The sequence below is a fragment of the Microbacterium sp. KNMS genome, assembly GCF_053851835.1.
In genome coordinates, this window is sequence record NZ_JBSQBP010000010.1 from 1 (window position 1) to 57,671 (window position 57,671).

Below are 57,671 nucleotides of genomic sequence, written 5' to 3' on the forward strand. Positions count from 1 at the left end.
CCTTCTTGCCCCCCCCCCCCCCCTCCTTCCCCCCCCCCCCCCCCCCCCCCTTCTCCCCCCCCCCCCCCCCCCCCCCCCCCCCCCCCCCCCCCCCCCCCCCCCCCCCCGCCACGGGGTTACTGGTTGAGGGCGACGTCCATCTCGGAGAAGAACTGGTCCACGGCCTCGTCGACCGTGACGGTGCCGAAGTTCAGCTCCGTGCCGAGCTGGCGGAACTTCTCCTCGAGGCTGCCGTAGCCGACGATCGGCACGGGCGGGGCGTCGCCGAGGCGCTCGGCGATCGACGCCTCGTAGTCGGCGACCTTCTGGCTGAACTCGTCGAGCTCGGCGGCCTCGAGGGCCGTCTGCGATGCGGGCAGGCCGCGGTTCGTGCCGAAGATCTCACCCGACTCCGGGCTGTTCACGAGGAAGTCGACGAGCGTCGCGGCCGCCTCGGGGTGGTCCGTGTTCGCCGAGATCGCGTGCAGCATCGACGGCTTGAGGTAGAGGTCCTTCGCGCCCTCCTCGGTCACCGGCGGGGCGACGAGGTCGAGCGTCGAGTACCCCTCGCCGAGGTTGGCGAGGTAGCCCGCGCCGAAGTTGTCCCAGACGAGCTCGCTCGTCGTGAGCGCGGAGTCGAAGCCGCCGAGCGGGGTCAGCTCCTCGACGCGCTGCTGCTCGATGGTCGTGCCGTCCTCGCGGATCTCCGAGCCCTGCTCCCAGAACGCGCGCAGGTCGTCCTCGGTGAAGTTCGCCTCGCCGTCCTCCGTGAAGAGGTCCTCGCCCTGTGCGCGCATCTGCAGCTCGAAGTTCTGGATGCGGCCGGTCCAGTCGCCGCCGCCCCACGCCTCGATGCCCTTGGCCTCCGCGGCGTCGGTGACCTCGGCCATCCACGCGTTGTAGTCCTCCCAGGTGCCGCCGGCGAAGCCCTCGACGCCGATCTCCTCGAGGAGGGTCGGGTTGAGGAACATCGCCCACGCGTTCGTCGAGGTCGTGATGCCGTAGTTGCCGTCGCCGACCTGGCCGATCGCGAGGATCTCCTCCGAGAGCGCGGAGTCGTCGATGATGTCACCGACGTACGGCGTGAGGTCGAGCAGCAGGCCGTTCTCGGAGTACTGGCGCAGGTACGAGTAGTCGAACTGCATGACGTCGGGCAGGCCGCCGCCGGCCGCCTCGGTCTGCCGCTTCTCCCAGAAGGCGGGGAAGTCGAGGAACGAGCTCTGGATGGTGATGTTGGGGTATTCCTCGTTGAAGGCGGCGAACGCCTCCTCGTAGAGCGCCGCGCGGACGTCGTTGCCCCAGAACGCGAAGGTCAGGGTGACCTCCTCGTTGGGGTCGACGGTCTCGACGGCCTCGGGGGAGCCGCCGGAGCAGCCGGCGAGTGTCAGGCCGCCGATCGCGACGAGGGCCGCCGTCGCGGCCAGCCTCTTGGTGGGGAACATCTTTGTCCTCTCAGAACGACATCGTCCATGCCCGGAGCGGGCGGGCGCCATGGGGTGGAAAGCGCTTGCCCGAGACTCTAGCGCGCGTAAAAACGTTTCACAAGGGGGAGGCCCCTTCCCGCCCCGTGTCGTGGCCGTACCGTGACAAAGGGCGGGAAGGGGCGGGCGGATCAGCCGAGGATGACCTTCGCCTCGGAGAAGAACTGCGACACGGCGTCGTCCACCGAGACGGTGCCGAGGCCGAGCTCCTTGCCGAGATCCCAGAACTTCTGCTCGAGCGAGCCGTAGCCCACGACGGGCGCGGGCGGAGCGTCGCCGATGCGCTCCTCGACCGACGCGAGGAAGTCCGCCACCTGCTTGTCGGGGCCCTCGAGGGTCGCGCCCTCGAGCTTCGTCTCGGACGCGGGGAAGCCGAGCGACGTGCCGAAGATCTCGCCGGCCTCGGGGCTGTTCACGACGAAGTCGAGGAAGATCGCGGCGGCCTCGGGGTGCTCGCTCTTCGCCGACACGGCCATCTGCAGGCCGGCCTGTCGATAGAGGTCCTGTGCGCCCTCCTCGGCGGTGGGCGGCGCGACCATCGAGATGCTCGATGCGCCGGAGTCCGCGAGGTAGGCCGCGACGAAGTTGCTCCAGCTCGCCTCGCTCGCCGTGACGTTCGCCCCGAAGCCCGAGACCGGGCTCAGCTCCTCGAGCTTCTGCTGGGGCACGACGACGCCGTCGCGGTCGGCGGCGCCGCTCTCCCAGAAGGCGCGGAGGTCGTCCTCGTCGAACCCGAGCTCACCGTCCTCGGTGAAGAGGTTGCCGCCCTGTGCGCGCAGCACGTTCTCGAAGTTCTGGATGCGCTGCGTGTAGTCCGTGCCGCCGTACACCGCGCCGCCGGTCGCCTCGGTGACCTCGGCCATCCACGCCGAGTAGTCCTCGAAGCTCGTGTCGCCCGGGTAGGGCTCGATCCCGTGCTCGGCGAGGATGTCGTCGTTGAGGAAGACGGCCCACGTGCTGTAGCCGAGCGGGAGCGAGTACTGCGCGCCGTCGAGCTGGCCGGTCGCGAGCAGGCCCTCGTCGATCGCCGCGGTGTCCACGTACTCCGCGTACTCGCTGAGGTCGGCGAGCATGCCGTTCTGCGCGTACTGACGCAGGTACGTGTCGGAGAACTGCCACACGTCGGGGAGGCCGCCGCCGGCGGCCTCGGTCTGGCGCTTCTCCCAGTACGACGGGAAGTCGGTGAACGACCCGTTGACGGTGATGTTCGGGTGCTCCTCGTTGAATGCCTCGATGAGCTTCTCGTACCGCTGCGCGCGGTCGTCGTTGCCCCACCACGTGAAGGTCAGCTCGACCTTCTCGTCCGGGTCGTACTCGGTCGAGCCGGAGCCCGAGCTCGCGCATCCCGCCAGGGTGAGGGATCCGATCGCCGCCGTGACCGCGGCCACGCGGATGAGCCGTCGCTTCATCGCTGCTCTCCTGTCTGCTTCTTCGCTGTGTGAAGGGCGCGCTTCCCACGTTGGAAAGCGCTTCCCTTCGGGCACGCTAGTGCAGTCAGAAACGTTTTACAAGCCGGATGTCACGGCGCGAGCTCACGGGCGAGCGCCGCGACCTCGTCGGGCTCCCAGACGCGGTCGAGGAACGCGAGACGGTGCGCGAGCGCGAGCTCCTCACCCGGCGCGAGCACCACGGTCTCGGCGAAGGTCGGCGACGGCGCGAGCACGGGGAACGGCTCTGCGCGCACGAACCAGCGGATGGCCGGCGAGCCGCTCGAGCGCCCGGCGAACGCGAGCACGGTCCCGCCCCCGTCGATCTCGTCGTGCAGGCCCGAGAACGCCAGCCACGGCGCCTCCGACCCCATCAGCTCATCGGCCTCGGCGCCCGCACGGGCGGCGGCGACGCCGCTGACGTCGGGTGCGACGACCGTGCCGCCCGTGAAGGAGCGCGTCAGGCGCAGGAACAGGCCGGAGTAGCCCGCGTTCTCGCGGCCGTTCGTCGTCGGGCTCCCGAGCACGAGCTCGCGCTGGCTCGTGTTCCGCAGCGTCGACGCGATGTCGAGCGCCCAGAGCCCACGCGAGGGGTCGAGGGTGTGGAACCGGTGCTCGCGCGCCTCGCTCAGCCACGCGTCGCCCGAAGCCGTGATCCACGTGAGGTCCTCGCGGATGACCGCGGCCGGGCCATCCGAGAGCGCCCGGAAGCGGTCGTGGCGGATGCGCCCCACGTTGTCGAGCGGGATGTAGCCGCGCCCGTGCACGTAGGTGTTGCCGCCCCAGAAGTTCTGGCCCGAGACGTCGGTGAGGGTCATCTGCAGGCCCTTGTGCCATCGGTGGTCCCAGGGCCGGAAGCCCGTGAGCGGCGCCCCCGAGAGGGCTCGGATCGGGTGGAGGTAGGGCTTCGGGCCCTCGAATGCCGGGGCGTCCTCGGCGAAGACGTATCGTGCGACCTCCCTCCCGCCCGCGCGGACGACGACCGAGGCCTCCTCCTCGTGCAGGGCGAAGGCGGTCATGCGCGCGCCGTTCGGATGGTGCCGGCATGGATGCGCGCGGTCGCCCCGACGGGATCGCCGCCGGGCATCGACGCGTAGAACGGGTCGGCGGCGGAGAGCTCGTCGCGCGCGACCGCGCGGCCGGTCAGGGCGGACTTGTACATGCCGGCGGCGAGCTCCATCACGCGCCGACCGTCCGCGCCGCTCACGCGGGGCCGCTCGCCGCGCTCCATGCTGTCGACGAACTGCGTGAACTGCGGCACGTGGGTCGAGCTCGGCACATCGTCCGTCGGCGCCCAGGCCGCCGCCGTCTCGGGGGCGACGTGCGGCGCGGGCGTCCACGTCCAGTGCGCGTTGCCGTAGCCGTAGAGATGCTCGACCTCGACGGTCGCGTGCTCGAAGTCGATGCGCACCTGGCTCGTCTCGCGCGGCGACAGGAGGCTGTTCGTGATCGAGCAGAGGGCGCCCGAAGCGAAGCGCACGACGGCGAACGAGACGTCCTCGGTCTCGGTCTCGCGCGCGAGCGTCGACATGACGGCCGTGACGTCGGTCCATTCGCCCAGGAGCGACAGGAGCATGTCCATCTGGTGGATGCCGTGGCCCATGGTCGGGCCGCCGCCCTCGGTCGCCCACTTCGCGCGCCACGGCACGGCGAAGTACGACGGATCGCGGTACCAGAGCGTGTCGCACTTCGCGACCAGCGGCCGGCCGAGCGATCCCTCCGCGATGAGCGTGCGGAGTCGCTCGGCCGCCGATCCGAACCGGTGCTGGAAGATGTAGGCGGCGTAGGGGCCGTTCTCGCCCTCGTGCGCCATGATCTCGTCGTAGTCGGCGAGCGAGAGGGTCGGCGGCTTCTCCGACAGGACCCACGCGCCGGCGTCGAGAGCGGCGATCGCGGCCTCCTTGTGGGCGATCGGCGGCGTCGCGAGCGTGACGAGGTCGGGGCGCTCGCGCTCGAGCAGCTCGGCGACGTCGGTGTACCAACTCGCGACGCCGAACTCGGCCGCGGCCGACGCCGCGGACTCGGCGCTCAGATCGGCGACCGCGACGACCTCGACGCGATCGCCGAGCGCGCGCAGGCTCGGCAGGTGCTGCACGCGGGAGATCGCTCCCGTTCCGATGACGGCGACGCGGATGGCCATGGTGCTGCTCCTTCGCATAGGGCGCCCGGTGGGAAAGCGCTTGCCGACAGGGTATCGCGATTCGGCCGCGCGAGCGAGCCGAGGCTCCGCGCGCGGGTCAGAGCGCCTGGGTCAGGTGGAGCCGAGCGTAACGGCCGTCGCGCGCGAGGAGCTCATCGTGCGCGCCCTGCTCGACGATCCTGCCCTGCTCGAGGACGACGATGCGGTCGGCGCTGCGGACCGTCGACAGCCGGTGCGCGACGACGAGCGTCGTCCGCCCCGACATGAGGCGATCGAGCGCCTCCTTGACGAGTCGCTCCGACTCGGGGTCGAGGGCGCTCGTGGCCTCGTCGAGCAGGAGGATGCGCGGGTCGCGTACGAGCGCGCGGGCGATCGCGATCCGCTGGCGCTGCCCGCCCGACAGGCGGGCGCCGCGCTCGCCGACGATCGTGTGCCATCCGTCGGGCAGCGCGTCGACGAAGTCGAGCGCGTTCGCGTCGCGCAGGGCCGCGCGGATGCGCTCGTCGTCGGCGTGCTCCAGCCCGTACGCGACGTTGTCCCGGATGGTGCCCTCGAACAGCACGGACTCCTGCGGCACGACCGACACGTGACGGCGGACGGTCCGCAGGTCGAGCTCGCGCGTGTCGGCCCCGTCGAGCAGGATGCGACCGCCCGTGGGGCGCACGAAGCCGAGCACGAGGTTGAGCATGGTCGACTTGCCCGAGCCGGACGACCCCACGAAGGCGACGGTCTCGCCGGGGCGGATGTCGAGCGAGACGTCGCGGATCGCATCGACGTCGGCGTCCGGATAGCGGTGCGTCACGTTCTCGAGCGCGATCGCGCCGACGACGGCGTCGACACGTCGCCGGCCCTCGTTGACCTCGATGTCGGGCTCCTCGAGCACCTCGGCGATCGAGCGCACCGACTCCATCCCGCGCGCGGCGACGGGGAGGAGGAGCAGGAGCTGCGTCATCCCCTGCGTGAGGAGCGCGAAGTACGACGACAGCATGACGACCTCGCCCGGCGTGATCGGGACGATGCCCGTCAGCGCGAACATCGCGGCGAGGACGAGGCACGAGGCGCCGAGCAGCTGCATCGCCACCCACGACATCGACGCGATGCGCCCGTTGAGCAGGTCGAGCACGAAGCCCGCGCGCCGCACCTCGTCGGCGCCTGCGGCCACGCGCGTGACGGCCGTCTGCTCGAGCCCGTGCGCGCGGGTGATCGGGATGAGCGAGGCCATCTCGCCGACGCGCGCCGAGAAGCCCTCGACCTCGCGCCGGAAGCGCTCGTTGCTCGCGCGCGAGCGGCGGGAGGTGCCCCAGCGGATGAGCACGGCGAGCGGAACGGCGAGGAGGTAGATCGGCAGGAACTGCGGCACGACGAACGCGGTCATCGTCACGGCGCCGAGGAGGACCATCGCGGCCGACAGCAGCGGGTGCATGACCTGCTGCAGCATGACCTCGATGTTCTCGACGTCGCGGACGACCTTGGTCTGCACGACCGATGCGCTCTGGCGCGTGTGGAAGCCGATCGACAGGTTCTGCAGCCGCTGCGCGAGCGCGTTGCGCAGCTCGGCCCCGGTGTCGCGCACGACCGTCATGAACATCCGCGTGTACACGATGTGGTTCGGGTAGTTCTGCAGCAGCAGGAGCGCCGCGACCGCGAACCAGCCGAGCACGTGGATGACCTCGCCGTCCGACGCGACGATGTCGACGATGGCGGCCGTGACGACCGGGAGCGCCCACAGGGGGATCTCCTTGAGCGCGAACGCGCCGACGGCCACGGCCATCCGCCCCTTCCGCCGCAGCAGCAGGCGGACGACCGAGCGGGCGGGGTGTGATCCGTCGATGCGGACGGGCCGGGGAAGCGATTTCTCGGTCACGTCAGCCATGCTACGGCCGTCGTGGGCCATCCGGCCTCGCCGCGTTTCGCGGCGACCCGCCTCCGGATCGACGCGAAACGGGGCAGGGCTCGTCGAGCCCTGCCCCGGAACGCGTCGAAGCGACGCCCGGTCGCCGCACTTCGCGGCGACCGGGCGCCGGATCACTTCACGGTCACCCGGATCTCCTTCGTCTCGGTCTCGCCCGCGGCGTTCGCGAGCACGGCGCGGTACACGTGCTCGCCCGCGGCCCGGCCGGTCAGGTGCGTCGACGCGGTCTGGGCCTCCGGCGTCGCCGCCGTGAGCTCCTGCTCGTCGACGAGCTGCCCGTCCTCGTACAGGCGGTACGACGTCGCGTTCGTGCCCCACCAGAGGTTCGCCGTGACGGTGTAGTCGCCGTCGCGGTCGTGGTTGTCGTGCGAGAGCACGGCCGTGCCGGGGTTCGCGTCGACGACCTTCACGGTGACCGGCTTGCACGGGGTCGTGCCGTGCTGGTTCACGAGCTCGCACGTGTACTCGTACGTGCCGTTCACGCGGCCCGTCACGTCGAACGAGAACTCCTGCGCGCCGGGAGTGCGGTCGGCGAGGTGCGCCTCCGTGAGGAGCTCGCCGTTCTCGAACAGGCGGATGGTGTGCGCGTTCTGGCCGTGCCGCAGGTTCATCGTGACGGTGTAGTCGCCGTCCTTCAGACCGTAGGCCCATCCGCTCGTCGTCGAGAGCACGCCCTTCGCGGGCGCCGCCGTCGCCGGCCCGGGCACGACCTCGGCCGGTGCGGCGTCGGTCGTGTAGGCCAGGCGGGGAGCGGCCGGCGTCTCCATGCCCTCGCCGAGGTAGTAGCTCGTGTGCGGCGGCTGGTTGTATCCGGTGAGCTGCCACGCGACGGCGAGGCGGTACTGCGCGTCCGACATCAGGGTGCGGAGGCGGTGCTCCGTGACGTCCGTCGTCGTGAAGATGCGCAGCGCCGTCGAGTCGGTCGTGCGGTACACGAGCTCCTCGCGCCAGTCGCCGAACAGGTCGGCCTGGAGAGCGGGGTTGCCCTTCGTGTCGTTGTTCGTCAGGACGCCCTCCGGCTCGAAGATCGGCACCTCGACGCCGTTCTCGTAGTCCCACTTCGACACGACGGGCGAGCCCAGGCGCGTCGTCGTGTCGAACGCGTGGTCGACGATCTCGCTGAGGAGGTCGCCGTCCCACTGGGCGACGAAGTTGGCGGCGGGGATGGCCGTGGAGATCTCCTCGCCCGACACGTTGCGCAGGGTGCCCACCCGGGAGTCCCACGCCACCGTGCCGCCGATGTTCCAGCCCTCGGCGCCGTCGTAGCGCGGATCGATGTCGGCCATCGCGCCGCGGCCGGTGTCCTTCGTCGCGGGGACCGACCACAGCACCTCGCCGGTCGCCGCGTCGCGGTAGGTCGCGCCCACGCTGCCGGACCGGCCCATGTCCTCGTGCACGGCGTAGACCTCGAGGCCCGGGCGCGCCGGGTCGAAGTCGCTCACGTGCTCGGCATCGCCGTGGCCGAGACCCGTGGAGTACAGGCCCGTTCCGTCGTCGTCGATCGTCGCCGATCCGAAGACGATCTCGTCCTTCCCGTCGGCGTCGACGTCGGCGGAGATCATGGCGTGGTTGCCCTGACCCGCGTAGTCGCCGTTGCCCTTCGTCGAGGAGTCGAACACCCAGCGCTGGCTGAGGCTCTCGCCGTCGAAGTCGAACGCGGCGATCACCGCGCGCGTGTAGTAGCCGCGCGAGAACACGACGCTCGGGTGCTCGCCGTCCAGGTACGCCACGGTCGCGAGGAAGCGATCGACGCGGTTGCCGTAGCTGTCGCCCCACGACGCGACGTCGCCGCGGCCGGGCACGTAGTCGATCGTGTCGATCGCGCGGCCCGTCGTGCCCTCGAACACCGTGAGGTACTCGGGTCCGGTGAGGATGTAGCCCGACGAGTTGCGCCAGTCCTTGCTGCCGTCGCCGATCACGGTGCCCTGGCCGTCCTCGGTGCCGTCGGCGGTCTTCACGACCACCTCCGCGCGGCCGTCGGAGTTCAGGTCGTAGACCATCGGCTGCGAGTAGTGCGCTCCCGCTCGGATGTTGATGCCGAGGTCGATGCGCCACAGCTGCGTGCCGTCGAGCTCGTACGCGTCGAGGTAGACGTTGCCCGTGTAGCCGGCCTTCGAGTTGTCCTGCGAGTTCGTCGGATCCCACTTGACGACGTACTCGAGCTGGCCGTCGCCGTCCAGGTCCGCGACCGACGTGTCGTTGGCGCGGTAGGAGTACGGCTGCCCGTCCTTCGAGTACGCGTCGGCCGGCTTGTTCAGGGGGATGTCGAGCGACTGCCCGTCCTTCCACGGCCGGAACTCCTCGGTCGCCCAGAACGACACCCCGTCCTCGACGATCGCGATGCGGTACGTCGAGTCGGCCGAGCCCGCCGCATCGAGGTAGTTCGTCGTGTCGACGATCGGCTCCTCGGTGATCCTCTCGCCGTCGCGGTAGACGTGGAACGCGGCATCCTGCGCGTCGTCGCCCAGCAGGCGCCATCCGACGTAGACGCCCTGCTCCTGCGCGACGGCCACGGGGGCGCGATCGAGCCGCTCGGCGGCCCGATCGAGCGTCGTGACCGCGGGCGTGGTGACGGGCTCGGAGGGCTCGGACGCCCCGCCCGCGTTCACGGCCTGCACGCGGTAGGTGTACGCGATCGTCGTGAGGACGTCCTCGTCGACGTACGCGGGCTCATCCGCCCGCGCGATGACCTGCCACTCGCCCTTCTTGTCCTGACGGCTGACGAGATAGAACAGCGCGCCGTCGGACGCGTCCCACGAGAGCGCCACGGAGTTCTTGAGCACGTCGCCGTAGGCGAGGCCCGTGGGCGCCGCGGGGACCGCGACATCCGGGTCGATGACCTCGACCTCGACGCCGACCGAGGGCACCGACTCGTCGCCCCGCGCGGTCACGGTGGTGACGGCGTAGGTCGCGGTCTGGCCGGGCTGCGCCGTCTCGTCGACGAAGGAGGTGCCCTCCGTCTCGCCGACGAGGACGGTGCCGTCGTCGGTCGTCCGGTACAGCCGGTAGGCCGCAGCCTCGGGCGCGGCATCCCAGGACAGCGCGGCCGTCGCGGACGCCCCGTCGAATGCGAGGTCGTCGAGCCGGATCGCCGCGGGGGCGACGAGGATGGGCGTGAGCGTGAGGCCGTTGAGGTGGCCGGTCGCTCCCGAGATCACGGTGCTGAGCTGCCCGTCGCTCACCGTGATGCCGTCGATCGCCTTCGTCGTGCTGCCGCGGCTGACCGACAGGCCGCCCTCGTCGCTGCCCTCGATCTCGACGTTCGTGCGGACGGTGCCGAGCAGGTCGCCGACCGTGACGCTCGCCGAGTACTCGCCGTTGGGCACGTCGACGGCGAACTCGTAGCTGCCGTTGAAGTACGCGACGAAGTCGCGCGCGACGTCGTCGCCGGCCGATGCGCCGCGGTCGCGGTCGATCATCCCCGTCGGGTCGACGATGCCGTAGCCGCGCTCCGCCGAGTAGACCGTGGAGCGGTTGACCTCCGTGTAGCCCGCGCCGACGGGGGCGCCGGCCGGCTGGAAGTCGTAGCGGTACGCCGCGGCGCGGGTGGTCGCGGTCACGATGTCGCTCGACGGACCCTCGCCGAGTCCGTTGACCGCGCTCACGCGGAAGTCGTACGCGCCGCCCTCCGCGAGCGAGCCGATGCTCTTCTGCGGCACGGTGGATGTCGCCGCGAGGGTGAACGCGTCGGCTCCGGCCTCGCTGCGGTAGATCCGGTAGATGTCGGCGCCCGCGGTCTCGTCCCATTCGAGCGACACCGAGGTGCTCGAGGTTCCGGCCACGGCGAGACCCGTGACCGCAGCGGGGAGCTCGGAGGGCGAGGTGACCTCGACCGCCTCCGAGATGGGCAGGCCGAGCTCGGCCACGCCCTGCGCGACGAGGCGCGCCATCTGGATCGCACCGTACTCCTGGAAGTGCGTGTTGTCCTGCACGCCGTTCGGGCGGTTCGGGTACACCCCGGGGTCGGCGTAGAGGAAGACCGACTTCGCGGCCTCGGCGCCGATCGCGTCGAGGTAGGCGCGGCTCGACGCGGAGAGATCGACCAGCGGGACGTCGAGCTCTGCGGCGACGGCCTTCATCACCGCGACGTACTCGGGGAAGCTCTCGTTGAAGAGCCCCGTCTCGCTGTCGACGTCGAGCCGGTTCACCGGGGTCACGAGCACCGGGATGCCCCCGCGCTGGCGAGTGCCCTCGACGTAGATGCGGAGGTAGTCGTCGAACTGGTCCGGCGGCGTGTACCGCTCGGGCACGGACGCGGTCGCGTCGTTGTGGCCGAACTGCACGAAGACGTAGTCGTCGGGTCGCACGACGCGGAGGATCTCGTCCAGGCGGCCCTGCTGCACGAACGACCGCGACGAGCGGCCTCCGATCGAGCGGTTGTCCACGGCGACGGCGTCGGTGAGGAACTGGTCGATCATCTGACCCCAGCCGGCCTGCGGCTCCCAGTACGGGTCGTACGTCTGCACGGTGGAGTCGCCGGTGAGGTACGCGGTGGGCGTCGCCGCGGCCTCGCGCGGAGCCTGCGGCGTGATGACGATCGCGTTGATGTTGGCGGCCGCGCCCGTGAAGTCGAACGACAGCTGCCCGTCGACGAGGGCGATGTCGTAGTTCATCTGGAGGAAGGCGCCCGCGGCCTTCGAGGTCGTCTGGACCTTCTGGATCTGCTCGCTCGCGATCGCGATCTCGGTCGTGCCGCCGGTGTCGCCGGCGACGATCGAGACGGTGTAGTCGACGTTCGCGAGATCGACGACGAAGCTCGAGCCGCTCACCGTCGCGAAGTCGCCCTTCAGGGGGTCGCCGCCGCGGTCGGTCTCGGTCACCGTCGCGCCCGGGGCGAAGCCGAAGCCCGCCGCGGGGGAGTACGCCGAGCCCGCCGTGACCTGCGTGTAGCCGTCGGCCACGGCGCCGGGGCCGAAGTCGAATCGCACGGGCTGGCCGGCCGCCGCCGTGTCGGCCGGTGTCGTCGCGGCGTGCGCGGCGCTCGCGCCGCCGATGCATCCAAAGGCGACGGCAGCCGCCGTCGCGATCGCGAGGCCGCGCAGCGCGCGCGGCCCCCGGCCATCCGTCGGTTCGCCGGCGGGCTCGCCGGCGCGCAGGGTTCTGCCCTTCACATCAACTCCGATCGTGGGGGACGTCGTGCTTCATCGCACGGAAACGTTTCAGGAAAGCGCTTCCCGGGCACCATAGCGTCGGCGACGGCGACCGTCAAGACAGGACATGAAACGTTTTGACGCGCGGGGAGTCAGGCGCGCGTCGACGCCCGGACGACGAGCTCGGGCGCGAACACCTCGGCCGGCGCTGCGGCGGGCGCCGCGCCGCGCACGGCATCGACGAGCATCTCCGCGGCGCGGCGTCCCATCGCGCGCGCCGGCTGCCGCACCGACGTGATCGGCACGGCCGCGATCGAGGCGAATGGGATGTCGTCGTATCCGACGATGGCGATCTCGCCGGGAACGCGGATGCCCGCGGAGACGAGGGCGTGGACGATCCCGCACGCGAGCTGGTCGTTGGCGGCGAACACCGCGTCGGGGCGCTCGGCCGCGGGCAGCGCGGCGATGCGCTCGCCGATCTCGGCGCCTACTCGCGGAGTCGTGCGCCCGCTGAGCGTCACGTCGAGGGAGAGGCCCGCGTCCTGCGCCGCCGCGGCGGCTCCGCGCAGGCGGTCGCGCGTCTGGCGCACCTCCTCGCGCGCGCCCACGAACGCGATCCGCCGCCGGCCGAGCTCGATGAGGTGCTGCACGGCCATCCGCCCGCCCAGCACGTTGTCGAGCGAGACGGAGGGCGTGAGCCCCGTCTCGTCGACGCCGTCCACGAGCGCGACGGGGATCTGCTGCGCGCGCAGGCGCTCGAGCGCGGGCCCGACGTCTCCGAACGGCGAGATGAGCATGCCCTCCACGTGCGCCTGCTCGAACAGCTCGAGATAGCTGCTCTCGCGCTGGGCGCTGTCGTCGCTGTTGCCGAGCATGACCTGGTAGCCCGCGGCCGACGTCGCCTCCTCGGCGCCCTCGAGCATCTCGGCGAAGAAGGGGTTGCCGATGCTGATGACGGTCATGCCGATGAGTCCGCTGCGCCCCGCGCGGAGCTGCTGCGCCGCACGCAGCGGCACGTACCCGAGCTGGTCGACGGCGGCGTGCACGCGCGTGCGCACGTGATCGCTCACGGCCTCCGGCCGGTTGAGGGCGTTCGAGACCGAGCTGATCGAGACGCCGGCGAGGACGGCGACGTCGCGGATGCCCACCCGCTTCATCCGACCCCCGTCCCGCCGTCGTCTGCGACGGCTCGGTAAACGCTTTACGAGATCAGTGTGGCACAGCGCAGCGGCGGGCGACGCCAGGCGGCGCGGGCGAATGCCGTGTCGTCAGCCGAGGCGACGCCCGAGCCACGCCAGCTGCGCCGCGCGCTGCGCGCCGCCCCCGCCCTCGTGGTTGTTGAACGGATAGACCTCGATCTCCTTGTCCTCTGCACCCCACGCGTTGAAGGCGCCGAACACCGTCGAGGGCGGGCAGATCGTGTCCATGAGCGCGACCGAGAACAGCGCGGGAGCCGTCGCCCGCGACGCGAGCGTGACCCCGTCGAAGTACGACAGCGTGCGGTAGACGCCGTCGATCCGGTCGCGGTGCGCCGAGAGGTAGGTGCGGATCTCGCCGTACGGCATCGAGTCGACGAGCGTCGTCGCGCGCGGGAAGTCGCACAGGAACGGCACGTCGGGCATGGCGCCCGCCACGTCGCCGGCGAGCGCCGCCGCTGCGATCGAGAGGCCGCCGCCCTGGCTTCCGCCCGCGACGAAGACCGGGAGCCCGGGTGCGAGCGCGCGAGCGGCGTCGACGGCGAGTGCCGCGTCGGTGAACGCGCGGCGGTAGTAGTAGGTCTCGGGGCTCTCGATGCCGCGCGTCATGACGCCCGGCGCCTGCGAGCCGCTGCCGTGCGGGTCGGCCGTGGCGCCGCCCATGCTCCAGTGGCCCCAGCCCTGGCCGCGCGTGTCGACGATGAGCCGTGCGCATCCCGCGAGCGGGAACGAGCCCACCTCGTGAGCGGGGCCGCGGCCGCCCGAGTAGCCGACGAACTCGACGACGATCGCACGGGGCGCGCTCGCGGCGGGCACCTGCCACCAGCCGCGGATCGTGTCGCCGCCGAAGCCCGCGAACGCGACGTCGTGCACGTCGACGAGTGTGAGCCCGGTGTCGACCGGCTCGAGGCGCGGAGCCCAGGCGGCATCCCGCGACTCGGCGAGCGTGCGCTCCCAGAAGGCGTCGAAGTCGTCGGGCACGGGGAGCTCGGGCCGGTACGTGCGGAGCTGGTCGAGGGGGAGATCGAAGTGCGCCATCGTCGGCGTTCCTCCTGAGGTCGGGGCTGCGGTGGAAGGACCGAGGGCGAGCCTAGCGCGCCGCGTGCGCTCGACGGAAAGCGTCATCCGGCCCGGCATGCGACGACGCCCGCCCCCGGCGAGGGGCGGGCGTCGTCGAGCGGATGGTCAGAGCGCGTCGATCGCGGCGTTGAGCGTCGCGGAGGGGCGCATCACGGCGGCCGTCTTCTCGGCGTCCGGACGGTAGTAGCCGCCGATGTCGGCGGGCTTGCCCTGGACGGCGAGGAGCTCCTCGACGATCTTCTCCTCGTCGGCGGCCAGCTTCTCCGCGAGCGGCGCGAACGCCGCAGCGAGGTCGGCGTCCTGCGTCTGCCGCGCGAGCTCCTGCGCCCAGTACAGCGCGAGGTAGAAGTGCGAACCGCGGTTGTCGATCGTGCCGAGCTTGCGACCGGGGGAGCGGTCCTGCTCGAGGAACGTCCCCGTGGCGGCGTCGAGCGTGTCGGCGAGCACCTGCGCGCGCGCGTTGTCGGTGGTCTGGGCGAGGTGCTCGAACGACGCCGCGAGGGCGAAGAACTCGCCGAGCGAGTCCCAGCGCAGGTAGTTCTCCTCGACGAGCTGCTGCACGTGCTTGGGAGCGGAGCCGCCCGCGCCGGTCTCGAAGAGGCCGCCGCCCGCCATCAGCGGGACGATCGAGAGCATCTTCGCCGACGTGCCGACCTCGAGGATCGGGAACAGGTCGGTGTTGTAGTCGCGCAGCACGTTGCCCGTCACCGAGATGGTGTCGAGACCCTGGCGGATGCGCTCGAGCGAGAACGTCGTCGCCTCGGCGGGCGCGAGGACGCGGATGTCGAGGCCGTCCGTGTCGTGCTCGGGCAGGTAGCGCTCGATCTTCGCGATGAGGTTCGCGTCGTGCGCGCGGGTCTCGTCGAGCCAGAACACGGCGGGGGTGCTCGAGAGGCGCGCGCGCGTGACGGCGAGCTTCACCCAGTCGCGGATGGCGGCGTCCTTCGTCTGGCAGGCGCGCCAGATGTCGCCCTGCTCGACCTCGTGGGAGAGGACCGTCTCGCCTGCGCCGTTGACGACGCGCACGGTGCCGGCCTCGGCGATCTCGAAGGTCTTGTCGTGCGAGCCGTACTCCTCGGCCTTCTGCGCCATGAGGCCGACGTTGGGCACGGTGCCCATCGTCGTCGGGTCGAGGGCGCCGTTCGCCTTGCAGTCGTCGATCACGGCCTGGTACACGCCGGCGTAGGACGAGTCGGGGATGACGGCGAGCGTGTCCTTCTCGGCGCCGTCGGGGCCCCACATGTGCCCGCCGATGCGGATCATCGCGGGCATCGACGCGTCGACGATCACGTCGCTCGGCACGTGGAGGTTCGTGATGCCCTTGTCGCTGTTGACCATCGCGAGCTCGGGGCCGTCGGCGAGGGCGCGGTCGAACGCCGCACGGATCTCGGCGCCGTTCTCGAGCTTCTCGAGGCCGGCGAAGATGCCGCCGAGGCCGTCGTTGGCCGAGAGGCCGGCCGCCTCGAGGTCGGCGCCGTACTGCGCGAAGACGGGGGCGAAGTAGGCCTTGACGATGTGGCCGAAGATGATCGGGTCGGAGACCTTCATCATCGTCGCCTTGAGGTGCGCCGAGAACAGCACGCCCTCCTGCTTGGCCTGCGCGATCGCGTCCGCGAGGAACGCGTCGAGCGCCTTGGCGCTCATGAAGGTCGCGTCGATGACCTCGCCCTCGAGAACCGCCACCTTGTCCTTGAGGACCGTCACCGTGCCATCCGCCGCCACGTGCTCGATGCGCAGCGCGTCGTCGGCGGGCGAGACGAACGACTTCTCGTTCGAGCGGAAGTCGTCGTGGCCCATCGTGGCCACCGCGGTCTTCGAGTCGGCCGACCACGCGCCCATGCGGTGCGGGTGCGCCTTGGCGTACGCCTTGACGGCGCCGGGCGCGCGGCGGTCGGAGTTGCCCTGACGCAGGACGGGGTTCACCGCGGAGCCCTTGACGCGGTCGTAGCGCGCGGCGACCTCCTTCTCGTCCTCGGTCTGCGGGTCTTCGGGGAGGTCAGGGATGTCGTAGCCCAGCGCCTGCAGCTCGGCGATCGCGGCCTTCAGCTGCGGCACCGATGCCGAGATGTTGGGGAGCTTGATGATGTTGGCGCTCGGCTCGTTGGCGAGCTCGCCCAGCTCGGCGAGTGCGTCGCCGATGCGCTGCGCCTCGGTGAGACGCTCGGGGAACTGCGCGATGATGCGGCCCGCGAGCGAGATGTCGCGCGTCTCGAACTCCACACCGGCCTTGGACGCGAAGCCCGAGATGATCGGCAGCAGCGAGTACGTCGCCAGCAGCGGCGCCTCGTCGGTGTGGGTGTAGATGATCTTTGACATGGGTGAGGCGACTCCAGACGGTGGGGTGTTGCCGGGGAACGACGGATGGCACGCGGATGGCGCGATTCTGTCTCGACATCAAGATACCTGGTGGGCTCTGCGCGGACGAAAGCGGGACGCGACTTGACCCTCACGCAGCGTCAGGCTCGAGGGTGGAGCGCATGACCGACTACTACGACGCCTTCGAGATCAGCCCCGTGCCGCCGCGCGACCCCGACGCGGTCGCGCCCGAGCCGTTCCGCGGCATCTACGCGATGCCCTCCTTCGTCACCATCCCCGCGCCCGACCTGCCCGCGTCCGTGGAGTTCTGGACGAGAGGGCTCGGCTTCATCGAGCTGTTCAGCGTTCCGGGCGGGATCGTGCATCTGCGGCGCTGGGCCTTCCAGGACGTCCTCCTCGTGCCCGCGGGCGATGCCCCCGCGCCGCCTCCCGCGATGAGCGTCAGCTTCGCCTGCGTCCTCCGGCAGATCGAGCCGGTCGCCGCCGCGTGCCGTGCCCTCAGGACGGACGCGGTCGACGGCCCGCGCGACACGCCGTGGGGCACGCGCGACCTCGAGATCCGGACGCCCGAGAACGCCCGGGTCGTGTTCACCGCGCCCCTGCCCTGGGACCCGGAGAGCGACGCCGCGCGCCACCTCGCGGAGCTCGGCATCACGGCGCCCGATGCGGCCCGCGAGCAGAATGGGGAGCATGCGCGATGACGTCGACGGCCTGACGGTGGGGCAGGCGGCTGCGCAGCTCGGGGTCACGGTGCGGACGCTGCACCACTGGGACGCGATCGGGCTGGCGAGCCCGTCGGAACGGACGTCGGCGGGCTATCGGATGTACACGGCGCCGGACCTCGATCGGCTGCGCCGCGTCGAGATCTACCGCGAGATCGGCGTCGCGCTCGAGGACATCCGCGCGATCCTCGACGGCGCGTCGCCCGAGGCGGCGGGGACGCTCCGGGCGGCGCGCGCCCAGCTCGAGGAGCGGATCGCGCGGCTGAGCCGGCTCGGATCGGGCCTCGAGCGGATGATCGTCGCGCACGAGCGCGGCGTCCCGCTCGCGGACGAGGTGCAGCGGGAGGTGTTCGGATCCGGCTGGGACCCCGAGCAGGCGCGCGGCGCACGCGAGGCCTACGGCGGCACACGGCAGTGGCGGCAGTTCGCCGAGGCGGCCGCCGACCGCACCGCCGAGGAGTGGCGCGAGGTCGCCGACCGCGTCGCGGGCGTCGAGCGCTCGCTCGCGGACGCGATGGACCGCGGTGTCGCACCGGGCAGCGCCGAGGCCGATGACCTCGTCGAGCGCCACCGCGAGGCGTTCTCGGCCTACTTCCCGCTCAGCCGCCAGATGCAGGTGTGCCTTGCCCGCCGCTACGAGTCGGACCCGGGGTTCGCGGCGCACTACGACGGCATCCGCGTCGGCCTCGCGGCCTGGTTCCGGCGCGCGGTCGACGAGAGCGCACGCGCGCGCGGGATCGACCCCGAGACGGCGGTCTGGGAGTAGCGGGACGCGACTAGGGTCGTGGCGTGGCCGTCCTCGTCGCGTGCATCGCCGTCGTCCTGCTCAACATCTACGCGATCGTGCTCGTGAGGCTCCGATCGGCGGTGTACGGCGTGCCGCTCTACCGGCCGATGCTGCTGAACATCGGCCTCTCCTTCGTTCCGGTCCTCGTCTCGCTCGTCGCGGTCGCCGGGCTCCTCGGGCTCCCCGCGCTGCTGTCGCTCACGGCGCTGCGGCCACGGGCCGCGGCGGTCGCGGTGTGGGTGTACGTCGTCGTGGGCGCGATCGTGTGGGTGCTGCTCTTCCCGAACTCGATCTATCTCATCACCGAGCTGAACTTCAGCCACCGCCGCGACGGCGACCCGGTGCCCCTCTGGTACGACATCGTGCAGACCCTCACGCTCACGCTCTCCGGCATCGCGAACGCGGTGCTCAGCCTCGCGGTCGTGCAGACGGCCTTCCTCGTGCTCGTCGAGCCCAACGCGATCGGCGCGGTGCCCGCGTCGAGCTGGGCGCTCGCGGCGGTCATCATCGTGCTCGGGGCCGTGGGCGTCTACCTCGGGCGCTACCTCCGGTTCAACAGCTGGGATGTGCGCCATCCGGTCTCGCTGCTCCGCAAGCTGCGCGCGCACCTGCGCCAGCGCGGGAAGGCCCTCGAGGCGGGCGGGTTCGTGCTCACGCACGCGGTGCTCATCGCCCTCATCTACGTCCCGACGTACCTCCTCGGGTTCGGCGCCCTGGCCGCCTGAGCCCTCAGCCCTTCAGCGCCTTCGCGATGCGCGGGAGCGACACCGCCTCGGCCGTGCCGAGACGCTGCGCGAACAGGCTCACGCGGAACTCCTCGAGCAGCCAGCGTGCGCGCTCGAGGTGCGCGGGAGCATCCGGCGGCAGGGGGATGGCCCCGCCCGCCTCGTCGAAGACGGCCCGCGCGCGCTCGAACTCCGTCATCCAGGCGCGGTCGCGGCCGGGATTGTCGGGGAGCGCCTCGAGGCGGATCCGCGCGCCCTCGAGATACCGGGGCAGGTGCGCCAGGCGCTCGACGCCCGTCGCCGACACGAAGCCGCGGAAGATCAGGCCAGCGAGCTGACCGCGCACATCGTTCAGTGCGCCGAGGAGCGCCATCGACGTCGCGCCCTTCATCGCGCGCTCCACGTCCCGCGCGAGGGTGAGGATGCGCGCGACGAGCGAGACGCACGCGAAGACGTCGTCGACCGAGCCGCGCGAGACCTCGTCGCGCAGACGCTCGAACGCCGCGCGGTCGCGCACCTCGCCATGACGCGCGAGGACGGCGTCGGCGACCGCCGCTCGGCAGTCCTCGATGAGGGCCTTGGCCGACGCGTACGGCGACGCGGCGAGGGCGAGCTTCTCGTTCGCCGTGAGGTGCTCCTGCACGTACGACGCGGGCGAGGGCACCTGCAGCAGCACGAGCCTGCGCAGACCGGCGCGGGTGAGACGGGCGGCCGACTCGGGTGTCGCCTCGACGCGCAGCGCGACCGTCTGCCCCTCGTCGACGAGTGCGGGGTAGCCGCGGACGACGCCGCCCGCGACGCGCGTGTCGACGACCGGCGGCAGCTCGCCGAAGGTCCAGTCCGACAGGCCGGCGCGCTCGATGCCCGCGGAGGGCGCGGAGATGCCCGACGCCGCCGCGACGGCGGCCTCGCCGCGACGGCGCTCGCCGCGGGCTCCGCCGCGCGCGATCTGCTTCGCGACGCTGTCGCGCGTGCGCTCGGCGAGCCGCCTCTGCAGCGACGCGAGGTCGCGATCGGACGCGATCGCGCGCCCGCGCGCATCCACCGCCCGGAACGACATCCGCAGGTGCGACGGCACGCGCTCGAGATCGAAGTCGGCTGGCGACACCGGCTGGCTCGCCGCGCGCTGGACGAGCCGCGCGAGGGCGTCGAGCAGCGGCTCGGCGGGAAGACCCGCGCTGTCCTCGGGGCCCCGTCCTGCCAGCTCCTCCGACAGCTTCGCGGCCCAGTCGGCCGCGGGCACGACGTGGCGGCGGATGGCCTTGGGCAGCGCCTTGAGGAGCGCCGTGACGAGCTCGTCGCGGAAGCCGGGCACCTGCCAGTCGAAGCCGTCGGGTCGCAGCGATGCGAGCAGCGGGAGCGGCACGACGACCGTGACGCCGTCGTCCTCGGCGCCCGGTTCGAAGCGGTACGCGAGGTTCAGGGTCTGATCGCCCTGCGTCCAGCGCGTCGGGAAGTCCCGCGCGTCGGCGGTCGCCGCGCCGTCGATGAGGTCGGCCTCGCGCATCGTGAGGAGCTTCGGCGTGCGAGCGCGCGCGTCGGTCCACCACTTCTCGAACGACCGGACGTCGAACACCTCAGCGGGGATCCGCGCGTCGTAGAAGGCGTAGACGGCCTCGTCGCCCGCGAGGATGTCGCGGCGTCGCTCGCGGTCCTCGAGGCGCTCGAGGCGCCGACGGAGGTCGGCGTTCTGCCGCAGGAACGCGGTGACCTGCTGCGGCAGCGCGTGCGCGTCCCATTCGCCCTCGACGAGCGCGTGCTGCAGGAAGAGCTCCCGGGCGGCCGGGCGATCCACGCGCGCGAACGGGATGCGTCGGCGGGGGACGATCTCGACGCCGAACAGCGTGACCTTCTCGTACGCGATCGCGGCGCCCGAGTCCTTCGACCAGTGCGGCTCCGACACCTGGCGCTTCACGAGGTCGCCTGCGAGGTCCTCGGCCCAGGCCGGATCGATCGCGGCCGCGGTCCGCGCGAACAGGCGCGAGGTCTCGACGAGCTCGGCGGCCATGACGGCCTGCGGGCGCCGCTTGCGCAGCACGGAGCCGGGGAAGACCGAGAAGCGCACGCCGCGCGCGCCGCGGTACTCGGCGCCGCGCGAGCGCGGGTCCTTCTTCGCCTCGCGCTCGTCGAGCACGCCGATCTGCGACAGCAGGCCGGCGAGGATCGCGCGATGCACGGCGGCGGGATCCGCCGCACCCTCGCGCCGCGGCGCGGAATCGCGTTCGCCGCGACGGCCGAGCCCGCGCGTGAGCCCCTGCAGCTGGCGGTGCACGTCGAACCACTCGCGCACGCGCACGTAGTTGAGGAACTCCGTGCGGCACAGGCGCCGGAACGCGCTCGAGCCGAGCGCGCGCTGCTGCTCCTGGAGGTGGTCCCAGAGGTTGAGCAGCGTGAGGAAGTCGCTCGTCGGATCCGCGAACCGCGCGTGCGCCTGGTCGGCCTGCTCGCGCTGCTCCTCTGGGCGCTCGCGGACATCCTGGATGGACAGGCCCGCGACGATCGCGAGCACCTCGCGCTGCGTGCCGTTCCGCTGCGCCTCCACGAGCATCCGCGCGAAGCGGGGATCGATCGGGAGCCGGGCGAGGTCGCGGCCGATGCGCGTGAGCCGCGGCTGCCCGCCATCGCGCGCCGGGTGCACGGCCCCGAGCTCGACGAGCAGGTCGAGGGCCGCGCGCACGCCGCGGGAGTCGGGCGGAGTGAGGAACGGGAACTCGGAGATGTCGCCGAACCCGAGCGACAGCATCTGCAGGATCACCGAGGCGAGACTCGTCCGCAGGATCTCCGGCTCGGTGAACGCGGGGCGCCGCGCGAAGTCGTCGTGCGCGTAGAGGCGGATGGCGATGCCCGCGCTCGTGCGGCCGGCGCGACCCGAGCGCTGCTGGGCCGACGCCTGAGAGACCGCCTCGATCGGAAGGCGCTGCACCTTGGCCCGGTTGCTGTAGCGCGAGATGCGCGCGGTGCCGGTGTCGACGACGTACTTGATGCCGGGCACGGTGAGCGAGGTCTCGGCGACGTTGGTCGCGAGGACGATGCGGCGCCTGAGGCCGGCGACCGTCGAGCGCTCGAAGACCCGGTGCTGCTCGGCCGAGCTCAGGCGGCCGTAGAGGGGGAGCACCTCGACGGGCGCGGTCTCGCTGCGGAAGGCCCCGCGGACGGCGTCGGCCGCGTCGCGGATCTCGGCCTCGCCGGGCAGGAACACGAGCACATCGCCCGGGGCCTCGCGCTCGAGTTCGCGCAGGGCCTGCACGATCGCCGACACGTCGTCCTCGACGTCGTACGGTCGCTCGTCGGGTCTCGGCTCTTCGCCGCCCTCGATCGACGTCCGGGGTGTCGGCGCTTCGCCGTCCTCTGTCGTGTCCGCGAGCAGCGGCCGGTACCGGATCTCGACGGGGAACGTGCGCCCCGAGACCTCGATCACGGGGGCGGGTGTGCCGTCCGGCTCCGCGAAGTGCTTCGCGAACGACTCGGGGTCGATCGTCGCCGACGTGATGACGACCTTGAGATCGGGCCGCTCCGGCAGGATGCGCTTGAGATAGCCGAGGAGGAAGTCGACGTTCAGCGACCGCTCGTGCGCCTCGTCGACGATGACCGTGTCGTAGCGGCGCAGCAGCCGGTCGCGGTGGATCTCGTTGAGGAGGATGCCGTCGGTCATGAGCGCGATGCGCGTCGCGTCCGACACCTGGTCGGTGAAGCGCACCTTGTATCCGACGAGCCCGCCGAGCTCGACCTGCATCTCCTCGGCGACCCGCTCGGCGATGGTCCGCGCGGCGAGGCGGCGCGGCTGCGTGTGCGCGATCGACGTCCGCCCGAGCTCGAGGGCGATCTTCGGCAGCTGGGTGGTCTTGCCCGACCCCGTGGCGCCAGCGACGATGACGACCTGGTGGTCGCGGATGGCCGCGGCGATCTCGTCGCGCGCCGCGCTGACGGGCAGCTCGGGCGGGTAGGCGATGACGGGGGAGGACATAGCCTTCCAGCTTAGAGGTGCGCTGGGAGCGCGTGCACGCGCCGACCCTAGGATCGACCGCATGTCACGGGCGTTCACCTCGGTCGAGCAGCGGATCGATGCCTGGGCGCACCGTCGGCTCGAGCGGCTCGAGCCCGGGGGAGCCCTGCGCCGCGGCCTCGTCGAGTTCACGGTGTTCGTGCTCAAGCAGGCGTGGGCGTGCATCTTCGGGGCGGCGATGCTCGCGGCGCTCGTCGCGGCGCGCCTGTGGTACCCCGACGACGCCGCGCTCGCGCGCACCGACGCGCTCGTCATCGCGGCCGTGGCCATCCAGGCGATCATGCTGCTCGCCCGGCTCGAGAGCGGCCGCGAGGTGTGGGTCATCCTGCTGTTCCACGTCGTCGGCACCGCCATGGAGATCTTCAAGACCGACGTCGGGTCGTGGTCGTACGAGGACGGCGGCGTGCTCCGCATCGCGGGCGTGCCGCTCTACACGGGATTCATGTACGCGGCCGTCGGCTCGTACCTCGTGCGCGTCTTCCGCCTCTTCGAGCTGCGCTTCGAGCGCTACCCGCCGATCTGGGCCACGGCCCTCGTCGCGGCGGGCATCTACGCGAACTTCTTCGCGCACCACTTCCTGCCCGACGCGCGCTGGGTGCTGCTGGCCCTCGTCGTCGCGCTCTATGCGCGCTGCACCATGCACTTCCGCAACCACCGCACGCGGCCCTGGCGGCGGATGCCCGTGCTCGCCGCGTTCGTCGGCGTCGCCTTCTTCATCTGGATCGCCGAGAACGTCGGGACGGCGGCGGGCGCGTGGATCTACCCGGATCAGGCCGACGGATGGCAGCCGGTCTCGATCTCGAAGCTCGTCGCGTGGCTGCTGCTCATGATGATCTCGGTCGTCCTCGTGACCTTCGTGTACCGCCCGCAGTCGCCGGTCAGATCAGACGACGCAGCGCGTCCTCGGGGCTGATGCCCCACGAGGCGGCCCGCGCGCGCAGACGCGCGAGCTCGTCCGGTGCGAGGAGAAGGCGCAGCTCGACCATCTCCTCCTCGGGGGCCGAGCAGAGGGCGAGCTCGTCGTCGGCGCCCCACAGCGCGTCGTCCACCGCGGTCGGCGCCGGAGCCGCGGAGGCAGACGGCCCGGACGCGGCAGGCGGCTCGGGAGCGACGACGGCACCGCCCGACACGCCCTCGACCGGGTCGGCGGCGAAGCCCGGGCCCCGGTTCGGCTCCGCGCGGCGCTGGAACGCCTGGGCGGCCGCGTTCGCGCGCTCGTCGGCCGCCTCGTTGAGCGGATGGCCGGCGTGGCCCTTCACCCACGAGAACACGACGTCGCGGCCCTGCATGGCCTCGTCGATCCCCTGCAGCAGCTCGCGGTTCAGGACGGGCTTGCCGTCGGCCTTGCGCCATCCCTTCCGCTTCCACCCGGGCATCCACTTCGTCACGGAGTCGATCACGTACCGGCTGTCGCATTCGATGAGCAGGGCGACGCCGGCGTCGGCCGTGGCGCGCAGGAGCTCGAGGACGGCCTGCAGCTCGCCCTGGTTGTTCGTGCCGTGGGGCGAGCCACCCGCCGCCCAGCGCTCGTCGTCGATGTACCAGGCCCACCCCATCGGACCGGGGTTCCCGAGGGCGGAGCCGTCTGCGGCGGCGGTGATTCTCATCCCGCCAGCGTAGTTTCCTGCGCTGACATCTCCCGCGCGACGGTTCGTCACACGCCCGACGCGGGGCGGGGGTAGCGTCGGGCGCGTGAAGCTCGCAGACGTCGATCCGTTCATCGGGACCCAGCCGGCCGATCTCCCCGAGCCCCGCGGCATCGCGGCGTCGTGGTGGTGGCCCAAGCCGCAGATCGGCAACACGCATCCGGGCGCGACCTTCCCGCTCGGGATGGTCTCGGCGTGCGCGTACTCGGGCGCGTACCCCACGGGCTACGGCGAGTACGACCTCGCGACCGAGGGCGTGCCCCCGCGCCTGCGGGACCGGCCCGTGGCGAGCGGCATCACGCACTTCCAGCAGAGCGGCACCGGCGCCATCCGCAAGTACTACAACTACGTCCGCGTGACGCCCATGCTCGGCTCGCTCGACGCGCTCGGCGACCAGTGGGACGTGTCCGACGAGGTCGCCGCACCGGGCTTCTACGCCTGCACGCTCTCGAGCGGCATCCGCTGCGAGGTGACGGTCGGGCCGCGCAGCGCCGTGCACCGCTACACGTTCCCGAAGCACCGCGACGCGCGGCTCGTCGTCGACCTGTCCCTCGGCGGCCTCGACATCCCGTACGGCGCGACCGTGCCGCTGCGCGCGCACCTCGAGTCCACGGCCCCCGGGCACGCCGAGGGCGAGATCGTCGTCGAGGGCGCGCCCCTCGCGATGCGCATGGAGGCCGACGCACCGGGATGGCGCCAGCTGCTCTGGTACGACCGCCGGCTCATGCCGGGCGGCAAGCGGCTCGACTTCGACGCCATCCGCCCGACCACGCTCCGCCCCTTCGGGCTCATGTGGGCGGGGCCGGCCGCGGCGGGGCAGACGATCGAGCTGAGGATCGGGTTCTCGCTGCGCGGCGTGGAGCGCGCGGCGCGGAACCTGCGCGCCGACTGCCCGGAGGGCAGCGGCTTCGCCCACCGCCGCACCGCGACGCAGCTCGCATGGACCGAGCACCTCGGGGCCATCCGCCTCTCCGATCCGCCCGAGCACCCGCGCGAGCCCGACCGCGAGGCGCGGAGGGCCGAGACGCGCGAGCGGCGCACGGTCTTCGGCACCGCGCTGTACCACTCGCTCATCAAGCCGTCGCTCGCGATGGGCGAGAGCCCGTTCTGGCCGTCGGAGGGCCCGTTCGTCTACGACCTCTGCACGATGTGGGACATCTACCGCACGCAGCTGCCGCTGCTCACCCTGCTGCGCCCCGATCGGGCGGTCGAGCTCGGGAACGCCCTCGTGACGATCTGCGAGGAGGAGGGCAACTTCCCGATCGGGTACCGGATGGCCAAGGGCTCGGACCGCTTCGCGCGCCAGGCGAGCGCGCTCGCGCACACGTTCCTCTCCGACCTCTGCCTCGCCGGTTTCGAGGGCATCGACTGGGACTGGGCGCTCGTGCACATGCTCTCCGACCTGCGCCGCACGTACGGCGAGGACTTCCTCACCCACGGTCGCGCCGAGCCGATCACGCACACGCTCGACATCGCCTTCGGCTACTGGTGCACGGCCCAGGTGGCCGCCGCCGTCGGCGACCGTCGCGTGCGCGAGGAGTGCCTCGCGCTCGCTGGACGCTGGCGCAACGCGTTCGATCTCGACACCGGGCTGCTGCGCGACTCCACGTTCTACGAGGGCACGAAGTACAACTACTCGTTCCGGATCGGGCACGACATGGCGGGGCGCATCGCGCTCGCCGGCGGAGACGAGGCCTTCGTGGGCATGCTCGACCGCTTCTTCGGGTTCGGCGCCGCTCCCGTCCGCCAGCCCGGCGTGGGCCCCGGCGACGTCGAGATGGAGGGCGGGTACGCGCTCGGCCGCTTCGAGGGGCTCAACAACGAGCCCGACATGGACGCGCCGTGGGCCTACACCTACGCCGGCCGCCCCGACCGCACCGCCGAGGTCGTGCACGCGGCGCTGCACCAGATGTTCGGCACGGGCCCCGGCGGCCTCCCGGGGAACGACGACTCGGGCGGGCTCTCGTCGTGGGTCGTGTGGGCCTCGCTCGGGATGTTCCCGGTCGCCGGTCAGGACCTCGTGCTCCTCAACGCCCCGGCCTGGCCCGAGGCGCGCATCGACCTCGGCGGCGAGAGCGAGCTCGTCGTGCAGACGACGGGATTCCGGCGGGTGGGGCGGGACACGGCTCCCCAGTACGTGCAGGGGATGCGCCTCGACGGCCGTCCGCATCACGCGCCGTGGCTCTCCGGCGCCCAGCTGCGCGCGGGCGGAGTGCTCGAGGTCCACCTGGGCGACGAGCCAGGCGACTGGGGCCGGGAGAGCCGGCCGCCGTCGCATCCGCACGAGGCCTCGCCGAGCTCGCGGTCGCTGCGCTGAGCCGGGCGGCGGGGTCGATCGACCGCGCGACACAGACCGCGCACGCAGCCGACACATGCGTGTCGTATCATCGCCCGAACTCGCGCGCAGATCGCCCGCGATCCACGACCATCCGCCCCCTCGGACAGGAGCCAGCATGACCCGTCGACTCGTCATCGTCGTCCGCGCCGATCCGGTGATCTGCGGCCATTCGGGGGAGGCCCGGAATCTCGCCGAGGCCGCCATCGCCCGCGGCTTCGACGAGGTGCGCATCGTGACCTGGCCCATCGAGCGCCTCGAGTCGGCCGGGCTTCCGCTCAAGCCGCTCGAGTCGGTGCTCCCGTACAGCCCCGGGATCCTCGTCGAGCGCCCCGAGCCGGTCGGCGACTACAAGGTCGTCGACGGGCGGTACATCGGAGGTCTCGTCGGGCGCCTCGTCGAGCTGTTCACCGACGGCGTGCCGACCGTCGCGATGTCGCTCTACCTGAGCCCGCACACGACGGCCGTCAGCGACGCCGTCTCGGTCGCACGCCGCACAGGGCTTCCCGTCGACGTCGTGACGGTGGCCGAGGCCGTCGGATCCGACGTGACGAACGTCGTGCGCCAGTGCGTGAACGAGGGCCGCTTCGGCGCGGCGGCGCACGTGCTCGAGTCGTATCTCGCGAGCGACGTGTGCGTCGCGGTCTCGCAGTACACGAAGGACCTCATCGTCGAGGAGGCGCGCGTGCTCGACGCGCGCCACGGCACGCGGTACGCCGCGCGCTGCGAGGAGCGGATCGCGATCTCGTACCCCGCGATCGACGCCTCGCTGTTCCTCGATCTCGACGGCGCCGAGGTCGATCGGCGCCTCGCCCAGCGGGGCCTCGAGCGCGACGGCTACGTCTTCTATCTCTCACGGCTCGCTCGTGCGAAGGGCGTCGACGATCTCATCGAGGGCTTCGCGCGATCGAGCGCCCCCGCGACGCGCCGGCTCGTCATCGCCGGTCGTGGGCCAGAGGAGCAGGAGCTGCGCGCGCTCGCCGCGGCGTCTCCGGTCGCCGACCGCATCACGTTCCTCACCGACGTCGACGACGCCGAGAAGCCGTATCTCTTCGCCGGCGCGGCCGCGTACGTGCTCCCGACGAAGCCGCGGCCGGAGTTCATCGAGACCTTCGGCATCGCGCTCGCCGAGAAGGCGCTCTCGGGCGGTGGCCCGGCCATCACCACGCTCACGGGCGGCGTCGGCGAGGCCGTCGGCGACACCGCGATCATCATCGGTGTCGACGCGCCCGATGAGATCGCGGCCGCGATCGACCGCGCGATCGGGATGGACGTGCTCGAGCGCGCGGAGTGGGAGGAGCGGGCCAGGGCGCACGCGCTCCAGTTCGACCGCGGCAGCGTGTTCGATGCGCTGTTCGCGCGCGTCGACGCGCTCCAGGCGGCGGCGGTGTGAATCCGCATCTTCCGGCGCCGACCGCCCTCGCGCTCAATAAGGTGGAGACATGAACATTCCCGCAGTGACTCTGAACTCCGGCCACGACATCCCCCAGCTCGGCTTCGGCGTCTTCCTCGTGCCGCCGGCGGAGGCGGAGCAGGCCGTCAGCGAGGCCCTCGAGCTCGGCTACCGCCACATCGACACGGCGGCGATCTACCGGAACGAGGAGGGGGTGGGCGCCGCCATCGCGAAGAGCGGCATCCCGCGCGAGGAGCTGTTCATCACGACGAAGCTCTGGAACGACCGCCAGTCGGGCGAGCAGCCGCACGACGCCATCCGCGAGAGCCTCGAGAAGCTCGGCCTCGAGTACGTCGACCTCTACCTCACGCACTGGCCGACGCCCGAGAAGGACACCTACTCGAACGCGTGGGCGAAGCTCATCGAGATCCGCGACGCGGGCCTGGCGCGCTCGATCGGCGTCTCGAACCATCTGCCCGAGCACCTCGACCGGATCGTGAAGGACACCGGCGTCGTGCCGGCCGTCGACCAGATCGAGCTGCACCCCGCCTACCAGCAGCGGGATGTGCTCGCGTGGGCCGAGCAGAACGGCACGAAGATCGAGTCGTGGGGCCCCCTCGGCCAGGGCAAGTACCCGCTGTTCGAGAACCCGGCGGTCGCCGAGGCGGCGGCGGCGCACGGCGTGACGCCCGCTCAGGCGGTCATCCGCTGGCACCTGCAGAAGGGCTTCATCGTGTTCCCCAAGTCGACGCGCAAGGAGCGGATGGCCGAGAACCTCGACGTGTTCGGCTTCGAGCTCACCGCCGACGAGGTCGCCCGCATCGACGGCATCGACCCCCTCGACGGGTCGGGGCGCGTGGGCGCCCACCCGCTCGAGTTCAACTGAGCCGACCGCGCGGCCGCCGTCTCCCCGGAGTCGGCGGCCGCGTGCTGTCTGCGCACCGCCGCACCTCCTCCCCGGGCGTCCGGCGGGTTGCGGCTAGCCTGAACTGCGCCCGGGTGGTCCGGCGCGCATGCGGGAGGAGCGGTCTGTGTCGAAGGCGCCCACCGTCTACGACGTCGCGGAGAGCGCCGGTGTCTCGATCGCGACCGTGTCCCGCGTGCTGCGCACCCCCGAGGCGGTGCGCCCGGAGACGCGCGACCGCGTCCTCGATGCCGTCTCGCGTCTCGGGTACGTGCCCAGCGGAAGCGCGCGCGGGCTCGCCGAGCGGCGCACGGGCGTGCTCGGCATGTACTTCCCGGGCTTCGACGCGATCGACGACGTCTCGGCCCTCGACGTGCTCGCGAACGAGGTCAGGGAGCCGTTCACGGTCGTCCGCGGCGCGGGTCCGCGCGACGACGCCCGCGCATCGATGCTGTTCCAGGACGAGGTGCTGCGCGGCGCCGAGCTCGAGGCCTGGCGGCGCGGCTTCGTGCTCATGGTGGGCGTGGGGCGGGGCGACCCGTCAGCTTCGACCGTGCGCGACATGGCCGGTCGCGTCGACGGGCTCGTCGTCCTCGCCAGCAGCATCCCCGACGACGCGCTGGACTGGCTCTCGCGGCGCGTGCCCATCGTGGTGCTCGCTGGGCCCCGCCGCGGCGACCGCCACGACCACGTCACCGTGAGCAACACCGAGGCCATGGCCGAGCTGACGCGCCACGTCCTCGCGCAGACCGACGGGCGCCCGCCCGCGTACCTCGCGGGCCCGGCGGACTCGCCCGACGGCGCGCAGCGCTGGGAGGGCTTCCGCCGCGCGATCGAGGCGGCAGGACTCCGCATCGACGAGATCGACGTGCGCCGCGGGGACTTCACGCGGGCATCGGGGCGCCGCGTGGGGGAGGAGCTCGTCGCGCACGGCCTTCCCGCCGCCCTCATGTCGTCGAACGACCAGATGGCGCTCGGGGCCCTGGACGCGTTCGCGAGCGCCGGCATCCGCGTCCCGCAGGACGTGATCGTCACGGGCTTCGACGGCATCGACGCCTCCGCTCTCGTCTCGCCCCCGCTCACGACCGTGCGGCAGCCCATGATCGAGCTCGGGCGCGCCGCCATCCAGGTGCTCGCGCACCGTCTCGAGACGCCGGACGCCGAGCCGGTGTCGGTCCGGCTGCCGGTCGAGATCCTCCTGCGCGAGAGCTCGCTGCGCGCGAGCTGACGCGCGCTCCGCCTCCGTCGTGCGGATGGGAGCACCCCGCAGACCGTTGCACGCGGCAATGTATGCGCTTACACTCGTGGTGCGGACACCCTCCGCGAACGCCTCCTCCTCACGAGGAGCCGTGATCCAGACACACACGACATCGAGGTCACACCGTGCCGAAGACGCACAGACTCCGCCGCTGGCGGCGGGCGGCGGCCGCCGGGCTCGCCGCCGTCGCGCTCGCGGTGAGCGGATGCAGCATCCAGATCACGTCGCAGCCCGATCCCTCGATCGGCGACGACACGATGCTCATCAACGCCGACCACGGGAACCCGCTGTTCACGCGCACCTTCAACCCCTATCTCACGAACACGCGCACCGCGTCGCGGTGGATCTACGAGCCGCTCGTCCTCGTCAACCCGCTCGACGGGTCGCTGACGCCGTGGCTCGCGTCGGAGTGGGAGCAGCCCGACGCAGAGACGATCGTCATGACCCTCCGCGACGGCGTCGAGTGGAGCGACGGCGAGCCCTTCACGGCAGCCGATGTCGCGTTCACGTTCGACATGCTCAAGAAGACGCCCGCGAACGACATCTACGGCGCGTGGCAGCACCTCGCGAGCGTCGAGGCCGACGGGCAGACGGTGACGTTCCGCCTGCAGGGCGAGGACGCACCCGCCCTGTCGATCATCGGGAAGACCTTCATGGTCCCCGAGCACATCTGGGCCGAGGTCGACGATCCCGGCACCTGGCGCAACGAGCACCCGGTCGGCACAGGACCGTTCGTGCTCGGCAACTACAGCGACCAGCAGTACTCGATGGACCGGAACCCGACGTACTGGCAGGCCGACTCGATCGAGATCGAGCACATCATCCTGCCCGCGACGAACACCCAGCTCGACACCGTGACGCGCGGCTACGACTGGGCCTACTCCTTCATCTCGGACGTCGAGGGCACCTGGGGCGCCGCCAGCGCGCACAACCGCTGGTGGTTCCCTCCCGTCGGCATCATCTCGCTCGTGCCGAATCTCGAGCGCGAGCCGTTCGACGACGTCGACGTGCGACGCGGGATCGCGCTCGCGCTGGATCGCGAGGAGATCGCCGAGACCGCGTCGGAGGGCTACATGGAGCCCGCCGGACAGACGGGCCTCATCCTCCCCAACCAGGAGGAGTACCTCGATCCGACGATTCCCGACAGCGGCGTCCTTGCGCAGGATCAGGACGCGGCGCTCGCGGCATTCGAGGAGGCCGGCTACGAGCTCGAGGGCGACCGCCTCGTCGACGACGCGGGGGAGCAGCTCTCGTTCTCGCTCACGACGGCGAACGGCTACTCCGACTGGACGCGCGCCGCGCAGGCCGTGCAGCGCCAGCTCGCCGAGGTCGGCGTGAAGGTCTCCCTCGAGCTGCCCCAGCCGGCCGGCTACCAGAGCGCGATCGCGAACGGCGACTTCGAGATGGCGATCGGCGGCATGGGGAACGGCGAGGTGTACCAGTCGTTCAACAGCCTGCTCTCGAGCGACTTCTACGTGCCGAGCGGCGAGACGACCGCGAACAACTTCGAGCGGTTCCGCTCCGACGAGGCGGATGCGCTCCTCACCGAGTACCGCTCGACGGTCGACCCGCAGCGGCAGACCGAGATCGTCCACGAGCTGCAGGGCATCGTCTACGACGAGCTGCCGGTCATCGGGCTCTACTACGGCGGCAGCTGGGGGCTCTTCAACGACGCGAAGTTCACCGGCTGGCCCTCGGCGGAGGACCCGTACATGATCCCCCAGAACTACGACTCGGCCCCGCTCGCGATCTTCCCGCGCCTGGACCGGGTGGAGGGAGACCAGTGAAGTACCTGCTCCAGAAGCTCGGCCTGTTCGCTCTCACGCTGTGGGCCGCGATCACCCTGAACTTCTTCCTGCCCCGCCTGATGCCGGGCTCTCCCGCCGATGCCGCTCTCGCCAAGCTCTCGCAGAACGGCCCGGTGTCCGAGGCCACGCGGGCGGCGATCGAGGCGCAGCTCGGCGTGCCGAGCGGATCCCTGTGGGACCAGTACGTCGCGTACCTCGGCCAGGTCGTCACGCTCGACTTCGGCGTCTCGTACACGTTCTATCCGCAGACGGTCTCGAGCATGGTCTCGACGGCGCTGCCCTACACGATCGGGCTCGTCGGCATCGTCACGGTGCTCGCGTTCGTCATCGGCACCCTGATCGGCGTGCTCGCGGCGTGGAAGCGCGGGACCTGGCTCGATGCGCTGCCGACGCTGACGGGCTCCTTCCTCAGCACGTTCCCGTACTTCTGGACCGCGCTCCTGCTCCTGTTCTTCCTCGGGTACGTGCTGCACTGGTTCCCGACCACCGGCGCGTACGCGGCGACCACGACACCGGGATTCACGGGGGAGTTCGTCGCCGACCTCGTCCGGCACGCCGCGCTGCCGGCGCTCACGATCCTGCTGACCTCGCTCGGCGGGTGGATCATCGGCATGCGCAACGCGATGATCAACACGCTCGGCGAGGACTACGTCACGTTCGCCGAGGCGAACGGCCTGCGCGGTCGGACGATCGCCATCCGCTACGCGGCGCGCAACGCGATCCTGCCGAATCTCACCGGCTTCGGCCTCACGCTCGGCGGCGTCGTCGGCGGGTCGATCCTCGTCGAGCAGGTCTTCGGGTACCCCGGCATCGGATACCTGCTCTTCAACGCCGTGATCGGGCAGGACTACCCGCTCATGCAGGCGCTCTTCCTGATGATCACGGTCAGCGTGCTCATCGCCAACTTCCTCGTCGACGTCCTGTACGGCGTGCTGGACCCAAGGACTCGCCGATGACCTCCACCATGAACGTCAAGATGCCTCCGCGCTCGATCGCCGGGCCGCGCCCATGGCGCTCCGCCGGCCGCATGGTCGCGACCCTGTGGGGCAACGGCAAGGCGCGCCTCGGGCTGTGCATCCTCGCCGTGTTCGCGCTCGCCGCCGTCTTCGCGCCGGTGCTCGCGCCCTACGGCCCCAAGGACAACGGCTTCCCGCGCAATGCCGACGCATCGTGGGAGCACTGGCTCGGCACGACGGCGGCCGGCGAGGATGTGCTCAGCCAGCTGCTCTACGGCGCGCAGGTGAGCCTCGTGGTCGGGTTCGCGGCCGGCATCCTCTCCACGGTCGTGGCGGTGCTCATCGGACTGAGTTGGGGCTACCTGCGCGGGTTCGCGGCCGAGGCCGTCGGCTTCGTGGTGAACCTCTTTCTCGTGATCCCGGGGCTCCCGCTCATGATCGTCATCGCGGCGTACCTGCAGAACGGCGGGATGCTCATGATCGTCGCCGTCATCGTCGTGACCGGATGGGCGTGGGGAGGGCGGGTGCTGCGCAGCCAGACGCAGTCCCTGCGCGGACGGGACTTCGTCGCGTCGGCGCAGTTCTCGGGCGACGGTCCCGCGCGGATCGTGTTCCGCGAGATCCTCCCCAACATGACCTCGATCATCGCCGGAACGCTCTTCGGCGCCGCGACGGCGGCGATCCTCGCGGAAGCGGGTCTCGAGTTCCTCGGGCTCGGCGACTCGAGCATCGTGAGCTGGGGGACGATGCTCTACTGGGCCCAGAACTCCAACTCCCTCCTCACCGGCCAGTGGCTGCTCCTGTTCGCGCCCGGCCTCTGCATCGCCCTCCTCGCCCTGAGCCTCACGCTCATCAACTTCGGCGTCGACGGCATCTCGAATCCGCGTCTGCGGGAAGGAAAGGGGCGATGAGCATGGAGCGCGAGATCCTGCTGGATGTCCAGGGACTGTCGGTCGAGTACGCGTCGCCGGGAGCGACGCCCGTCACGGCCGTCGACGACGTCTCGTTCACGCTGCGGCGCGGGGAGTTCGTCGGCCTCGTGGGGGAGTCGGGGTCGGGCAAGTCGACGCTCGGCTTCGCGCTCACCCGGCTGCAGAAGCCGCCGGCGCGGATCAGCGGCGGGCGCATCCTCTTCGGCGGTCGCGACATCCGCGAGCTCGACGCCGAGGAGCTGCGCCGGCAGCGGCAGGGCGGATTCGCCATGGTGCTCCAGTCGGGCATGAACGCGCTCAACCCCGTCCGCACGATCCGGAGCCACTTCCTCGACGTCTTCGCCGCGCACGGCCATGTCGCCGGCCCCGCGCGCGAGGCGCGAGCGCGCGAGCTCGTGGCCAAGGTGGGGCTGAGGCCCGAGGCGCTCGACCGCTACCCGGGTGAGCTCTCCGGCGGCATGCGCCAGCGGGCGTCGATCGCGATCGCGCTGTCGCTCGAGCCGCAGCTCATGGTGTTCGACGAGCCGACGACCGCGCTGGATGTGCTCGTGCAGCACGCGGTCATGGACACGATCCAGGCTCTCCAGCGCGCCGAGGACTTCACCGCGATCCTCATCAGCCACGACCTCGGCATCGTGCTCGAGGCCACCGACCGCGTCCTGGTCATGCACGAGGGCCGCATCGTCGAGGACGCGCCGAGCCGCGACATCCTCGAGCGCCCGCAGGATCCGTACACGCGCATGCTGCTGAGCCACTACGCGGATCCGCGTGCTGCGCACATCTCGATCCCGGGCTTCGTCGACCTCGCGACGCGGAAGGCGCAGGGCGCCACGCGTGCCGAGGGCACCGAGACCGTGCCCACGGTCGGGTCGCGCGGAACCCGCCGCGCGGATGCGGCCATCGCGGTCGAGAGCGTGTCGAAGACCTACCCCGCTCCGCGCCGCGGACAGGCGCCTGTGACGGCGGTCGACGACGTGTCGTTCCGGCTCGAGCCGGGGGAGTCGCTCGCCCTCGTGGGCGCCTCGGGGTCGGGCAAGTCGACCCTCGCGAAGCTCATCACGGGAGTCGAGAAGCCGACGTCGGGCGTCGTCCGCTTCGGCGACGTCGACGTGCCGTCGCTGCGGCGGAAGGGGCTGCGCGACCTGCGCAAGGACGTGCAGATGGTGTTCCAGGACCCCTACGCGGCGCTGAACCCGCTCCACACGGTCGAGTACACGCTCACGCGCCCCGTCGTGAACTACACGGGTCTGCGCGGAGTCGAGGCGCGCGCCCGTGTCCTCGAGCTCCTCGAGACCGTCGGGCTGACGCCCGTCGAGCAGTTCGCGGCGAAGCTCCCGCACCAACTCTCGGGCGGGCAGCGACAGCGCGTCGTCATCGCCCGTGCGCTCGCGAGCGATCCGCAGGTGCTCATCGCGGACGAGCCGGTGTCGATGCTCGACGTGTCGCTGCGCGCCGGCGTGCTCGCGCTCCTCGAGGACCTGCGCGAGCGCTGGGGCATCAGCATGCTCTACATCACGCACGACCTCCTGAGCGCCCGCCTCGTCACCGAGAACATCCTCGTGCTCGACCAGGGGCGCGTCGTCGAGCGCGGAGAGACCGCGCACGTGCTGCAGCATCCGCAGGACCCGTACACGATCGGCCTCCTGGACGCCGTGCCGAACCCCGCTCGCGCGCGCTGAGCGCGCGGGCGGCATCCGAAACCGAAACAGCGAGAGGAGCATCCGTGCTCTCATTCCCCGATGGCTTTCTCTGGGGCGCCGCGACCGCGGCGCATCAGGTGGAGGGGAACAATATCGGCAGCAACTGGTGGGTCATGGAGCACGCTCCCGGCTCCCCGATGGTGGAGCCCTCGGGCGACGCCGCCGACCACTATCACCGCTACCCCGAGGACATGCGCCTCCTCGCGGAAGCGGGCCTGAACTCCTACCGGTTCTCGATCGAGTGGGCGCGGATCGAGCCCGAGCGCGGGTTCGTCTCGCGCGCCGCGCTCGACCACTACCGGCGGATGATCGACACGGCGCGCGAGACGGGGCTCGACCCGACCGTGACGCTCATGCACTTCACGGTGCCGCGCTGGTTCCAGGACGACGGCTTCTGGCGTGCGGACGACGCGGTCGACCTGTTCGCGCGCTACACCGAGACCGTGCTGCCGATCCTCGAGGGGGTCGAGCACGTGTGCACGATCAACGAGCCGAACATCGCCGCGATGCTCGCCGGCGGGGAGGATGCCGCGAACCTCGTCGCGTACGGGCTCCCGCATCCCGACCTCGGCGTCGCCGACACCCTGCTCGCCGCCCACCGTCGATCCGCCGAGATCCTCCGGTCCGTGCCGGGCATCAAGGCCGGCTGGACCATCGCGACGCAGGCGTTCCACTCGACGGGCGAGCCCGGCGCGGACGAGAAGCTGCAGGAGTACGGCCATCCGCGCGACTTCTGGTACCTCGAGCAGTCCGCGGGCGACGACTTCGTCGGGGTTCAGGCCTATACGCGCACGTTCATCGGGCCGGAGGGCCCGCTGCCCGTCGCGGAGGGCGTCGAGACGACGCTCACCGGCTGGGAGTTCTTCCCTGACGCGCTCGAGCTCGGCGTCCGCTCGGCATGGGAGCTGTCCGGCGGGACGCCCATCCTCGTCACCGAGAACGGGATCGCGACGTCGGACGACACGCGACGCGTCGCCTACACGCGGGGAGCGCTCGAAGGCCTCCACCGCGCGATCTCGGACGGCATCGACGTGCGCGGCTACCAGCACTGGAGCGCGCTCGACAACTATGAGTGGGCGAGCGGGTACCGGCCGACGTTCGGCCTCATCGCGTTCGACCGCGAGACCTTCGCGCGCACGCCGAAGCCGAGCCTGGCCTGGCTCGGCGAGGTCGCGCGCCGCAACGGCCTCGACGCCTGAGCGCGTGACGCACGAGACCCCCGGAGCGCGCGCTCCGGGGGTCTCGCGCATGCGGGATCAGACCCAGCTGGGCAGCCAGTTGTGCAGCTGCCAGAGCGGGAACGGTTCGACGATCCCGAGGGCGAGCGGGAGGTAGAACGCGCCCACGACGACGGCCACCGCGAGGAAGGCGGCCGCCGCGATGCGCCACGCGCGCCGTTCGCGATCGGCGGCCTCCGTCGCGAAGGCGACCTCGGCATCCGTCGGGAACGGGAGCAGGTCGGGCTGCCGCGAGCGGGTCAGATGCTGCAGCGCGACCGCGAGTCCGAGCACGACGAACGGCAGCATGACGACCGTGTAGAACTGGAACACTGTGCGCTCGGGGTAGAGCAGCCAGGGCAGGTAGGTCACGGCGATCCCCGCGAGCGGGAAGCCGAATCGGGCGTCGCGGGTGCGGATGAGCAGCCAGACGAGGAAGAGGGCGGCCGCGATCCCCGCGTACCACACGACGGGGTTCGGGATGCTCCCGATCACGCCGATGCAGTCGGTCGACCATGCGCAGGTCGTCGTGCCGACCTCGGGGCGCGTCAGCCACATCGCGGTCGGGCGGAGGAGGAGCGGCCACTGCCACGCGGGGCTCGCGTACGGATGGCTCGCGCTGAGCCCCACGTGGAACCCGTAGACCGCCTGATGGTAGTTCCACAGGGCGACCAGCGGGTTCGCGTCGCTCGCGCGGTCGTACCCGCCGGTTGTGACGAGCCACCCGCTCCACGAGAGCAGGTACACCACGGCGGCGGCCGGCACGAGCAGCAGGAAGGTCACGGGGCCCTGGCGGAGGATCGCGGAGAAGTACCACTCGCGGACGCCCGCGCGGCGGCGCCAGAGCGCGTCGAGGACGACGAGCCCGATCCCGACGCCCGCGATGACGTACATGCCCGACCACTTGACGGCGGTCGCGGCGCCGAACGCGGCGCCCGCGGCGAGGAGCCAGGGGCGCGCCCAGACGACGGGCCCCCACGCCTCTGTCTGATCGCGGAGCACGCGATCGCGCGTCTCCTGCACATCGCGCAGCAGGAAGGAGAAGCCCAGGAGCACGAAGAGCGCGAGGATGCCGTCGAGCAGCGCGACCCTGCTCATCGCGACCGCGAGCGGGTCGATGGCGAGCAGGAGCCCCGCGACGCCCGCGACCGCGATGGAGCCGGTGAGGCGGCGCGCGACGAGGGAGAGCAGCGGCACGAGGAGGGTGCCGACGACGGCGGTCGAGATCCGCCAGCCCCACCCCGAGTCGGCGCCGAAGACCGCGAGCCCCAGTGCGATGATCCACTTGCCCAGGGGCGGGTGCACGACGAAGGAGGCGTCCGCCGAGTACACGTCGGTGTCGCCCGCGAGGAAGCTCTCGTTCGCCCCCTCGGGCCACGTGCCCTCGTAGCCGAGATGCAGAAGCGTCCAGGCGTCCTTGACGTAGTAGGTCTCGTCGAAGACGAGCTCGTGGGGATGGCCGAGTCCGACGATGCGCAGGAGGCCCGCGAGCAGCGTGAGAGCCGAGGGCACCAGCCAGCCCGCATGCCGGCGGATGGCCGTGAGGGCTCTGTCGCGGGGGGATGCCTCGGGCAGCGCGTGCGTCACGGCTCCAGCGTAGTGCGCGGGCGCGAGGCGCCCAGGGGCGGGCGACTCCCCGGCCGGGCCCGCTCCAAGGGTCCTGACAACGCTCACCCAGGCGGGCTTCGTATGTTGACGGGATGTCCTACTCCGCGCATCGCCCGGGACGCTACGACTCGCAGGGGCGGATCATCCTCCCCGACGACGACCCGAACGGCGCCGCTCCCGACGAGGAAGCCCTGTACCTCGAACGAGAGTTCTTCCCCGAGACCGCCGCCGCCCCGACCGAGCCGATCGAGGTCGACGAGCGCCCCGCGGAGGCGTCTGCCGAGCCCGAGCCGACGCCGCGCGCTCCGCGACGTCGCGCGGCGCGTCCGCCGCGCACGCCCGGCTCGCGTCTGCGCATGCTCGCGATCCTCGGCGGCGCGGACGGGCACGTGCTCGACACCGTCCCGACCGAGACGCCCCGGTTCGTGCAGATGTTCTTCGTGCTGCTCGGCACCGCGCTCGTGTCCGCCCTGTCGATGCTCTTCGCCCTCACGACCGGCGTGCAGGTCTCGGTGTGGCTCGCGGTGCCGCTCGCGATCGTCTGGGCGGGCATCATCTTCAACCTCGACCGGTTCCTCACGTCGACGATGACCGCGACCCGCAGCATCGCGCGCCTCGTCGGGCTCGCGCTCCCGCGTGTCATCATGGCGCTCCTCATCGGCGTCGTCGTCGCGGAGCCCGTCGTGCTGCAGGCCTTCCGCAACGACATCGCACAGGAGGTCGCGTCGACGAACATCGTGCAGTCGCAGGAGGACCAGGCGGCCCTCGACTCCGGGCCCGAGAAGCAGGCGCTCGACGCCGCGACCGCGCGTCTCGGCGAGCTGCAGAACCAGGCCGCGACGGGCATCGTCGCGGGCACCGACTCGGCCTCTGCGACGCAGGCCGCCGCGCAGGCGACGGTCGACGACCTCACCGAGAAGCTCGCGGCGCAGCAGACCGTGATCGATGAGGCGCGCGCGCTCTACCAGTGCGAGCTCGACGGCACAGGAGCGGGCGAGGTCGCCGGCTGCACGGGCGTGCAGGGGGAGGGCGCGAGCTCCGATGCCGCCCAGGACCAGCTCGCGGCGGCTCAGGCGACCTATGACGACCTCGCCGCCCAGCTGCGCGAGGCGAACGAGGCCCTCGCGGCGGCCGAGACGGCTGCGGGCGAGAACGCCGCGGCATCCGAGGCCGCGAACCGCCAGGCGGCGGAGGACCAGCTGCCCGCGGCGCAGCAGGAGTACGACGCGGCGCTCGCCGCGTACAACGCGCGGGCGGCATCCGTCGCCGAGACGAACGCCGGCGCGATCGGGCTCCTCAGCCAGATCAGCGGGCTGAACCGGCTCGCGGAGAAGGAGCCGGCGATCTGGTGGGCGCACCTCCTCATCGCCGCGCTCTTCCTCATGATCGAGCTCCTCCCCGTGCTCGTGAAGGTGCTGACGAGCTTCGGCGATCCCTCGCTGTACGAGAAGGCGGCCGCCGTGCGCAAGCAGGTCGCGGAGGAGCGCGTGAACGCGGACGGGTTCCGCGACCGCGCCGACATCATCTCGGCGCCTAGGCTGGCGGGGTGATCATCCTCGCCGCGACGCCCATCGGCAATCTCGGCGACGCGTCGCGCCGCCTCGTCGAGCTGCTCGAGCAGGCGCCCGTCGTGGCCGCTGAGGACACGCGCACGACGCAGCGCCTTCTCGCCGGGCTGGGCATCGAGAACCGTCCGCGGCTCATCGCCCTGCACGACCACAACGAGCGGCAGAAGGCGGCCGAGCTCGTGGAGCTCGCGCGCGACGAGGATCTCGTCGTGCTGACCGATGCGGGCATGCCGACCGTGAGCGACCCGGGTTACGGGCTCGTGCAGACCGCGGCCGCTGCGGGAGTCGACGTCACGGTCGTTCCGGGCCCGTCGGCCGTGCTCACGGCCCTCGCGGTGTCCGGTCTCCCGACCGATCGCTTCACCTTCGAGGGCTTCCCCGCGCGCAAGCCCGGTGACCGCCGTCGCGCCCTCGCGGCGCTCGCGGCCGAGCCGCGCACGATGGTGTTCTTCGAGGCGCCCACGCGCGTCGCGCAGACGCTCGCCGACATGGCGGCCGCGTTCGGCGGCGACCGCAGGGCGGTCGTCGCGCGAGAGCTCACCAAGCTGCACGAGGAGGTCGCGCGCGGCACGCTCGACGAGCTCGTCGGATGGGCCGAGGCCGGTGTGCGCGGCGAGCTCGCGATCGTCGTGGCCGGGTCGGAGCGGCGCGAGACGCCCCTCGAGGACGCGGTCGCCCAGGTCCTCGCGCTCGTCGCCGACGGCGGCCGCCTCAAGGAGGCGGCCGCCGAGGTCGCCGCAGCGACCGGGCGCTCATCGCGCGAGCTGTATCAGGCCGCGCTCGCGGCGCGCTGACGCGCGCCCGCGGGCTCAGCCGTCCGCGCGCCCGTGGTGCGCGCGGAACAGGTCGTGCGGGTCGACTGCCCGCTTGATCCGCTCCACGCGCGCGGTGTCCTCCGGCAGGTAGGCCGTCGCGAGCTCGGCGCGCGTCACCGCCGGGCCTGAGAGGAAGCTGGCGAGCACGCCGCCCGTGCTCCATGGCGACATGTCGCCGATGAGTCCGGCGAGCGCGGACCTGAGGGCGGGCGCGTCATCGCCGTGTGCCGCACCGCCCGCATACAGGACGAACGCGCCGTCTCGCCTCCCGATCGCGCTCGGCACGGCGGCGGGCCGAGCGAGGGCGCCGCCCAGGAGCCGGAGCTCGACGAGGTACGGGGCGGCCGCCTCGGGCCCGGCGTGCCGCAGGAGCGTGCTGATGGCGGCCGGAGCGAGCGAAGCGAGCACGGTGTTGCGGCCGTGGAAGGGGACCGGAGCGGTCGGCTCGGCGTGGATGGACCCGACCTCGGCGTACGGCATCTCGGCCACCGTGTCCGTCGCCGGGTCCAGGTCGCGGAAAGGCTGGACGAGTCGCGCGCCTTCTTCGGCGCTCCCGGTGAACGCGAAGCGGAGGTGCAGGACCGAGCGGCCGCGCAGGGCGTCGGGGAGCTGCGGCAGGTCGGGCATCCGGATCAGGAGCGCGGAGGTTCCCATGGCCTCCGGAACAGTCTGCGTCCACTCCGCCCACGCCCGCAGCGCGCGCTCGACGTCCTCGGCGGCGAAGTGCATCCCGCCGCCGTACAGCCGGCTGATCGGATGCAGCGCGACCTCCATGCCGACCACGACGCCGAGGGTCCCGCGTCCCGCGCCCCGCAGCGCCCAGAACAGCTCGGGTTCCTCGGTCGCGCTCGCACGGCGCACAGCGCCGTCGGCCGTGACGACGTCCAGCGCCCGCACGTGATCGACGGCCCAGCCGAGCGTTCGGCCGAGGATGCCGACGCCCCCGCCCAGGTGGTATCCGATCACCCCCACCTCGGGAGATGAGCCGTTCACGGGAGCCAGTCCGTGCGCGGCCGCCGCCCGGACGAGGTCGCCGCCGCGGACGCCTGCTCCCACGCGCGCGATGCGGCGGACGGGATCGATCTCGACGGCATCCAGGCCCGACGTGCGGATGAGCACGCCGCCGTCGGCGGGAAGCGACGGGCCGTGCCCGGTCGCCTGGACGGCGATGCCGAGACCGCGCTCCGCCGCGAAGCGGACGCCGTCGATGACATCCTCGACGGTCGAGGCGGGCACGACGAGGTCGGGGCGATGGGCGACAGAGAGGTTGTATCCGACGCACTCGGCGTCGAAGCGGGGATCCGAGGGGGAGAGGAATTCGGTCATGACTCCACCCTCGGCTCGGCGGAACCCGCGAACAACGACGGATCCGGCATCGACTGATAACCTGAGCCTTATGGAACGGCGCGAGATCGAGGTCTTCCTCACGCTCGCCGAGGAACTCCATTTCGGACGGACGGGGGAGCGCCTGCTCATCTCCCAGGCCCGGGTGAGTCAGACGATCGCGGGTCTCGAGCGTCGGCTGGGCGTCGCCCTGTTCGAGCGCACCAGCCGGCGCGTCGCGCTCACCCCCGTGGGCGCGGCACTGCACGCCGAGGTGCGCGAAGGCCACGAGCGCATCGAGCGCGCTGTGGCAGACGCGATGGCCGCCGGCCGCGGGGTCGCTGGGAGGCTCGTCGTCGGACTCGAGGCGCCGGCGGTCGCCGAGCTGGCGGCGGACCTGTTCGACCGCTTCCGCGCGCGCCGCCCCGCTGTCGATCTCGCGTTCCGGGAGACGGGGTTCGCCGATCCGCTCGACCTCCTGCGCACGGGGGAGGTGGACGTGGTCGTCACGAACGGGCCCATCGACGAGGACGGCTTCGTCGAGGGACCGGAGGTGCTGCGAGAGCCGGTCGTGCTCGCGGTCGCGCACCGTCACCGTCTCGCGAAGCGCGAGACCGTGACCCTGGCCGACCTCGAAGGGGAGACGGTGTTCCGCGCGGGCCGCCGCGCCGCGCCGTACCGGCGCGAGCCGGATCGCACGGCCGCGACGCTCCTCGACCTCCTGACGATGATCGCCGCGGGCGAGGGCGTCTGCCCTCTGGCCGCGCACGCGGCGGACTACTTCGCGCGGCCGAGCCTGAGGATGATCCCGTTCGAGTCATCGGCGCCGCCCGTGAGCTGGGTGCTCTGCTGGCGCACCGGGCGGCTCACGGCGCAGGTCGCTGCGCTCGCCGAGGCGGCAGCGCGCGGCGACGCGGACGCCGCCGCGCGCTGAGCCGCCTCAGCCGACCTTCACGAGACGCACCTCGTCGACCGTTCCCCACGCGCCGGCCGACAGCTCCCACGCGATCTCGACCGTGACCTCCTGCCCACGCTGCACGCGCACGGCGTCGGTCTCTGAGGTGGCGTACGCGCGCCATCCGTCGAACGCGAGCAGCGCCTCCGCGGTGCGCGTCTGCGCCTGCGCCGCCCGGTCAGCCGCGGTCGCCGGCAGGTGCGTCGGCGACGCCGTGACGCGGAGGGTCACCGTGTCGCCGGGCAGCGTGCCGCCGCCCTGCGACGTCGCCGTCGCGACGTAGCGGCCAGGCTCGAGACCCGTCACGACCTGGGTCGCCGAACCCGTGAAGTCGCGGTCGAGCCACACATGGAGCGCATTCGTCCCTGCCGAGGCGTCGGCCTGCCATCCGATCGAGCCGCCGTCGCCGGCGAGCGTCCACAGCGCGGCCCCGTCTCCCTCGAAGCCGCCGCCGGGGAGGTGCGAGCGGGCGAGGACCTCGATCGTCGCGGACGTCTCGTGGCCGGCCGACGTGCGCCCCGCCACCGTGTAGACACCGGGCCCGTCGATCTCGACAGCATCCCAGACCACGGGCTGATCCTCTGTCGTGCCGTCGCTGTACGAGACCGTGACGGTCTCCGGCAGCGCGGCGTCCTCGCCCTCCTCGATCTCGAGCGCGACCGTCTCGACGCCGGTCACGACGCGCGGCCCCTGCGCTCCGGTGCGGACGTACTCGAACATCCGCAGCGACGGCAGGGGAGTGCCGTCGAACGCGAACAGCGCCTGGTTGTCGACGGCCGACCCGCCGAACCAGCGACCCGCGTCCGCGGGGTCGTACGCGCCCGCGTAGCTCGTCGCCCACCCCGAGCCGTCGCGCTCCCAGAGGAGGCGGTTCGCTTCGAGCTGCTCTGGAGGCCCGACGGGGAGCCACGCTGGCTCCCACGAGAACACGCCGATCCCCGCATCGCCGACATCGGCGACCGCCTGCACGACGTCGCGGAACGCCGTCGCCTGGCCCTGAGGGCTGACGGGATACGCCGTGGCCTCGCTCGCGAGGTCGATCGTGTTGCCATGGCCGTCGCCGTCCTCGAGCGTGTAGGCCCAGGAGGTCTCGACGACCGCGACCTTCTTGCCGTGCACCTCCGCGACGTGCGAGAGCACATCGGTGAGGTTCGCGATCGTGCCGTGCCAGTACGGGTAGTACGACGATGCGAACACGTCGTAGTCGACGCCGCGGGCGGCGAGCTCCGCCGCGTAGCCCGCGTAGCGCCCGGGCGTCTCGGGATTCGTGAAGTGCACGGCCACGAGCGCGTCAGGGAGCGTCTCGCGGACTGCCGCCGATCCGGCCCGGAACACCTCCGCCATCCCGTCCCAGCCCGTGACGCCGGCGACGCCGTTGTTCGTCTCGTTGCCGACCTGCACCATCCGCACATCGACGCCTGCATCCGCGAAACGCGCGAGCGCGTCGGCCGTGAAGTCGTGCACCGCCTCCGCGGTCTGGGCAGCCGTCAGTCCCTCCCACGCCTTCGGCGCATGCTGCTTGCCCGGATCGGCCCAGAAGTCGGAGTAGTGGAAGTCGACCGTCACGCCGAGCCCCGCGTCTGTCGCGCGCTCGCCAATCTCGATCGCCCGTGCGACGTCGACGTTCCCGCCGCCGTATCCGCGTCCCTCGGCGTCGAAGGGGTCGTTCCACACCCGGACCCGCACGTCGGTGACGCCGTGGTCGGCGAGCACGTGGAACAGGTCGGCCGTCGCGCCGGCGTCGTCGCGGAACACGACCCCGGACTCCTCGAGCGAGAGGACGGAGGAGACGTCGACGCCGGTCATGAAGTCGGCCGACAGGCCGTCGACGGCGGGCAGCGAGATGTCGATGCTCGCGTCATCGGCATGCGCGGGCGACGCCATGAGGGCGAGGGAGACGGCCGCGGCCGTCGCGATGGCCGCTCGGATGGGGGATGGCATGGGCACTCCTTCGTGCGGGTGGATGGATGGGGATCGGTTTCGACTCGATGCGCGCGCTCAGCCCTTCACGGAGCCCGCGGTGAGGCCGCCGACGATGTAGCGCTGGAGCGACAGGAACAGCACGAGGACCGGGATCGATGCGAGCACGGAGCCCGCGGCGAAGATGCCCCAGCGCGACGTGAGCTGGTTCGAGACCCACTGGTACATGCCCACGGCGAGGGTCCAGTTGTCCTCGCTGGTCAGGACGATCTTCGCGAGGATGAAGTCGCCGAACGCCGAGATGAAGGCCAGCAGCGCGACGACGGCGAGCACGGGCGTCACGAGCGGCATGATGATGCGCCAGAAGATCTGCGCGTGCGAGGCGCCGTCGATCTTGGCCGACTCGTCGAGCTCGATCGGGATCGAGTTGAAGAACCCGTACATGAGGAAGGTGTTCGCGCCGAGCGCGCCACCCAGATAGACGCAGATGAGCGCGAGGCGCGAGTTGATCCCGAGGGCCGGCACGACCTCGCCGAGCGCGAGCAGCAGGAGGAACACCGCGACGAACGCGACGGTCTGCGGGAACATCTGGATGATGAGGAGGCTCGTGAGGCCCGCGCGCCGTCCCGCGAAGCGGAAGCGCGAGAAGGCGTACGCTGCGGCTGCGCCCATGAGCACCGCGCCGATCGCGGCGACGCCGCCGACGTAGAGGGTGTTGAGCATCCAGGTCCAGAAGCGCGTCTCGGCGAGCGCAGCGTAGTTGTCGGCGCTCACCGCCGAGAACAGCGCGCTCGACCCGGCGAGGCTTCCCCGCGGGTTCACCGACGCCGAGACGATGTAGAGCAGCGGGAACATCGCGTAGACGAGGATGACCGCCGCGACCGGGTACTTCCAGCCCACCTCGGCCCACCAGCGGGAGCGACGTGCGGTGCGACGCCCCGGGGTCGCGGACGTGATGCGTTCGGTGACAGTGCTCACTGGAACTCCTCGAGCTTGCGGGTCTGTCGGAAGGCGAGCGCCGAGATCACGCCGATGACGATGAACACGACGATCGAGAGGGCGCTCGCGAGGCCGTAGTCGGCTGATCCGCCCGCGACGCCGGAGATCCGGTAGATCGCGGAGATGAGGATGTCGGTCTCGCCCAGTCCCGAGTTGCCGAGGAACGCGGGGCCGCCTTCGGTGAGCATGTAGATGATCGTGAAGTTGTTGAAGTTGAACGCGAACGACGAGATCGCGAGCGGTGCCGTCGACACGAGCAGCTGCGGCAGGATGATGGATCGGAATCGGCGCCAGCGTCCGGCCCCGTCGATCGTGGCGGCCTCGAGCGTGTCACTGGGGAGCGCCTGGAGCGCGCCCGTGCACACGAGGAACCAGTAGGGGTAGCTGAGCCAGAGGTTCACCCAGAGGACGGCGGCCTTGGCGAGCAGGGGATCGCCCAGCCAGGCGATGTCGGCGCCGAGGAAGAGCAGGTCGTTGACGACGCCGAACTCGGAGTTCAGCATTCCCCGCCAGAGGAGCGCGGACATGAATGCGGGGAACGCGTACGGGAGGATCATGAGCGTCCGGAGGACCTTTCGGCCGCGGACACGGGAGTCGTTGTAGATGAGAGCGAAAAGGAGCCCGAGGCCGAAGCTCGTGAGCACGGTCAGAATGGCGAACGCGAACGTCCACGCCGCGACCTGGAGGAGCGGCCCGGCGAGGCTCTGATCCGTCACGGCGCGCACGAAGTTGTCGAACCCGACGTTGACGTACCAGCCGGTCGGGAGAGCCGACCCGTCCTCGGCGACGAAGCGGCCGTCATCGGACGCCGCGTAGACGACCCCGGTCTCTGTGTCGGTGAAGGTCCGCGCGGCGGCATCCCATTCGAGGCCCGAGGTGTAGACCGCGCCGGTCGTGCCCTCGCGGGTGCGGAGCGAGCCGTCTTCCGCCTCGTCCGAGACGGGGACGCGCAGGCTCGCGACGCGCTCCTGCAGATCGGGGTCGGCGAGGATGTCCGCGCGCGGCACGACGGTCCACCCCGGCACGGTCTCGGGGGCGCCTGACCCGCCGGTGCGTGCTCCCGCGACGGCCTCCAGCGGCTGGTCGGCGGTCCCGGCCCGCACGACGCCGTCCTCGTCGACGATCGCGAACCCGAGCTCCCCGTCTTGCTCGACGACCGCGAGGGGATAGGACGGAGAATCGGGATCCCGCCGCTCGTCCTGGATGAGCGCCGCGTCGACGGCCTGCTCCATCGAGCCCGCATGCCCGGTGCCGTAGTTCGTGAACGCGACGTAGGCCGTGTAGCCGAGCACGAACAGCTGGAAGACGGCGAGGAACACGAGCCCGGGCAGCAGGTACTTGAGCGGCAGAGCCCGTCGTGAGAAGTACACCGCGTCCGCGATCGCGAGCAGCACGAGAGACGCGCCGAGCACGATCCACGACTCCGCCTGCCACGCCGACAGCGCGACCGCGATGCCGAGCGCGTTGACGATCCCCATGAGCACGAGCTTCACGACGAAGCCCCATCCGAGCCCGCGCCAGCCGCGCGCGTGCGATTCGCCGCGCCGCGCGGGGGCGGTCGTCACATCCGTCATTCCGTCTTCCTTCCGCCGGAGCGCCGGGGGCGCGCGTCCGCCCGCCCCCGGCGCAGCCGGTCAGCCCAGTTCGGCCTCGAGGTCGGCGACCATCTGCTTCCAGGTCGCTGCGGGGTCGGCGCCGCCGATGATCTGCACCTCGGCCGCGTTCCAGAGGTCCCACACCGAGCCCATCTCGGGGATGCTCGGCATCGGCACGCCGTTCTGCGACGAGGCGAGGAATCCCGCGATGACGGGGTCGGAGGCGACCTCATCGGCGAGCGCCGTGAACGCGGGAATGCGCGGGTCGGCCTCGTAGAGGGCACGCTGCGCGTCCTCCTTCGCGAGGTAGTTCACGAGGAACTCCTGAGCGAGCAGCGCGTTCTCGCTCTGCGAGCTGAGGTAGAAGCCCTGCACGCCCACGAAGGGCGCCGCGGTCTCGCCGCCGGCCGACGGGATGGGGTGCACCGCGACGTTCGGGACGTCGGCATAGGCGCTCATCGCCCACGGTCCCTGGATCGTGAAGGGCGCCGTGCCGCTGTTGAACAGCTCGTTGTTGATGTCGTAGTCGACCGTGGTCGAGATGTAGCCCGTGCCAGCCGACCCGTTCTCGTGGAGCCACTGCGCGAACGCCTCGCCGTTCGCGCCGCCCATGCCGATCTCGGCCGTGTACGAGCCGGTCTCGTCCTGGACGAACACCGGCGCGCCGAACGAGGTCTGCAGCCCGTACATCGTGTACGCGTCGCCCGTCTCGCCGGCCGTGTTGACCGCGATCGGGCGCTCGGCCCCGGCCTCCTGCGCCATCGACACGAGCTCGTCCCAGGTCGCCGGGGCGTCGGGGCCCACCATGTCGACGTTCTGGATGAGCGCGACCGTCTCGAGCGAGTACGGCAGCGCGTAGAGCTGGCCGTCGTAGGTCATCGCGTCGAGCGCGACCTGCTCGAAGTCGCCCGTCGCGTCGCCGAGATCGATCGTGTCGACGACGCCGGCGGTGACGAGCGCCCCGAGCCAGTCGTGCGCGCCGACCGTGATGTCAGGCCCCTCGCCCGTGGGCACCTGCGCGATGAAGTCGTTGCGCAGGTCCTCGAAGTTCTTCTGGACGAGCGTGACGGTCGCTCCCGTGTCGGCCTCGAACTGCTCGGCGGCCGCGGCGATCGCGTCCTCGCGCTCCTCGTCGGTCCACACGACGAGCTCGGCGGTCGAGCCCTCGTCGGCCGGCTCCTCGGCCGTCTCGGGGGCGCTGCCGGAGCAGCCGGCCAGCAGCAGTGCCGACGCGGCGGCGATGCCGGCGAATGCGATCTGCGTGCGCATGATTGTCTCCTTCTCGATGGTCGTGCGATGCGTCCGCCGAAGCGGTCGCGTCGTCACGACCTGGTGGTGGTGGATCGGTCGGGCCGGGCGGCCCCGGGGTGCCCCGGAGGGCGGGTCAGTCGGTCTCGATGACGGCGACGCCCCCGGCGGGGACGACGAGGGATCCGGACGCCGTGGCGCCGGTGAGCAGCTCGCGGCCGACGGCGTCGATGGTGACGTCGTCGTCGCGGTGGTTGATCGCGAAGAGGAACGTGCGATCGTCGGCGCGGCGCCGGACGACCTCGAGGCCATCCGGAGTCGACGACGGGACGACCCCCGCATCGGCGTACACGTCGGACAGGACGGCGCGCAGCCCCTCCGCGTCCAGGCGCGTGGAGATGTACCACCCCGTTCCGGCGCCGTGCCTGTGACGTGTGATGGCGGCGCCTCCCGCCGCGGGGCCCTCGGCGTAGGCGCCGACGACGTCGGCGCCGTGCAGACGGAGGCTCTCCTGCCAGTGGTCGGCGCCCAGCAGGGCGCCGTCGCTCCATTCGACCGCGGCAGCAGCGCCCTCGCGCAGCGGCAGGTGCTCCTCGACGTCGACGCCGAGGGCGTCGCGGAGGGGAGCGAGGAACCCACCGGGGTGGACGGCGTCGTTCTCGTCGACGACCGCCGAGAAGTACGAGACGACGAGCGTTCCGCCGCCTTCGACATAGCGGGTGAGGTTTGCGGCGTCTGCCGCCGTGAGCAGGTACTGCGCGGGTGCGACGACGAGCCGGTAGCGCGACAGGTCGTGGCCAGGGAGCGCGAAGTCGACCGTGACGCCGTCCCGCCAGAGGCGCTCGTAGAACGCGCGCACGCGCTCCTGGTGGGAGAGGTCCTCGGTCGGGCGCCATTCGAGGTCCTGCGCCCAGAACGACTCGAAGTCCCACAGGACGGCGACGTCGGCCTCGACGCGCGACCCGACGACCGCGTCGAGCCGGGACAGCCCCTCGCCGAGCGCAACCACCTCGCGCCAGACGCGCGAGTCGGTGCCGGCGTGGGGGAGCATCGCCGAATGGAACTTCTCGGCGCCCGAGCGTCCCGCGCGCCACTGGAAGAAGAGCACGGCGTCCGAGCCCCGTGCGACGTGCGTCAGCGAGTTGCGGGCCATCTCCCCGGGACGCTTCGCGATATTGCGCGGCTGCCAGTTCACGGCCGACGTCGAGTGCTCCATGAGGATCCACGGCTTCCCTCCGCCGACCGACCGGGAGAGATCGGCGGCGATCGAGAGCCCGATGTGCGCGTCCTCGTCGGCCGCCCACAGATAGTGGTCGTCGGACACGACGTCGACGTCCCTGGCCCACGCCCACAGGTCAGTCGTCCAGCTCTGGTTCGCCATGAAGTTCGTCGTGATCGGCTGCGGGGCGCGGGCGCGGATCGCGTCGCGCTCGGCGATGAAGCACGCGCGGAGCTGATGGTCGGTGAAGCGCTGGAAGTCGAGGCGCTGTGCGGGATTGACGACCGACGGCGCCGCGGCCGGGGCGCCGATGTGCTCCCAGGCCGTGTAGTGCTGGCCCCAGAACGCCGTGCCCCATGCGGCATTGAGAGCGTCGAGTGACCCGTAGCGCTCGCGCAGCCATCCGCGGAAGGCGCGCACGGAATGCTCCGAATAGTCCTCGCCGACCGGGACGCCGTACTCGTTGTGCACGTGCCACAGCACGACGGCGGGGTGATCGCCGTAGCGGTCGGCGAGCGCGCTCGCGATGCGGACGATCGCCTCCCGGTAGGCGGGGGAGGAGTGGGACGCCATCCCGCGCGATCCGAAGCCCATGACGGTGCCGTCTCGTGTGACGACGCGCGCGTCGGGGTGCGCGGCGAAGAACCAGGCGGGCGGTGAGGCGGTCGGCGTGCCGAGGTCGACGGCGATGCCGTTCGCGTGGAGGAGGTCGATCACCTCGTCGAGCCAGGCGAAGTCGAACTCGCCCTCGGCGGTCTCGAGCAGAGCCCACGAGAAGATCCCCACGCTCACGAGGTTGACGCCCGCCTCGCGCATCAGGCGGACGTCCTCCTGCCACGTCTCGCGCGGCCACTGCTCGGGGTTGTAGTCGCCGCCGAAGGCGATGCCGGGCAGGGCGGGCAGTGGGGTCTGGTCGGGCATGGACGCTCCATCGGGTCGAAGGGCTGTGACCGGTCCCAGTGTGGCGCGGCGTCGTCGGAGCGCCAAGGCGATCACCCATCCGTTATCGAACTGTGACCGGTCCCAGTCGCACTCTCGGCTCGCGCTAGAGTCTTGATCCATGGAGCAGACGCCGCCCGCGCGCAAGCCGACGATCCGCGACGTCGCGGCGGTCGCGGGCGTCTCGCGCGGCACGGTCTCCCGCGTCATCAACGGAGGGCACTGGGTCTCGCCCGACGCGCGTGCCGCGGTCGAGGACGCCATTCGGCGGACGGGCTACACGGCGAATCACCACGCGCGCAGCCTGGCGACGGGCCGCTCCGGATCGCTCGCCTTCCTCCTGACCGAGGAGCACCACCTGCTGTTCGAGGACCCGACCTTCGGCCTGCTGCTACGCGGCGCTGCCGAGTCCCTCTCGAAGCGGTCGATGACCCTCGTGCTCCTCGTGGCGGGAACCGATGCCGAGAAGGCGAACGTGCTCGAGTACGTGCGCGCGGGGCACGTCGACGGCGTGCTCCTCGTGTCGAGCCATGCATCCGACCCCTTCCTCGGCCGCATGCACGAGGCCGGCATCCCGATCGTCAGCACGGGCGTTCCGCTCGGCCTCGAGGGGCTCGTCCCGTCGGTCGGCATCGACGAGGCGCGCGCCGCGCGCGAGATGACGGCCTACCTGCGCTCCCGCGGGCACCGTCGCATCGCGCATATCGCGGGGCCCGACGACACGCCGGGCGGCCGGTTCCGTCTCGCCGGGTTCCGCGAGGAGATGGGCGGCGGCTACGACGCCGAGCTCGTCGAGCGCGGGGACTACTCGCGCGAGTCCGGCTCGCGCGCGATGGCGCGCCTGCTCGCACGCGGGCGCGATATCGACGCGGTCTTCGCGGCCTCGGACGGGATGGCCGCCGGCGCGGTCGCGACGCTGCGCCGCGAGGGGCTGCGCGTGCCCGACGACATCGCGGTTGCGGGGTTCGACGATTCGGGCCTCGCCGAGACCCACGATCCGCCGCTCACGACGATGCGTCAGCCGTGGGCCCGGATCAGCGAGGAGATGGTCGCCCTGCTGCTCGACGTCGTGGCGGGGAGCCCGGGCCGCGATCTCATGCTCCCGGCGTCGATCGTCGTGCGCGAGAGCGCGTAACGCTCGGCGCGGAGCACGCGCGGCCCGGAATAGACTCTCCTGGTGACTTCCGGCCGTTCCTTCTACATCACCACGCCGATCTACTATCCGAGCGATGTCCCGCACATCGGGCACGGGTACACGACCGTGGCGGTGGACACGCTCGCGCGCTGGCACCGCCAGGCCGGTGACGACACCTGGATGCTGACGGGCACCGACGAGCACGGCCAGAAGATGATCCGCGCCGCCGCCGCGAACGGCGCGACCCCGCAGGAATGGGTCGACAAGCTCGTGGCGGAGTCGTGGCAGCCGCTCCTGCGGACGCTGGATGTCGCCAACGACGACTTCATCCGCACGACGCAGGAGCGTCACGAGAAGAGCGTCCAGCTGTTCCTGCAGGCCGTGTACGACCGCGGCTACATCTACGCGGGCGAGTACGAGGCGCTCTACTGCGTCGGGTGCGAGGAGTTCAAGCCCGACAGCGAGATCGTCGACGGCACCGGGCCGTTCGAGGGGCTCAAGGTGTGCGCGATCCACTCGAAGCCGCTCGAGCTGCTGCAGGAGAAGAACTACTTCTTCAAGCTCAGCGAGTTCCAGGACCGCCTCCTCGAGCTCTACCGCGAGCGCCCCGACTTCGTTCAGCCGGAATCCGCGCGCAACGAGGTCGTCGCCTTCGTGCAGCAGGGCCTGAAGGACCTCTCCATCTCGCGCTCGACGTTCGACTGGGGCATCACCGTCCCGTGGGACGAGTCGCACGTCATCTACGTGTGGGTCGACGCCCTCCTCAACTACGCGACCGCGGTGGGGTACGGCTCCGACCCCGACAACTTCGCGCGCCGCTGGCCCGCGCACCACGTCGTGGGCAAGGACATCCTCCGGTTCCATGCCGTGATCTGGCCGGCGATGCTGATGGCCGCGGGCATCGAGGTGCCCGAGAACGTCTTCGCGCACGGATGGCTGCTCGTGGGCGGCGAGAAGATGTCGAAGTCGAAGCTCACGGGCATCGCGCCCAACGCGATCACCGACGTCTTCGGCTCCGACGCGTACCGGTTCTACTTCCTGTCGGCGATCTCGTTCGGCCAGGACGGCTCGTTCTCCTGGGAGGACCTGTCGGCTCGGTACCAGGCGGAGCTCGCGAACGGGTTCGGCAACCTCGCATCGCGGACCATCGCCATGATCGGCAAGTACTTCGACGGCGTCGTCCCCGCTCCCGCGGAATACGCGGATGGCGATCTCGCGATCCAGCGGACCGTCGCGGAAGCGGCTCGGAAGGCCGATGCGGCGATCGACCGCTTCCGCATCGACGAGGCCATCCGCTCGATCTGGACGATCGTCGACGAGCTCAACGGCTACATCACCGAGAACGAGCCGTGGGCGCTCGCGAAGGACGACGCGCAGCGCGACCGCCTGGCGACCGTGCTCTACACGTGCGCCGAGGGGCTCCGCGCGCTCGCCGTGCTGCTCTCGCCCGTGATGCCGCAGGCCACCGGCAAGCTCTGGGACGCCCTGGGCGTAGAGAGCGCCCTGGGTGCGCTCGTCGAGCAGCCCGTGCGCGAGGCCGGCGCGTGGGGCGGCATCCCCGCCGGCACGGCGACGTCCACGCTCCAGCCGCTCTTCCCGCGGGTCGAGCAGCCGGAGTGATCCGATCGAGGGGGATGGCGTGAAGGACAACGGGGCGGACCCGACCGTCTACGTGCGCGAGCGGAGCCGGGACGGGCGGAAGGACCTGCGCTACCCGGCCGCGCCCGAGCCGCTGGCGGTGCCCGTGTACGACAACCACTGCCACCTCGAGATCGAGGACGGCGACGAGCCGCTCTCGCTCGAGGAGCAGCTCGATCGGGCGAGCGCGGTCGGCATCGCCGGCGTCGTGCAGTCGTCGGGCGACATCGACTCGTCGCGGTGGGCCGTCGCCGCCGCCGAGCGGGATGCGCGCGTGCTCGCGGCCGTCGCCATCCACCCCAACGACGCGCCGACGTACGCCGAGCAGGGGCGCCTCGAGGAGGCGCTCGGAGTCATCGATGAGCTCGCGGGGCACCCGCGCGTGCGCGCCGTGGGCGAGACGGGGCTCGACTACTTCCGCACGGGCGAGGAGGGGCGAACGGCACAGCACGCCTCCTTCGAGGCGCACATCGACATCGCCAAGCGCCACGGCATCGCACTGCAGATCCACGACCGCGACGCCCATCGCGACGTGCTCGACACGCTGCGGCGCGTCGGCGCCCCCGAGCGGACGGTCTTCCACTGCTTCTCGGGCGACGAGGACATGGCCCACGAGGCGGCCGACGCGGGCTACTGGGTGTCGTTCGCGGGGAACATCACGTTCAAGAACGCGCAGAACCTGCGCGACGCCCTGCGGGTGACGCCGCGCGACCGCATCCTCGTCGAGACGGATGCGCCGTTCCTCACTCCGACGCCGCACCGAGGGCGCCCGAACGCGCCGTACCTCGTGCCCGTCACGGTCCGCTTCATGGCCGCGGAGCTGGGTGCCGACGTCGACGAGCTCTCCGCGCAGCTGGCCGCGAACACGCGCGCCGTGTACGGGGAGTGGACATGACCGTGCGGCTCCTCGGGGCCGGCGACATCCGCGAGCTCGCCGCCGAGCTCGATGTCACGCCCACGAAGAAGCTGGGCCAGAACTTCGTCGTCGACGCCAACACCGTGCGACGCATCGTGCACACCGCGCGCGTGGAGGCGGGGGAGCGGGTCGTCGAGATCGGCCCAGGGCTCGGCTCGCTGACCCTGGCCATCCTCGAAACCGGCGCGACCGTGACCGCCGTCGAGATCGACCACCGGCTCGCCGAGCGGCTGCCGCGCACGGCGGCCGAGCGCGGCGTCCCGGACGGCGCGCTCACGGTGGTCGACGCCGATGCGCTGCGCGTCACCGAGCTGCCCGGCGATCCGACCATCCTCGTCGCGAACCTGCCCTACAACGTGTCGGTGCCGGTGCTGCTGCACTTCCTCGAGACGTTCGCCCGGCTCGACCGCGGTGTCGTCATGGTGCAGGCCGAGGTCGGCGAGCGCCTCGCGGCCGAGCCGGGGAGCAAGGTCTACGGGGCCCCGAGCGCGAAGGCCGCCTGGTACGGCGCGTGGCGGCTCGCCGGCAGCGTCTCCCGCCAGGTCTTCTGGCCGGTGCCGAACGTCGACAGCGTGCTCGTCGCGTTCCAGCGCGACGCTGGGGCGCGCGGCACGGAGGACGAGCGGCTGCGGACCTTCCGGATCGTCGATCTCGCGTTCCAGCAGCGACGCAAGATGCTGCGCCAGGCGCTCGCCGGCGAGCTCGGCGGCTCGGCGGGCGCGACCGAGGTGCTCGAGCGCGCGGGCGTCGCGCCGACCGCGCGCGGCGAGTCGCTGGACATCGACGACTTCCTGCGGATCGCACGCGCGCTCGCCGAGACGAGTGGCGCGGAGGCGACGGCGCCATGAGCCTCGCGTCGTCGGAGCCGCAGGTGCGCGTGCGCGCACCGGGCAAGATCAACGTCTTCCTCGAGGTCGGATGCCGTCAGAGCGACGGCTACCACCAGCTCGCGACCGCCTTCCAGGCCGTCTCGCTCTACGAGGATGTCGTCGCAACGCATGCCGACGGCTTCACGCTCGCGGTCGAGGGCGCCGTCGACGTCTCGGGCGTGCCGGTCGACGACCGCAATCTCGCGCTCCGAGCGGCCCGCCTCCTCGCGGCGGAGACCGGGTACGCGGGCGGCGTCCATCTCGACGTGTTCAAGGAGGTCCCCGTCGCTGGCGGCATGGGCGGCGGCTCGGCGGATGCCGCGGCCGCGCTCGTGGCGTGCGACGCGCTCTGGGGCACGCGGGTCGGGCACGCCGAGCTGCATCGCCTCGCAGCGCAGCTCGGCGCCGACGTGCCGTTCGCGCTCAAGGGCGGCACCGCGATCGGGACCGGTCGCGGCGATGAGCTGAGCCCGGCCCTCGCCCGCGGCCGCTTCGACTGGGTGCTCGTCGTGAACGAGGAGGGCCTCTCGACGCCCGAGGTGTACGGGGCGCTCGACCGCCACCGCGAACGGCACCGGCTCGACATCGCCCCCACGCGCGCCGTGCCCGAGGTCGACGCCGGCGTGCTGCAGGCGCTGCGCGCGGGCGACGCGGCGATGCTCGCCGAGACGCTCCGCAACGACCTCCAGGTGGCCGCACTCGGCCTGCGCCCCGATCTCGCCGAGACGCTCGAGCTGGGGGAGTCGTCGGGGGCGCTCGCGGGCCTCGTGTCGGGCTCGGGGCCCACCGTCGCGTTCCTCGCGGCATCGCCCGAGGACGCCGCGGAGCTCCGCGACGTGCTGGACGCCGCCGGTCGGGATGTGCTCCTCGCGCACGGCCCCGTGCGCGGCGCGCGCATCGTCGGCTGAGCGCCGCCGCGGCACCCTCGCGCCACGCCCCGTCGTGCCCGGGATGGCCCCGTGCGCGTCCGTGCGCCATACTGTGGGAGGCGATGTGACCGTGCGCATCGCGGAATCAGGTGAGGACGAGACGGCTGTGGCCCACGCAACGGAGCGACCGCGGATGCCGAGCATCCGCGATGTGGCGCGCCTCGCCGGCGTGTCCCATCAGACGGTCTCGCGCGTGCTCAACGAGCACCCGTCGATCCGCGAGGAGACGAAGCAGCGTGTCCTCGATGCGATCCGCCAGCTCGACTACCGGCCGAACCAGGCCGCTCGCGCGCTCGTCACGAGCAAGCTGAATCTCATCGGCATCCTGTCGGCCACGGTCGGCGAGTTCGGCCCGACCGCCTCGATCGCGGCGATCGAGGAGGCCGCGCGCGAGGAGGGCTACTCGGTCACCACCCTCAACCTCCCCGACACGTCACCGGAGGCGATCGGCGGCGCCGTGCGGCAGCTGCTGCGCGAGCAGGTCGACGGCATCGTCGTGCTCGCCCCCCAGGTGCGCGTGTTCCATGTCCTTCGCGGCATGGCGATCGGCGTGCCGTTCGTGAGCCTGCAGACGGCATCCGGCGCGCTCGAGGAGAGCGTCGCACCCGACCAGCTCGAGGGGGCGCGGATGGCGACGCGGCACCTCATCGAGCTGGGGCACGTCGACATCCTCCATCTGTCCGGCCCGCAGGACTGGATCGAGGCGGACTCGCGGATGCGCGGGTACCTGCAGGCTCTGCGCGACGCGGATCTGCCCACCATCCCGCCGATCCGCGGCGACTGGACGGCCGACTTCGGCCACTACGCGGGGCTCGAGCTCGCGCGGCGGCAGGACTTCTCCGCCGTCTTCGCGGCCAACGACCTCATGGCGATCGGGCTCATGCATGGCTTCCGCGATGCGGGCCTCGATGTGCCGCGCGATGTGAGCATCGTGGGCTTCGATGACATTCCCGTCGCGGCACATGTCTGGCCGCCCCTCACCACGGTC

General features: G+C 71.7%; 40 protein-coding genes (1 of these 40 running past the window's edge). 22 read left to right on the plus strand and 18 right to left on the minus strand.

What is annotated here, in order from left to right; translation table 11 throughout:
• Window positions 1-116 precede the first annotated feature (116 nt).
• From ACWXWW_RS07800 to ACWXWW_RS07840, 9 genes are all read right to left on the minus strand, one after another.
• A complete protein-coding gene (locus ACWXWW_RS07800) occupies window positions 117-1,421 on the minus strand; it encodes an ABC transporter substrate-binding protein (protein ID WP_455969538.1) in 1,305 nt (434 codons plus the stop codon).
• A 170-nt stretch (window positions 1,422-1,591) separates the two neighbouring features.
• Window positions 1,592-2,869, minus strand: a complete 1,278-nt coding sequence (locus ACWXWW_RS07805; protein WP_455969539.1) for an ABC transporter substrate-binding protein — start codon at window positions 2,867-2,869, stop codon at window positions 1,592-1,594.
• Window positions 2,870-2,979: 110 nt separating this feature from the next.
• Window positions 2,980-3,906: a DUF6807 domain-containing protein gene (locus tag ACWXWW_RS07810; RefSeq protein ID WP_455969540.1), complete on the minus strand. Its 927-nt coding sequence runs from the start codon at window positions 3,904-3,906 to the stop codon at window positions 2,980-2,982.
• Entirely contained in the window at window positions 3,903-5,027 is a 1,125-nt protein-coding gene (locus ACWXWW_RS07815) for a Gfo/Idh/MocA family protein (RefSeq protein ID WP_455969541.1), read from the minus strand. The genes ACWXWW_RS07810 and ACWXWW_RS07815 overlap by 4 nt, the downstream gene beginning before the upstream one ends.
• A gap of 97 nt (window positions 5,028-5,124) precedes the next feature.
• Window positions 5,125-6,891: an ABC transporter ATP-binding protein gene (locus ACWXWW_RS07820; protein ID WP_455969542.1), complete on the minus strand. Its 1,767-nt coding sequence runs from the start codon at window positions 6,889-6,891 to the stop codon at window positions 5,125-5,127.
• Window positions 6,892-7,052: 161 nt separating this feature from the next.
• Entirely contained in the window at window positions 7,053-12,050 is a 4,998-nt protein-coding gene (locus ACWXWW_RS07825) for a rhamnogalacturonan lyase family protein (protein WP_455969543.1), read from the minus strand.
• Window positions 12,051-12,181: 131 nt separating this feature from the next.
• Complete coding sequence (locus ACWXWW_RS07830) at window positions 12,182-13,186, minus strand: LacI family DNA-binding transcriptional regulator (RefSeq protein ID WP_455969544.1); 1,005 nt, start codon at window positions 13,184-13,186, stop codon at window positions 12,182-12,184.
• Between the two features lie 111 nt (window positions 13,187-13,297).
• On the minus strand, window positions 13,298-14,263 hold the full coding sequence (locus ACWXWW_RS07835; RefSeq protein WP_455969545.1) for an acetylxylan esterase: 966 nt from the start codon (window positions 14,261-14,263) through the stop codon (window positions 13,298-13,300).
• Window positions 14,264-14,410: 147 nt separating this feature from the next.
• Window positions 14,411-16,621: an NADP-dependent isocitrate dehydrogenase gene (locus ACWXWW_RS07840; protein ID WP_455969546.1), complete on the minus strand. Its 2,211-nt coding sequence runs from the start codon at window positions 16,619-16,621 to the stop codon at window positions 14,411-14,413.
• Window positions 16,622-16,782: 161 nt separating this feature from the next.
• On the opposite strand from ACWXWW_RS07840, the gene ACWXWW_RS07845 reads away from it, so the two are divergent.
• Genes ACWXWW_RS07845 through ACWXWW_RS07855 form a run of 3 tightly spaced genes read left to right on the plus strand, consistent with a single transcriptional unit; the run spans window position 16,783 to window position 18,855 of the window.
• Window positions 16,783-17,322: a VOC family protein gene (locus ACWXWW_RS07845; protein WP_455969547.1), complete on the plus strand. Its 540-nt coding sequence runs from the start codon at window positions 16,783-16,785 to the stop codon at window positions 17,320-17,322.
• On the plus strand, window positions 17,312-18,109 hold the full coding sequence (locus tag ACWXWW_RS07850) for a MerR family transcriptional regulator (RefSeq protein ID WP_455969548.1): 798 nt from the start codon (window positions 17,312-17,314) through the stop codon (window positions 18,107-18,109). Before ACWXWW_RS07845 ends, ACWXWW_RS07850 begins: the two co-directional genes overlap by 11 nt.
• 23 nt (window positions 18,110-18,132) lie before the next feature.
• A complete protein-coding gene (locus ACWXWW_RS07855; RefSeq protein WP_271172722.1) occupies window positions 18,133-18,855 on the plus strand; it encodes a DUF1361 domain-containing protein in 723 nt (240 codons plus the stop codon).
• A gap of 4 nt (window positions 18,856-18,859) precedes the next feature.
• Here ACWXWW_RS07855 and hrpA read toward each other — a convergent pair whose 3' ends face one another.
• The gene (gene hrpA, locus ACWXWW_RS07860; protein WP_455969549.1) at window positions 18,860-22,819 is read right to left on the minus strand and encodes an ATP-dependent RNA helicase HrpA; all 3,960 of its coding nucleotides are present in this window, start codon (window positions 22,817-22,819) and stop codon (window positions 18,860-18,862) included.
• A 61-nt stretch (window positions 22,820-22,880) separates the two neighbouring features.
• Here hrpA and ACWXWW_RS07865 point away from each other — a divergent pair, with 61 nt between their 5' ends.
• Window positions 22,881-23,771 (plus strand): DUF817 domain-containing protein, encoded by an 891-nt coding sequence (locus ACWXWW_RS07865; RefSeq protein ID WP_455969550.1) that lies wholly within the window; start codon window positions 22,881-22,883, stop codon window positions 23,769-23,771.
• Here the strand turns inward: ACWXWW_RS07865 and ACWXWW_RS07870 are convergent.
• Window positions 23,737-24,465, minus strand: coding sequence for a ribonuclease H family protein (locus ACWXWW_RS07870; RefSeq protein WP_455969551.1), 729 nt, complete (start codon window positions 24,463-24,465; stop codon window positions 23,737-23,739). The two genes, ACWXWW_RS07865 and ACWXWW_RS07870, sit on opposite strands and share 35 nt — an antisense overlap.
• An 85-nt stretch (window positions 24,466-24,550) precedes the next feature.
• On the opposite strand from ACWXWW_RS07870, the gene ACWXWW_RS07875 reads away from it, so the two are divergent.
• From ACWXWW_RS07875 to ACWXWW_RS07915, 9 genes are all read left to right on the plus strand, one after another.
• Window positions 24,551-26,821 (plus strand): glycoside hydrolase domain-containing protein, encoded by a 2,271-nt coding sequence (locus ACWXWW_RS07875; protein ID WP_455969552.1) that lies wholly within the window; start codon window positions 24,551-24,553, stop codon window positions 26,819-26,821.
• A gap of 136 nt (window positions 26,822-26,957) precedes the next feature.
• Entirely contained in the window at window positions 26,958-28,232 is a 1,275-nt protein-coding gene (locus ACWXWW_RS07880) for a glycosyltransferase (RefSeq protein WP_282978552.1), read from the plus strand.
• Between the two features lie 49 nt (window positions 28,233-28,281).
• Window positions 28,282-29,118 (plus strand): aldo/keto reductase, encoded by an 837-nt coding sequence (locus ACWXWW_RS07885; protein ID WP_455969553.1) that lies wholly within the window; start codon window positions 28,282-28,284, stop codon window positions 29,116-29,118.
• Window positions 29,119-29,263: 145 nt separating this feature from the next.
• Complete coding sequence (locus tag ACWXWW_RS07890; protein ID WP_455969554.1) at window positions 29,264-30,364, plus strand: LacI family DNA-binding transcriptional regulator; 1,101 nt, start codon at window positions 29,264-29,266, stop codon at window positions 30,362-30,364.
• A 155-nt stretch (window positions 30,365-30,519) separates the two neighbouring features.
• Complete coding sequence (locus ACWXWW_RS07895) at window positions 30,520-32,181, plus strand: ABC transporter substrate-binding protein (protein ID WP_455969555.1); 1,662 nt, start codon at window positions 30,520-30,522, stop codon at window positions 32,179-32,181.
• Window positions 32,178-33,158 (plus strand): ABC transporter permease, encoded by a 981-nt coding sequence (locus ACWXWW_RS07900; RefSeq protein ID WP_455969556.1) that lies wholly within the window; start codon window positions 32,178-32,180, stop codon window positions 33,156-33,158. Before ACWXWW_RS07895 ends, ACWXWW_RS07900 begins: the two co-directional genes overlap by 4 nt.
• A complete protein-coding gene (locus ACWXWW_RS07905) occupies window positions 33,155-34,069 on the plus strand; it encodes an ABC transporter permease (RefSeq protein ID WP_455969557.1) in 915 nt (304 codons plus the stop codon). The genes ACWXWW_RS07900 and ACWXWW_RS07905 overlap by 4 nt, the downstream gene beginning before the upstream one ends.
• On the plus strand, window positions 34,066-35,769 hold the full coding sequence (locus ACWXWW_RS07910; protein ID WP_421074420.1) for an ABC transporter ATP-binding protein: 1,704 nt from the start codon (window positions 34,066-34,068) through the stop codon (window positions 35,767-35,769). Before ACWXWW_RS07905 ends, ACWXWW_RS07910 begins: the two co-directional genes overlap by 4 nt.
• A 44-nt stretch (window positions 35,770-35,813) precedes the next feature.
• Window positions 35,814-36,989 (plus strand): glycoside hydrolase family 1 protein, encoded by a 1,176-nt coding sequence (locus tag ACWXWW_RS07915; RefSeq protein WP_455969558.1) that lies wholly within the window; start codon window positions 35,814-35,816, stop codon window positions 36,987-36,989.
• Between the two features lie 57 nt (window positions 36,990-37,046).
• Here the strand turns inward: ACWXWW_RS07915 and ACWXWW_RS07920 are convergent, their stop codons facing one another.
• Window positions 37,047-38,594: a dolichyl-phosphate-mannose--protein mannosyltransferase gene (locus tag ACWXWW_RS07920; RefSeq protein ID WP_455969559.1), complete on the minus strand. Its 1,548-nt coding sequence runs from the start codon at window positions 38,592-38,594 to the stop codon at window positions 37,047-37,049.
• 113 nt (window positions 38,595-38,707) lie between these two features.
• On the opposite strand from ACWXWW_RS07920, the gene ACWXWW_RS07925 reads away from it, so the two are divergent.
• Both ACWXWW_RS07925 and rsmI read left to right on the plus strand, forming a co-directional pair.
• Window positions 38,708-40,165: a DUF4407 domain-containing protein gene (locus ACWXWW_RS07925; protein WP_282978541.1), complete on the plus strand. Its 1,458-nt coding sequence runs from the start codon at window positions 38,708-38,710 to the stop codon at window positions 40,163-40,165.
• Complete coding sequence (gene rsmI, locus ACWXWW_RS07930; RefSeq protein WP_455969560.1) at window positions 40,162-40,977, plus strand: 16S rRNA (cytidine(1402)-2'-O)-methyltransferase; 816 nt, start codon at window positions 40,162-40,164, stop codon at window positions 40,975-40,977. Before ACWXWW_RS07925 ends, rsmI begins: the two co-directional genes overlap by 4 nt.
• A 15-nt stretch (window positions 40,978-40,992) precedes the next feature.
• Here rsmI and ACWXWW_RS07935 read toward each other — a convergent pair whose 3' ends face one another.
• Window positions 40,993-42,324, minus strand: coding sequence for an FAD-binding protein (locus ACWXWW_RS07935; protein ID WP_421074423.1), 1,332 nt, complete (start codon window positions 42,322-42,324; stop codon window positions 40,993-40,995).
• 70 nt (window positions 42,325-42,394) lie between these two features.
• On the opposite strand from ACWXWW_RS07935, the gene ACWXWW_RS07940 reads away from it, so the two are divergent.
• Window positions 42,395-43,255, plus strand: coding sequence for a LysR family transcriptional regulator (locus ACWXWW_RS07940; protein WP_421074424.1), 861 nt, complete (start codon window positions 42,395-42,397; stop codon window positions 43,253-43,255).
• Window positions 43,256-43,261: 6 nt separating this feature from the next.
• On the opposite strand, the gene ACWXWW_RS07945 is transcribed toward ACWXWW_RS07940, so the two are convergent.
• From ACWXWW_RS07945 to ACWXWW_RS07965, 5 genes are all read right to left on the minus strand, one after another.
• Entirely contained in the window at window positions 43,262-45,217 is a 1,956-nt protein-coding gene (locus tag ACWXWW_RS07945; RefSeq protein ID WP_455969561.1) for a glycosyl hydrolase 53 family protein, read from the minus strand.
• Window positions 45,218-45,274: 57 nt separating this feature from the next.
• Window positions 45,275-46,174, minus strand: coding sequence for a sugar ABC transporter permease (locus tag ACWXWW_RS07950; RefSeq protein ID WP_271172705.1), 900 nt, complete (start codon window positions 46,172-46,174; stop codon window positions 45,275-45,277).
• Entirely contained in the window at window positions 46,171-47,769 is a 1,599-nt protein-coding gene (locus ACWXWW_RS07955; protein ID WP_455969562.1) for an ABC transporter permease subunit, read from the minus strand. The genes ACWXWW_RS07950 and ACWXWW_RS07955 overlap by 4 nt, the downstream gene beginning before the upstream one ends.
• A 60-nt stretch (window positions 47,770-47,829) precedes the next feature.
• Complete coding sequence (locus ACWXWW_RS07960; RefSeq protein ID WP_455969563.1) at window positions 47,830-49,059, minus strand: sugar ABC transporter substrate-binding protein; 1,230 nt, start codon at window positions 49,057-49,059, stop codon at window positions 47,830-47,832.
• A 115-nt stretch (window positions 49,060-49,174) separates the two neighbouring features.
• Complete coding sequence (locus tag ACWXWW_RS07965; RefSeq protein ID WP_455969564.1) at window positions 49,175-51,178, minus strand: beta-galactosidase; 2,004 nt, start codon at window positions 51,176-51,178, stop codon at window positions 49,175-49,177.
• Window positions 51,179-51,317: 139 nt separating this feature from the next.
• Here ACWXWW_RS07965 and ACWXWW_RS07970 point away from each other — a divergent pair, with 139 nt between their 5' ends.
• The 6 genes from ACWXWW_RS07970 to ACWXWW_RS07995 all read left to right on the plus strand — a co-directional run.
• Window positions 51,318-52,331, plus strand: a complete 1,014-nt coding sequence (locus ACWXWW_RS07970) for a LacI family DNA-binding transcriptional regulator (RefSeq protein WP_455969565.1) — start codon at window positions 51,318-51,320, stop codon at window positions 52,329-52,331.
• Between the two features lie 42 nt (window positions 52,332-52,373).
• Window positions 52,374-53,951 carry a methionine--tRNA ligase gene (metG, locus tag ACWXWW_RS07975; protein ID WP_271172700.1) on the plus strand — a complete coding sequence of 526 codons (1,578 nt, stop codon included), beginning with the start codon at window positions 52,374-52,376 and terminating at the stop codon, window positions 53,949-53,951.
• Between the two features lie 19 nt (window positions 53,952-53,970).
• Window positions 53,971-54,864, plus strand: coding sequence for a TatD family hydrolase (locus tag ACWXWW_RS07980; protein ID WP_455969566.1), 894 nt, complete (start codon window positions 53,971-53,973; stop codon window positions 54,862-54,864).
• Window positions 54,861-55,733, plus strand: a complete 873-nt coding sequence (gene rsmA / locus ACWXWW_RS07985; protein ID WP_455969567.1) for a 16S rRNA (adenine(1518)-N(6)/adenine(1519)-N(6))-dimethyltransferase RsmA — start codon at window positions 54,861-54,863, stop codon at window positions 55,731-55,733. The genes ACWXWW_RS07980 and rsmA overlap by 4 nt, the downstream gene beginning before the upstream one ends.
• A complete protein-coding gene (locus ACWXWW_RS07990; RefSeq protein WP_455969568.1) occupies window positions 55,730-56,662 on the plus strand; it encodes a 4-(cytidine 5'-diphospho)-2-C-methyl-D-erythritol kinase in 933 nt (310 codons plus the stop codon). The genes rsmA and ACWXWW_RS07990 overlap by 4 nt, the downstream gene beginning before the upstream one ends.
• 154 nt (window positions 56,663-56,816) lie before the next feature.
• Window positions 56,817-57,671, plus strand: the 5' portion of a protein-coding gene (locus tag ACWXWW_RS07995) for a LacI family DNA-binding transcriptional regulator (protein WP_271172859.1). It continues 135 nt past the right edge of the window; the window shows 855 of its 990 coding nt (coding positions 1-855); it begins with the start codon at window positions 56,817-56,819; its stop codon lies off the right edge, out of view.

Bases quoted from the DNA above. Each gene is read 5' to 3' on its own strand.
- ACWXWW_RS07800 (WP_455969538.1), bottom strand. From the start codon at position 1,421: ATGTTCCCCACCAAGAGGCTGGCCGCGACGGCGGCCCTCGTCGCGATC.
- ACWXWW_RS07805 (WP_455969539.1), bottom strand. From the start codon at position 2,869: ATGAAGCGACGGCTCATCCGCGTGGCCGCGGTCACGGCGGCGATCGGA.
- ACWXWW_RS07810 (WP_455969540.1), bottom strand. From the start codon at position 3,906: ATGACCGCCTTCGCCCTGCACGAGGAGGAGGCCTCGGTCGTCGTCCGC.
- ACWXWW_RS07815 (WP_455969541.1), bottom strand. From the start codon at position 5,027: ATGGCCATCCGCGTCGCCGTCATCGGAACGGGAGCGATCTCCCGCGTG.
- ACWXWW_RS07830 (WP_455969544.1), bottom strand. From the start codon at position 13,186: ATGAAGCGGGTGGGCATCCGCGACGTCGCCGTCCTCGCCGGCGTCTCG.
- ACWXWW_RS07835 (WP_455969545.1), bottom strand. From the start codon at position 14,263: ATGGCGCACTTCGATCTCCCCCTCGACCAGCTCCGCACGTACCGGCCC.
- ACWXWW_RS07840 (WP_455969546.1), bottom strand. From the start codon at position 16,621: ATGTCAAAGATCATCTACACCCACACCGACGAGGCGCCGCTGCTGGCG.
- ACWXWW_RS07845 (WP_455969547.1), top strand. From the start codon at position 16,783: ATGACCGACTACTACGACGCCTTCGAGATCAGCCCCGTGCCGCCGCGC.
- ACWXWW_RS07850 (WP_455969548.1), top strand. From the start codon at position 17,312: ATGCGCGATGACGTCGACGGCCTGACGGTGGGGCAGGCGGCTGCGCAG.
- hrpA (WP_455969549.1), bottom strand. From the start codon at position 22,819: ATGTCCTCCCCCGTCATCGCCTACCCGCCCGAGCTGCCCGTCAGCGCG.
- ACWXWW_RS07865 (WP_455969550.1), top strand. From the start codon at position 22,881: ATGTCACGGGCGTTCACCTCGGTCGAGCAGCGGATCGATGCCTGGGCG.
- ACWXWW_RS07870 (WP_455969551.1), bottom strand. From the start codon at position 24,465: ATGAGAATCACCGCCGCCGCAGACGGCTCCGCCCTCGGGAACCCCGGT.
- ACWXWW_RS07880 (WP_282978552.1), top strand. From the start codon at position 26,958: ATGACCCGTCGACTCGTCATCGTCGTCCGCGCCGATCCGGTGATCTGC.
- ACWXWW_RS07885 (WP_455969553.1), top strand. From the start codon at position 28,282: ATGAACATTCCCGCAGTGACTCTGAACTCCGGCCACGACATCCCCCAG.
- ACWXWW_RS07905 (WP_455969557.1), top strand. From the start codon at position 33,155: ATGACCTCCACCATGAACGTCAAGATGCCTCCGCGCTCGATCGCCGGG.
- ACWXWW_RS07910 (WP_421074420.1), top strand. From the start codon at position 34,066: ATGAGCATGGAGCGCGAGATCCTGCTGGATGTCCAGGGACTGTCGGTC.
- ACWXWW_RS07925 (WP_282978541.1), top strand. From the start codon at position 38,708: ATGTCCTACTCCGCGCATCGCCCGGGACGCTACGACTCGCAGGGGCGG.
- ACWXWW_RS07935 (WP_421074423.1), bottom strand. From the start codon at position 42,324: ATGACCGAATTCCTCTCCCCCTCGGATCCCCGCTTCGACGCCGAGTGC.
- ACWXWW_RS07940 (WP_421074424.1), top strand. From the start codon at position 42,395: ATGGAACGGCGCGAGATCGAGGTCTTCCTCACGCTCGCCGAGGAACTC.
- ACWXWW_RS07945 (WP_455969561.1), bottom strand. From the start codon at position 45,217: ATGCCATCCCCCATCCGAGCGGCCATCGCGACGGCCGCGGCCGTCTCC.
- ACWXWW_RS07955 (WP_455969562.1), bottom strand. From the start codon at position 47,769: ATGACGGATGTGACGACCGCCCCCGCGCGGCGCGGCGAATCGCACGCG.
- ACWXWW_RS07960 (WP_455969563.1), bottom strand. From the start codon at position 49,059: ATGCGCACGCAGATCGCATTCGCCGGCATCGCCGCCGCGTCGGCACTG.
- ACWXWW_RS07965 (WP_455969564.1), bottom strand. From the start codon at position 51,178: ATGCCCGACCAGACCCCACTGCCCGCCCTGCCCGGCATCGCCTTCGGC.
- ACWXWW_RS07970 (WP_455969565.1), top strand. From the start codon at position 51,318: ATGGAGCAGACGCCGCCCGCGCGCAAGCCGACGATCCGCGACGTCGCG.
- rsmA (WP_455969567.1), top strand. From the start codon at position 54,861: ATGACCGTGCGGCTCCTCGGGGCCGGCGACATCCGCGAGCTCGCCGCC.
- ACWXWW_RS07990 (WP_455969568.1), top strand. From the start codon at position 55,730: ATGAGCCTCGCGTCGTCGGAGCCGCAGGTGCGCGTGCGCGCACCGGGC.